Source organism: Bittarella massiliensis (ex Durand et al. 2017) (genome assembly GCF_009876955.1).
GTDB lineage: Bacteria > Bacillota > Clostridia > Oscillospirales > Ruminococcaceae > Bittarella > Bittarella massiliensis.
The window spans coordinates 1-57,671 of record NZ_WWVY01000006.1; the positions used below are offsets into that span (position 1 = coordinate 1).

Annotated in this window: 52 protein-coding genes and 2 tRNA genes (1 of these 54 running past the window's edge); 24 read left to right on the forward strand and 30 right to left on the reverse strand. The window is 61.6% G+C overall.

The window, feature by feature from the left end:
• The first annotated feature begins 684 nt into the window (after positions 1-684).
• The 6 genes from GT748_RS07970 (at position 685) to GT748_RS07995 (ending at position 9,440) form a co-directional block, all read left to right on the forward strand.
• Entirely contained in the window at positions 685-1,710 is a 1,026-nt protein-coding gene (locus tag GT748_RS07970; RefSeq protein ID WP_073261035.1) for an ABC transporter ATP-binding protein, read from the forward strand.
• The gene (locus GT748_RS07975; RefSeq protein ID WP_021660029.1) at positions 1,710-2,417 is read left to right on the forward strand and encodes an ABC transporter permease; all 708 of its coding nucleotides are present in this window, start codon (positions 1,710-1,712) and stop codon (positions 2,415-2,417) included. The genes GT748_RS07970 and GT748_RS07975 overlap by 1 nt, the downstream gene beginning before the upstream one ends.
• A 15-nt stretch (positions 2,418-2,432) precedes the next feature.
• Entirely contained in the window at positions 2,433-3,899 is a 1,467-nt protein-coding gene (locus tag GT748_RS07980; RefSeq protein WP_021660030.1) for a GldG family protein, read from the forward strand.
• Positions 3,900-5,294: a DUF4340 domain-containing protein gene (locus tag GT748_RS07985; RefSeq protein ID WP_021660031.1), complete on the forward strand. Its 1,395-nt coding sequence runs from the start codon at positions 3,900-3,902 to the stop codon at positions 5,292-5,294.
• A 141-nt stretch (positions 5,295-5,435) separates the two neighbouring features.
• Positions 5,436-7,598 carry a Tex family protein gene (locus tag GT748_RS07990; protein ID WP_021660033.1) on the forward strand — a complete coding sequence of 721 codons (2,163 nt, stop codon included), beginning with the start codon at positions 5,436-5,438 and terminating at the stop codon, positions 7,596-7,598.
• Between the two features lie 141 nt (positions 7,599-7,739).
• Entirely contained in the window at positions 7,740-9,440 is a 1,701-nt protein-coding gene (locus tag GT748_RS07995) for a glycoside hydrolase family 13 protein (protein ID WP_021660034.1), read from the forward strand.
• A gap of 60 nt (positions 9,441-9,500) precedes the next feature.
• Here GT748_RS07995 and GT748_RS08000 read toward each other — a convergent pair whose 3' ends face one another.
• Positions 9,501-10,445: a LysR family transcriptional regulator gene (locus tag GT748_RS08000; protein ID WP_044992904.1), complete on the reverse strand. Its 945-nt coding sequence runs from the start codon at positions 10,443-10,445 to the stop codon at positions 9,501-9,503.
• A 279-nt stretch (positions 10,446-10,724) separates the two neighbouring features.
• On the opposite strand from GT748_RS08000, the gene GT748_RS08005 reads away from it, so the two are divergent.
• Positions 10,725-12,203, forward strand: coding sequence for a cation:proton antiporter domain-containing protein (locus GT748_RS08005; RefSeq protein WP_021660036.1), 1,479 nt, complete (start codon positions 10,725-10,727; stop codon positions 12,201-12,203).
• A gap of 345 nt (positions 12,204-12,548) precedes the next feature.
• Here GT748_RS08005 and GT748_RS15775 read toward each other — a convergent pair whose 3' ends face one another.
• The 7 genes from GT748_RS15775 to GT748_RS08040 form a co-directional block, all read right to left on the reverse strand.
• Positions 12,549-14,288, reverse strand: coding sequence for a HAMP domain-containing sensor histidine kinase (locus GT748_RS15775; RefSeq protein ID WP_021660037.1), 1,740 nt, complete (start codon positions 14,286-14,288; stop codon positions 12,549-12,551).
• 42 nt (positions 14,289-14,330) lie between these two features.
• Positions 14,331-15,032 carry a response regulator transcription factor gene (locus GT748_RS08015; RefSeq protein ID WP_438819068.1) on the reverse strand — a complete coding sequence of 234 codons (702 nt, stop codon included), beginning with the start codon at positions 15,030-15,032 and terminating at the stop codon, positions 14,331-14,333.
• A 40-nt stretch (positions 15,033-15,072) separates the two neighbouring features.
• Complete coding sequence (gene phoU / locus GT748_RS08020) at positions 15,073-15,750, reverse strand: phosphate signaling complex protein PhoU (protein WP_161213502.1); 678 nt, start codon at positions 15,748-15,750, stop codon at positions 15,073-15,075.
• 79 nt (positions 15,751-15,829) lie between these two features.
• Positions 15,830-16,612 carry a phosphate ABC transporter ATP-binding protein PstB gene (pstB, locus tag GT748_RS08025; protein WP_021660040.1) on the reverse strand — a complete coding sequence of 261 codons (783 nt, stop codon included), beginning with the start codon at positions 16,610-16,612 and terminating at the stop codon, positions 15,830-15,832.
• Between the two features lie 78 nt (positions 16,613-16,690).
• A complete protein-coding gene (pstA, locus tag GT748_RS08030) occupies positions 16,691-17,557 on the reverse strand; it encodes a phosphate ABC transporter permease PstA (protein ID WP_021660041.1) in 867 nt (288 codons plus the stop codon).
• A complete protein-coding gene (gene pstC / locus GT748_RS08035) occupies positions 17,554-18,495 on the reverse strand; it encodes a phosphate ABC transporter permease subunit PstC (RefSeq protein ID WP_192926607.1) in 942 nt (313 codons plus the stop codon). The genes pstA and pstC overlap by 4 nt, the downstream gene beginning before the upstream one ends.
• 162 nt (positions 18,496-18,657) lie before the next feature.
• The gene (locus tag GT748_RS08040) at positions 18,658-19,488 is read right to left on the reverse strand and encodes a phosphate ABC transporter substrate-binding protein (RefSeq protein ID WP_021660043.1); all 831 of its coding nucleotides are present in this window, start codon (positions 19,486-19,488) and stop codon (positions 18,658-18,660) included.
• A 324-nt stretch (positions 19,489-19,812) separates the two neighbouring features.
• Here GT748_RS08040 and GT748_RS08045 point away from each other — a divergent pair, with 324 nt between their 5' ends.
• The 4 genes from GT748_RS08045 to GT748_RS08060 all read left to right on the forward strand — a co-directional run bounded on the left by GT748_RS08045 (position 19,813) and on the right by GT748_RS08060 (position 23,281).
• Positions 19,813-20,322: a PH domain-containing protein gene (locus tag GT748_RS08045; RefSeq protein ID WP_021660045.1), complete on the forward strand. Its 510-nt coding sequence runs from the start codon at positions 19,813-19,815 to the stop codon at positions 20,320-20,322.
• Positions 20,319-21,797 (forward strand): PH domain-containing protein, encoded by a 1,479-nt coding sequence (locus GT748_RS08050; RefSeq protein ID WP_044992905.1) that lies wholly within the window; start codon positions 20,319-20,321, stop codon positions 21,795-21,797. Before GT748_RS08045 ends, GT748_RS08050 begins: the two co-directional genes overlap by 4 nt.
• A gap of 141 nt (positions 21,798-21,938) precedes the next feature.
• Positions 21,939-22,241 (forward strand): DUF6506 family protein, encoded by a 303-nt coding sequence (locus tag GT748_RS08055; protein WP_044992906.1) that lies wholly within the window; start codon positions 21,939-21,941, stop codon positions 22,239-22,241.
• A 125-nt stretch (positions 22,242-22,366) separates the two neighbouring features.
• Positions 22,367-23,281: a hypothetical protein gene (locus GT748_RS08060; protein WP_143161579.1), complete on the forward strand. Its 915-nt coding sequence runs from the start codon at positions 22,367-22,369 to the stop codon at positions 23,279-23,281.
• Positions 23,282-23,479: 198 nt separating this feature from the next.
• Here GT748_RS08060 and GT748_RS08065 read toward each other — a convergent pair.
• The 16 genes from GT748_RS08065 to rpmH all read right to left on the reverse strand — a co-directional run bounded on the left by GT748_RS08065 (position 23,480) and on the right by rpmH (position 37,673).
• Positions 23,480-23,554 (reverse strand) — tRNA-Glu (locus GT748_RS08065).
• Between the two features lie 4 nt (positions 23,555-23,558).
• Positions 23,559-23,635, reverse strand: a tRNA-Met gene (locus tag GT748_RS08070).
• A 627-nt stretch (positions 23,636-24,262) separates the two neighbouring features.
• On the reverse strand, positions 24,263-25,750 hold the full coding sequence (guaB, locus tag GT748_RS08075) for an IMP dehydrogenase (RefSeq protein WP_044992908.1): 1,488 nt from the start codon (positions 25,748-25,750) through the stop codon (positions 24,263-24,265).
• Between the two features lie 305 nt (positions 25,751-26,055).
• The gene (locus GT748_RS08080) at positions 26,056-26,793 is read right to left on the reverse strand and encodes an acyl-[acyl-carrier-protein] thioesterase (protein ID WP_073261037.1); all 738 of its coding nucleotides are present in this window, start codon (positions 26,791-26,793) and stop codon (positions 26,056-26,058) included.
• A gap of 35 nt (positions 26,794-26,828) precedes the next feature.
• On the reverse strand, positions 26,829-27,680 hold the full coding sequence (locus GT748_RS08085) for a ParB/RepB/Spo0J family partition protein (protein ID WP_021660055.1): 852 nt from the start codon (positions 27,678-27,680) through the stop codon (positions 26,829-26,831).
• 3 nt (positions 27,681-27,683) lie between these two features.
• Complete coding sequence (locus tag GT748_RS08090; protein WP_044992911.1) at positions 27,684-28,463, reverse strand: ParA family protein; 780 nt, start codon at positions 28,461-28,463, stop codon at positions 27,684-27,686.
• A 304-nt stretch (positions 28,464-28,767) separates the two neighbouring features.
• Positions 28,768-29,592 (reverse strand): ParB/RepB/Spo0J family partition protein, encoded by an 825-nt coding sequence (locus tag GT748_RS08095; protein ID WP_161213500.1) that lies wholly within the window; start codon positions 29,590-29,592, stop codon positions 28,768-28,770.
• Positions 29,593-29,759: 167 nt separating this feature from the next.
• Complete coding sequence (gene rsmG, locus GT748_RS08100; protein WP_021660059.1) at positions 29,760-30,470, reverse strand: 16S rRNA (guanine(527)-N(7))-methyltransferase RsmG; 711 nt, start codon at positions 30,468-30,470, stop codon at positions 29,760-29,762.
• Entirely contained in the window at positions 30,467-32,377 is a 1,911-nt protein-coding gene (mnmG, locus tag GT748_RS08105; protein WP_161213499.1) for a tRNA uridine-5-carboxymethylaminomethyl(34) synthesis enzyme MnmG, read from the reverse strand. Before mnmG ends, rsmG begins: the two co-directional genes overlap by 4 nt.
• A gap of 75 nt (positions 32,378-32,452) precedes the next feature.
• On the reverse strand, positions 32,453-33,832 hold the full coding sequence (gene mnmE, locus GT748_RS08110; protein WP_021660061.1) for a tRNA uridine-5-carboxymethylaminomethyl(34) synthesis GTPase MnmE: 1,380 nt from the start codon (positions 33,830-33,832) through the stop codon (positions 32,453-32,455).
• A gap of 179 nt (positions 33,833-34,011) precedes the next feature.
• Positions 34,012-34,395, reverse strand: coding sequence for a VOC family protein (locus tag GT748_RS08115; protein ID WP_021660062.1), 384 nt, complete (start codon positions 34,393-34,395; stop codon positions 34,012-34,014).
• A 396-nt stretch (positions 34,396-34,791) separates the two neighbouring features.
• Positions 34,792-35,757, reverse strand: a complete 966-nt coding sequence (gene jag, locus GT748_RS08120; RefSeq protein ID WP_021660065.1) for an RNA-binding cell elongation regulator Jag/EloR — start codon at positions 35,755-35,757, stop codon at positions 34,792-34,794.
• Positions 35,758-35,787: 30 nt separating this feature from the next.
• Positions 35,788-36,849 carry a YidC/Oxa1 family membrane protein insertase gene (locus GT748_RS08125; protein WP_161213498.1) on the reverse strand — a complete coding sequence of 354 codons (1,062 nt, stop codon included), beginning with the start codon at positions 36,847-36,849 and terminating at the stop codon, positions 35,788-35,790.
• Between the two features lie 34 nt (positions 36,850-36,883).
• Entirely contained in the window at positions 36,884-37,111 is a 228-nt protein-coding gene (yidD, locus tag GT748_RS08130) for a membrane protein insertion efficiency factor YidD (protein WP_021660067.1), read from the reverse strand.
• Positions 37,108-37,479 (reverse strand): ribonuclease P protein component, encoded by a 372-nt coding sequence (gene rnpA, locus GT748_RS08135; protein ID WP_044992928.1) that lies wholly within the window; start codon positions 37,477-37,479, stop codon positions 37,108-37,110. Before rnpA ends, yidD begins: the two co-directional genes overlap by 4 nt.
• Positions 37,480-37,538: 59 nt before the next feature.
• Complete coding sequence (gene rpmH / locus GT748_RS08140; RefSeq protein WP_021660069.1) at positions 37,539-37,673, reverse strand: 50S ribosomal protein L34; 135 nt, start codon at positions 37,671-37,673, stop codon at positions 37,539-37,541.
• A 404-nt stretch (positions 37,674-38,077) separates the two neighbouring features.
• On the opposite strand from rpmH, the gene dnaA reads away from it, so the two are divergent.
• From dnaA to gyrA, 10 genes are all read left to right on the forward strand, one after another.
• On the forward strand, positions 38,078-39,415 hold the full coding sequence (dnaA, locus tag GT748_RS08145) for a chromosomal replication initiator protein DnaA (RefSeq protein WP_021660071.1): 1,338 nt from the start codon (positions 38,078-38,080) through the stop codon (positions 39,413-39,415).
• Between the two features lie 360 nt (positions 39,416-39,775).
• A complete protein-coding gene (gene dnaN / locus GT748_RS08150) occupies positions 39,776-40,882 on the forward strand; it encodes a DNA polymerase III subunit beta (protein ID WP_021660072.1) in 1,107 nt (368 codons plus the stop codon).
• The gene (locus tag GT748_RS08155; RefSeq protein WP_021660073.1) at positions 40,872-41,087 is read left to right on the forward strand and encodes an RNA-binding S4 domain-containing protein; all 216 of its coding nucleotides are present in this window, start codon (positions 40,872-40,874) and stop codon (positions 41,085-41,087) included. The genes dnaN and GT748_RS08155 overlap by 11 nt, the downstream gene beginning before the upstream one ends.
• Positions 41,084-42,184, forward strand: a complete 1,101-nt coding sequence (gene recF / locus GT748_RS08160; RefSeq protein WP_161222331.1) for a DNA replication/repair protein RecF — start codon at positions 41,084-41,086, stop codon at positions 42,182-42,184. Before GT748_RS08155 ends, recF begins: the two co-directional genes overlap by 4 nt.
• Before the next feature lie 27 nt (positions 42,185-42,211).
• Positions 42,212-42,511 carry an extracellular matrix regulator RemB gene (remB, locus tag GT748_RS08165; RefSeq protein WP_021660075.1) on the forward strand — a complete coding sequence of 100 codons (300 nt, stop codon included), beginning with the start codon at positions 42,212-42,214 and terminating at the stop codon, positions 42,509-42,511.
• A gap of 35 nt (positions 42,512-42,546) precedes the next feature.
• Complete coding sequence (gene gyrB, locus GT748_RS08170; protein WP_052537669.1) at positions 42,547-44,475, forward strand: DNA topoisomerase (ATP-hydrolyzing) subunit B; 1,929 nt, start codon at positions 42,547-42,549, stop codon at positions 44,473-44,475.
• A 28-nt stretch (positions 44,476-44,503) separates the two neighbouring features.
• Positions 44,504-45,157, forward strand: coding sequence for a hypothetical protein (locus GT748_RS08175; RefSeq protein ID WP_021660077.1), 654 nt, complete (start codon positions 44,504-44,506; stop codon positions 45,155-45,157).
• 16 nt (positions 45,158-45,173) lie between these two features.
• Positions 45,174-45,830 (forward strand): YcxB family protein, encoded by a 657-nt coding sequence (locus GT748_RS08180; RefSeq protein WP_021660078.1) that lies wholly within the window; start codon positions 45,174-45,176, stop codon positions 45,828-45,830.
• Positions 45,827-46,507 carry a YcxB family protein gene (locus tag GT748_RS08185; RefSeq protein WP_021660079.1) on the forward strand — a complete coding sequence of 227 codons (681 nt, stop codon included), beginning with the start codon at positions 45,827-45,829 and terminating at the stop codon, positions 46,505-46,507. The genes GT748_RS08180 and GT748_RS08185 overlap by 4 nt, the downstream gene beginning before the upstream one ends.
• 60 nt (positions 46,508-46,567) lie before the next feature.
• The gene (gene gyrA / locus GT748_RS08190) at positions 46,568-49,105 is read left to right on the forward strand and encodes a DNA gyrase subunit A (RefSeq protein ID WP_044992915.1); all 2,538 of its coding nucleotides are present in this window, start codon (positions 46,568-46,570) and stop codon (positions 49,103-49,105) included.
• Positions 49,106-49,191: 86 nt separating this feature from the next.
• Here the strand turns inward: gyrA and GT748_RS08195 are convergent, their stop codons facing one another.
• Positions 49,192-50,184 carry a hypothetical protein gene (locus tag GT748_RS08195; protein WP_161213497.1) on the reverse strand — a complete coding sequence of 331 codons (993 nt, stop codon included), beginning with the start codon at positions 50,182-50,184 and terminating at the stop codon, positions 49,192-49,194.
• Between the two features lie 235 nt (positions 50,185-50,419).
• Between GT748_RS08195 and GT748_RS08200 the strand changes: the two genes are divergently transcribed.
• The 3 genes from GT748_RS08200 (at position 50,420) to GT748_RS08210 (ending at position 52,680) form a co-directional block, all read left to right on the forward strand.
• Complete coding sequence (locus GT748_RS08200) at positions 50,420-51,166, forward strand: aspartate/glutamate racemase family protein (RefSeq protein WP_044992917.1); 747 nt, start codon at positions 50,420-50,422, stop codon at positions 51,164-51,166.
• A 143-nt stretch (positions 51,167-51,309) separates the two neighbouring features.
• Entirely contained in the window at positions 51,310-52,200 is an 891-nt protein-coding gene (locus tag GT748_RS08205; protein ID WP_243148096.1) for a putative manganese transporter, read from the forward strand.
• Positions 52,201-52,242: 42 nt separating this feature from the next.
• The gene (locus tag GT748_RS08210) at positions 52,243-52,680 is read left to right on the forward strand and encodes a Fur family transcriptional regulator (RefSeq protein ID WP_052537670.1); all 438 of its coding nucleotides are present in this window, start codon (positions 52,243-52,245) and stop codon (positions 52,678-52,680) included.
• Between the two features lie 78 nt (positions 52,681-52,758).
• Here the strand turns inward: GT748_RS08210 and GT748_RS08215 are convergent, their stop codons facing one another.
• The 5 genes from GT748_RS08215 to GT748_RS08235 form a co-directional block, all read right to left on the reverse strand.
• A complete protein-coding gene (locus GT748_RS08215; RefSeq protein ID WP_021660086.1) occupies positions 52,759-53,724 on the reverse strand; it encodes a D-2-hydroxyacid dehydrogenase in 966 nt (321 codons plus the stop codon).
• On the reverse strand, positions 53,721-54,593 hold the full coding sequence (locus GT748_RS08220) for a patatin-like phospholipase family protein (protein ID WP_044992918.1): 873 nt from the start codon (positions 54,591-54,593) through the stop codon (positions 53,721-53,723). Before GT748_RS08220 ends, GT748_RS08215 begins: the two co-directional genes overlap by 4 nt.
• Before the next feature lie 81 nt (positions 54,594-54,674).
• Positions 54,675-56,075: an MATE family efflux transporter gene (locus tag GT748_RS08225; protein ID WP_021660088.1), complete on the reverse strand. Its 1,401-nt coding sequence runs from the start codon at positions 56,073-56,075 to the stop codon at positions 54,675-54,677.
• Positions 56,076-56,335: 260 nt separating this feature from the next.
• Complete coding sequence (locus GT748_RS08230) at positions 56,336-56,893, reverse strand: hypothetical protein (protein WP_021660090.1); 558 nt, start codon at positions 56,891-56,893, stop codon at positions 56,336-56,338.
• 311 nt (positions 56,894-57,204) lie between these two features.
• Positions 57,205-57,671 carry the 3' portion of a carbohydrate kinase family protein gene (locus GT748_RS08235; RefSeq protein ID WP_044992919.1) on the reverse strand. 454 nt of this gene lie beyond the right edge of the window, so 467 of the gene's 921 nt are visible here — the last part of the coding sequence; its start codon lies off the right edge, out of view; the stop codon is at positions 57,205-57,207.

Below are 57,671 nucleotides of genomic sequence, written 5' to 3' on the forward strand. Positions count from 1 at the left end.
TTTTCAAGGTCCGTTCGGCATCTCGCCGTGCCTTTTATTATATCTCGCTGCCTTCTTTTTGTCAACCCCTTTTTTCTCCCCTCTCGGCTCAAATCTCGGGGCTCACTCCTCGGAAACTGCACTCCCGTGCGCTTCCCTCGCGGACAGCTTTTGTATAATACCACAGCATGCAACCGCCTGTCAACCGCTTTTCCGAGAGTTTTCAAAAAAACTTTCCAACTTGTCCCTAGAGTATTTTTTGACAGGTTGAAGCCCGATCTCCCCCTTCAATTTATACCGGATGTAGAGTCCAGTCGAAGGGTGTCGCCCCGACCCCGTTTGGCCCATTTAATAGGAAGACAAGTGCAAACGGGCGATGCGGATCGCTGTGACACGGGGAAAGTCTGCCCCTGAGCAGCCAAAAATATACACCCTCTTTTCCCTTTTGCAAAAAATGTTGGCACAAAGGGCGGCGGGCTTCACCCACTTTTCACAAAGGAATGGGGGCAAATTCATTGCCGAATGGGGGCAATTCGTATATAATGAGAAAGTGTATTCGGTGCGGCGGGGAGCCATTTCCCGCCGGCCGGTCCGCTGGTACAGCCGGGCAGAGACAATGCGCCCCGGCGGCGGCAGGGCCGCAAACCACTCTATCAATACGGCCGGATGGGCGACCGCCCGGCCAGGAAAGGCGCGGTTATCAAGATGATAGAAGTCAAAAACCTCGTGAAGCAGTACGGCAGCAAGCGCGCTGTGGACGACATCAGCTTCACCATCAACAAGGGGGAGATCCTGGGCTTTTTGGGGCCCAACGGTGCCGGCAAATCCACCACCATGAACATGATCACCGGCTACCTCTCCTCCACCTCGGGGACCGTCCTCATCGACGGTCACGACATCCTGGAGGAGCCGCTGGAGGCGAAGAAGCACATCGGCTATCTGCCCGAGCTGCCGCCGCTCTACCTGGACATGACGGTGAAGGAGTACCTGGGCTTTGTCTACGAGCTGAAAAAGTGCACCCTGCCCCGGGAGCAGCACCTGGCGGAGATCTGCCGCACGGTGAAGATCGAGCACGTCTATGGGCGGCTGATCAAAAACCTCTCCAAGGGCTACAAGCAGCGCGTGGGGGTGGCCGGCGCCCTGGTGGGGGCCCCCGACGTGCTGATTTTGGACGAGCCCACCGTGGGCCTCGACCCCCAGCAGATCATCGACATTCGCAACCTGATCAAGGACCTGGGGAAAAAGCACACCGTCATCCTCTCCTCCCACATCCTGCCGGAGGTGCAGGCCATCTGCGAACGGGTGATCGTCATCAACAAGGGCAAGTTGGTTGCTGACGACACGCCGGACAACCTCTCCCGCAGCCTGGCGGGCAACACCAAGCTGCAGGCGCGGATCGTCGGCCCCCAGAGCGAGGTGGTGGCCGCTGTCAGCGCCATGGACGGGGTGGCCCGGGTCCTGCCGCTGGGCGAAAAGACCGACGGCTCGGTGGAGTACACCATTGAGCCCGAGGAGGGCAAGGACGTGCGCGCCGGCCTCTTCGACCTGCTGAGCAAACAGGGCTGGCAGATGCTGGGCCTGAAGGGGAGCGAGATGTCCCTGGAGGACATCTTCCTGCACCTGATCCAGGACGACGCCCAGACCTCGAAAGAGGAGAAGAGCGAGGGCAAGAAGCGGCGCTTCTCCTTCGGCCGGAAGAAAAAAGAGACAGACGGAGGGGATGAGGAGTAATGAAAGCGATTTTCAAGCGGGAGTTCCGCGCCTATTTCACCTCGACCATCGGCTACATCTACCTGGCGGCCTTCTTCGCCTTTTCCGGCTTCCTCTTTTACAGCAACAACATCGCCGAAAAGACCACCAGCATGTACTCGCTGTTCACCTACCTCTTCAACGCAAACTTTGTCCTTGTGCCCATCCTCACCATGCGGATGTACAGCGAGGACAAAAAGCAGAAGACCGACCAGCTGCTGCTGACCTCCCCTGTGACCCTGGGGGGACTGGTGGGGGGCAAGTTCCTCTCGGCCTTCAGCATGTACATGTGCGGCGGGGTGGTGACCCTGCTCTACGCCCTGGTGATGTCGGGCTACTCGGCCGTGCCGTGGGGGACCATCCTCACCTCCTTCCTGGGCTTTGCCCTGGCGGGGGCGGCGCTGATCGCCATCGGCGGCTTCATCTCGGCCCTGACGGAAAACCAGATCGTGGCGGTCATCATCAGCTTTATTTTCAACTTCTTCTACATCCTCTACTTCGACACCCTGGCCAAGGCGATCACCGTGACCCCCATCAGCAAGGCCATGCTGGGCCTTTCCATCACCCAGTACTACGCCAACTTCACCATCGGCCTCATCGACCTGCCGTCGGTGCTGTTTATGCTGACCCTGACCGGCCTGTTCATATTCTTCACCATTCGGATTATCGACAAGCGCCGCTGGAGCTGATAGGAGATGCAACCAATGAAGAAAAGCAAGAAATTTCGATACGGCAGCTTTGCCACCCTGCTCACCCTGGGCGTACTGGTGATCGCCATTGCGGTGAACGTGGCGGTGAACCTGTTGAGCCAGCGCGTCACCCTGCGGCTGGACACCACCGCCTCCTCCGCCTTCAACATCAGCGAAGAGGTGGACGAGCTGCTGGCGAACCTCGACCAGCCGGTGACCATCTACGTGCTCAACGACGAGGCCAACTTTGTGGCCGGCGGCACCGGCAACTCGGCCGCCAAAGACCCCAGTTTCACCCAGGCCAACGAGGTCTTTAAGTACTTTGCCAACGCCAACGACCAAATCACCCTGCAGTACGTCAACATGGTGCGCGACCCCAACTTCCAGTCGCAGTTCAGCGACCTGACTTTGCAGCAAAACGACGTGTTGGTGGTCAGCGGCGACCGGAAGATGCAGATCAGCTCGGTGGACCTGTTCAACACCCAGGTGGTGGCCAACAGCTACCTGCGGATCCTCTCCTCCAAGGCGGAGAACGCCCTGGCCTCGGCCATCCTGGTGGTCACCTCCGAAAACACCACCAAGGTCTCGCTGCTCACCGGGCACAACGAGTACGACGCCGCCAGCGTCACCGAACTGCTGGGGCAGAACAACTACACGGTGAAGAGCCAGAACATCGGCACCGAGGCCATCGACCCCGAGGCCGACGCGGTCATCATCTACGGCCCCTCCACCGACTACTCGCCGGAGGAGATCGAAAAGCTGGACGCCTTTTTGCAAAACGGCGGGCAGTACGGCAAGACCGTCTTCTACTTTGCCGCCAACGACCAGCCCGAACTGCCCAACCTGGAGGCATTTTTGGAGGAGTGGGGCATCATCGTCGAGCCGGGCGTGGCCTTTGAAAACGGCAGCAACTTCATCATTCAGGACCAGTTCAACGCCGTCAACGTCCTCAACAGCGACTCGGTCTACACCGAGAACTGCCTCAACAAGGGCAAGGTGCCCTATATCCCCTACTGCCGGCCCCTGACCGCCGCCTTTAAAAACAGCGGCAGCCGCTCCACCACCATGCTGATCCGGATGTCCGCCGACTCGGGGATCATCCCGCCGGACGCGGACAAGAACGCCTCGATCACCGACTTTGTCACCGGCTACGTGCCCATCATGCTGCTGGGCCAGAACAAAGTCGAGGTGGGCGGCGAGCAAAAGACCTCCAACGTGGTGGCCTGCGGCAGCGTCTACTACGGCGCCAGCGAAATCATCCAGAACTCGGCCTTTGCCAACGCCGACTTCCTGGTGGAGCTGACCGGCACCCTTACCGGGCGGGACAGCCAGGTCATCATCGCCCCCAAGGACATGGCGGCCAAATACCTGGACATCGCCTCGGACGGGGCCAGCTTCATGCGCATCCTCTTCATCGGGGTGCTGCCGGTGGGCTGCCTGGCAGTGGGCGCCTTTGTCTTCCTTCGCAGGAGGCACCTGTAAATGAACAGACGCCAAAAGAAAACCCTGCTGATCCTGGGCGGGGTGGTGCTGCTGGCGGCAGTGCTGGTGGGCGCCCTGCTCCTCTGGCCCAAAGGGGGCGACGAGGAGGGGAGCAAGGTCACCATCCCCCTGAGCCAGCGCACCCCCGACCAGGTGCAGAAGATCACGGTGGAAAACGAGCTGGGCAGCTACACCTTTGAGCGCACCGGCACCGAGGAGTGGACCGTTCCCCTGCTGCGGGACAGCGGGGTGCCCATCGACCGGACCGACCTGACCAACTGCGCCCGCTACGCGGCGGAGCTCTCGGCCGAGACCCTGGTGGCCGAAGACCTGGAGAAGGCCGCCGAGTTCGGGCTGGACGAGCCCACCGCCTTTGCCACCATCGAATACACCGACGGCGGCAAGCTGGAGTTGGAGTTCGGCGATCCCTACACCGGGAACAACGGCTACTACTTCAAACTCAAAGGGGAAAACACCATCTACGGCATCAGCCTGGCGCCGGTCTCCTTTTTGACCGGGTCGGTCCTGGACTTTGCCGACCTCTACCTCTCCCCCTTTGACGACACCTCCAGCGACAACGTCACCAGCTTCCGCTTCACCAACAAAAACGGTGCCTTTGCGGTGGACAACATCGGCGACCAGAACGTCATCGACGGCTACGGCACCTACTATAAGTACCAGATGACCTCGCCGGTCACCGCCTACGTGGACCCGGAGTACTTTCACGAGACCTTTGCCGATTTGATGCGGATCCAGGCCTCTTCGGCCAAAATCCTGAACCCCACCGAAGGGCAGCTGGCCGACGCCGGGCTGGACGAGCCCCTCTCCACCATCGAGCTGGGGGAGGGCGAGGACTTCACCCGCATCCTCATCGGCAAGAAAAACGGCGACGGCTACTACGCCATGAAGGAGGGCATCCCGGTGATCTACCGGATGGCCGACTACGTGGTCACCTGGCTGGACTGCACCCCCTATCAGATGGCCACCAAGGCCCTCTGCGCCCCGGCCATGAGCCAGGTGTCGGCGGTGGAGGTCGCCTTTGACGGGGAGAGCTACCGCTTTGACATTGCCGACGCGGCCCAAAGCAAGGCCACCTACGGGGGGAAGGAGCTGAACGCCGCCTCCTTTAAAGACGCCTACAAGCTCTTTTGCAGCCTGCGCAGCGAGTACACCGCCGACGCGCCCGACCGCATCGGCGAGACAGAGGTGCAGATCATCTTCCACCTGAAAGACGGCAGCACCCGCCGGGTGGAGCTGTGCAGCTACGAAAACCGGCGCCTGGCAGTGCGGGTGGACGGCAGCGCCCAGTACGCGGTCCGCAAGGCCGCCGGCGACGCCATGAAAAACGGGGTCAAGGCCCTGATTGCCGGCGAGGCGGTCACCGCCTCCTACTAGAGACCCCCTTCCGGCGACCCTGCCGGAGCACATTCCCCACAAGCCCTGACAAAGGGGCGGCCGCTGTTCGGCATTCTGCCGCCGGCCGCCCCTTTTTTGCGGGCCACGGGACAGATAGCCTGAGAGAAGGGACGGGAGAAGATGGACATCAACCAGAGATTGGGCGCCGAGCTGTCGGTGGCCCCCAAACAGGTGGAGGCGGCCGTCAAACTCATCGACGACGGCAACACCATCCCCTTTATCGCCCGCTACCGCAAGGAGCAGACCGGGAACCTGGACGACCAACTGCTGCGCCAGTTGGCCGAGCGGCTGCACTACCTGCGGGGGCTGGAGGAGCGCAAAGGGGAGGTGCTGGCCTCCATTGAAAAGGCGGGGTCCCTCACCGGGGAACTGCGCCGGGCGGTGGAGGGGGCCAACACCCTCACCGAGTTGGAAGACCTCTACCGCCCCTACCGGCCCAAGCGGAGGACCCGCGCGTCGATGGCCAAGGAGCGGGGGCTCGCCCCCCTGGCGGACACCCTGCGCAGCGGGAAGCGGCCAGACGGCCGACCCGGCGGCCCTGCCCTGGAAGAGGCGCGGGTCTACTGCACCGGGGAGGAAGGGCTCACCACCCCCGAAGAGGCCCTGCAGGGGGCCATGGACATCCTGGCGGAGGAGATTTCCGACGACCCGACCATCCGCCGTCGGCTGCGGCAGTTTTTCACCGCGGCGGCCTCCCTCTGCTGCGAGGGGAAGGAGGGCTGCGCCGAGAGCGTCTACAAAAACTACCTGTCCTACCGGGAGCCGGTGCGCGCGGTGGCGGGGCACCGGGTGCTGGCCATCGACCGGGGCGAGAAGGAGGGGTTTTTGAAGGTCTCGCTGGACTTCGACCGGGACCGGGCCCTGGCCATCGCCCATAGCAAATACCCCGGGGAGCGCCACCCCTACGGCGAGCTTCTCCGCCGGGCCGGGGAGGACGCCTTTGACCGGCTGATCCTGCCCTCCGCCTTCAGGGAGCTGCGGGCCGCCCTCACCGAGACGGCCTGCCAGGGGGCCATCCGGGTCTTTGGGGCCAACCTGAAACAACTGCTGATGCAGCCCCCGGTGCGGGGCAAAGTGGTGCTGGGGTTGGACCCGGCCTACCGCACCGGCTGCAAGATCGCGGTGGTGGACGCCACCGGCAAGGTGTTGGAGACGGCGGTGGTCTACCCCACCCCGCCCCAGAAGAAGGTGGCCGAGGCGGCCCGCACCCTGCTGGGCCTCATCCGCCGCTACGGGGTGGAGGTCATCTCCATCGGCAACGGAACCGCCTCCAAGGAGTCGGAAGTCTTTGTGGCCGACCTGATCCGGGAGAACGGGCTGGACGTCTCCTACGCGGTGGTGAGCGAGGCGGGGGCCTCGGTCTACTCGGCCTCCCCCCTGGCGGCAAAGGAATTCCCCCAGTTCGACGTCTCCCTGCGCAGCGCCGTCTCCATCGCCCGGCGGCTGCAGGACCCGCTGGCCGAGCTGGTGAAGATCGACCCCGAGGCCATCGGCGTGGGGCAGTACCAGCACGACATGCCCAAAAAGGAGCTGCGCCAGGCCCTGGAAGGGGTGGTGGAGGACTGTGTCAACACCGTGGGGGTGGACCTGAACACCGCCTCCCCCTCCCTGCTGGCACAGGTGTCGGGCATCTCGGCCGCCGTGGCCCAGAACATCGTCGCCCGACGGGAGGAGCTGGGCCCCTTTGCCGAGCGGCGGGACCTGCTGGCGGTGCCCAAGCTGGGGCCCAAGGCCTACAAGCAGGCGGCGGGATTTCTGCGCATCCCCGGCGGGAAAAACCCGCTGGACCAGACCGCCGTCCACCCGGAGAGCTACCCCGCCGCCAAGAAACTGCTGGCCCTCTGCGGCTGCAAGCCGGCCGACCTGGCAGGGGGCGGTCTAGATGGGCTGGGGGAAAAGCTGGCCGCCTTTTCGGAGGAGGCGCTGGAAGCGGCCACCGGCGCCGGGTCCTACACCTTGAAGGACATTGCCCAGGAGCTGCAAAAGCCGGGGCGGGACCCCCGGGACGAGCTGCCCCAGCCGGTCTTGCGCCAGGATCTGATGGACATCAAAGACTTGAAGCCGGGGATGAAACTCACCGGCACGGTGCGCAACATCGTCGATTTCGGCGCCTTTGTGGACATTGGGGTCCACCAGGATGGGCTGGTGCACATCTCCCGCCTCTCCAAGCGGTTTGTCAAACACCCGCTGGACGTGGTGAAGGTGGGGGACGTGGTCACCGTTTGGGTGCTGGAGGTGGACACCGGCCGGGGGCGGATCTCCCTGACCATGCTGGAACCCTGACGGCAGGGGTCGAAAATTCACCCAAAGCGCTTGACAGGCGGCGCAAACTCCCGTTTAATGGGGGTAGAGAGATTTAGGGCAGGCAGAGGCCCCCTCTGTCATCACCTGAAGAGAGTCTATTCTTTTTAGGAGGAACAGCCAATGGAAACCAACAAGAGACTGATGCAGGACCCCGACTGGTGGCGCAGCGCCACCGTCTACCAGATCTATCCCCGCAGCTTCTTCGACTCGGACGGAGACGGCGAGGGCGATCTGGCGGGCATCTCCCAAAAACTCGATTACATCAAAAGCCTGGGGGTGGACGTGGTCTGGTCCTGCCCCTACTTTGTGAGCCCCAAGGCGGACAACGGCTACGACGTGGCCGACTACCGGGCCATCGACCCGGCCTTTGGCACCATGGAGCAGTGGCAGGAGATGGTGGACGGCATCCACGCCCGGGGGATGCGCTTTGTGATGGACTTTGTGGGCAACCACACCAGCGACGAGCACCCCTGGTTCGAGGCGGCCCGCCAGTCCAAGGACAGCCCCTACCACGACTACTACATCTTCCGGGAGGGGAAAAACGGGGCCGAGCCCTCCAACTGGGCCTCGGTCTTCGGCGGCAGCATCTGGGAGTACAACCAGCCCACCGGCGAGTACTATCTGCACACCTTTGCCGTCAAACAGCCCGACCTCAACTGGGAGAACCCCAAGGTGGTGGACGAGGTGGTGGACATCCTCAAGTTCTGGGTGGACAGAGGAGTGGACGGCTTTCGGCTGGACGCCATCAACTACCTCTACAAGGAGCCGGACTTCCCCGACGTGGAGCCGATGCCCGGCAGCAAGTACGGTTTTGCCAACCAGCACTACGCCAACAAGCCCCGGGTCAACGAGCACTTCCGCGACCTGAACGAGCGGGTGTTCGGCAAGTACGGGATGATGACGGTGGCCGAGGTGGCCTACGTGGACATGGAGACCGCCCGCCAGTACTGCGGACCCGACCGGCGGGAGCTGAACATGCTCTACCTCTTCGACCTGCTCAACATCGACCAGGAGGGATTTGACAAGTTCTCCCCCAAGCCGCTGGACCTGCCCCTCTTTAAAAAGACGGCGCTGGAGTGGCAGCAGGGGCTGCACGGCCAGGGCTGGCAGGCCCTCTTTATGGACAACCACGACCAGCCCCGGGCCGTCTCCCGCTTTGGGGACGACGGGGTCTACTGGAAGGAATCGGCCAAGATGCTGGCCAACTGCTTCTACATGATGCAGGGCACCCCCTACATCTTCCAGGGCGACGAGATCGGGATGACTAACGTCCACTACGACAGCGTGGAGAAGTTCCGGGACGTGGAGGTCTTCAACACCTACGAGGAGCGCAAGGCCGCCGGCGAGAGCGACGAGGCTCTGCTGAAGGTCTTCTGCGACCGGGCGCGGGACAACGGCCGCACCCCCATGCAGTGGGACGACAGCGAGAACGCCGGCTTCACCGCCGGCACCCCCTGGATCGAGGTCAACGACAACTACCGGCAGATCAACGTGGCCAGCCAGGAAGGGGATCCGGACTCGATCCTCAACTTCTACCGGGAGCTGATCGCCAAGCGCAAACAGTGGGACGTGATCGCCTATGGGGACATGGAGCTCTACCACCCCGACTGCGACAAGACCTTCGGCTACATCCGCCGGTTTGAAAATCAGGCCCTCTTCTGCCTCTCCAACTTCACCGGGGAGGAGATCGAGTTTCACCTGCCGGAGGAGTTCTTGAGCGATCGCACCTCGGTGCTGCTGCAAAACTACCCCGGGCTGGTGATCGCCCCGGTCATCACCCTGCGCCCCTACGAGTCCTTTACCCTGGTAAAAGAGGACTAAGCCCCTTTTCCGCACACAAAAGCCCCCCTTCCGCCGCGGCGGGAGGGGGGCTTTTCTCATTTACATCGGGGGGGCGGGGGGAAGACCCTCCAGCCCCACCGCCAGGTCGGACTGCCCGGCCTGGATGGCGTTGTAGATGCTGCGCAGCTCCTCCAGTATCTCAGTGTGGGAGAACTCCTTGCGGTGCACCATGTTGATCTTGCGGGCCATGCTGGCGTTCTCAATGGGGACCACCGCCAGCCGTCCGGTGCGCTCCTCCTCGACACAGGCGCTGTGGCCGATGACCGAGACCCCCAGGTTGAGGGCCACCAGCTCTTTGATGGTGGCGACGTTGTCGATTTGGATGATGACGTTGAAGTTTTGGATGCTCTCGAAGTGGCCCTGGAGATAGCTCTCGAAGAGGCGGCGGGTGCCGGCGCTCTGGGAGCGGAGGATGAACTTCTCGCTCTTGAGCTCTTCCAGGCCGACGCTGCTGCGCTGGGCAAACCGGTGCTGGGGGGAGACCACCAGGCAGAGGTAGTCGGTGTCCAGCAGCACCGACACAAAGGAGGGGCCGTAGATATCCCCCTCGATGATGGCGATGTCGGCGGCAAAGGTGTGCAGCATATTATCAATTGTATTTATGGTGTCGGTAATGATATTAATGTGCATGTTGGGGTGGCGGTTGCAGTAGGTGGCGATGACCTGGGGCAGCAGGTTCTCCCCCACGGTGGGGGTGATGGCGATGGTCAGGTGCTTGATGTTTTTGCGGCTGTCTTTGAGCGCCTGGTCGGCTGCGGCGGAGACAGCCCAGGCGCGGCGGGCGTATTTCTCCAAAATCAGCCCTTCCGGCGTCAAAACCAGCTTTTTTTTGTTTTTGTAGAAGATTTGAATGCCGTATTTCTGTTCCAACATCTGAATGTGGTGGCTGACGGCCGGCTGGGTCAGGGCCAGCTTTTTGGCGGCGGCGGTGTAGCTGCCCTCGTCGATGACCCGCAGCAGGGTGATGATTTTGGTGTCGAGCACGGCGGTTGTCCCCCTCTCTTTGACAATTGAGCAATCTATTATCAATTGAATTTATATAACCTGTATAAAATATAATTTGATATTATCACACTTCTGACATATAATCAACGTACAGAGATGAATTGTAAAATTCATGTAAAGTTTTTGTCTTCTGGGGCCCTGTGCTGGGGCCGATGAACAGACCGGGCCGCTGTGCCCGGTCTGCCCTGCTTTAATCGCCGCCTCTCTGGCGCCTTTTATACAAACCCCTCAACCCTCTTATAAAAGGAGATGTGTCCCATGCTGGAAAACCTGCTGCAAACCAATCCCGCCGCCGCCATCGTGCTGACCTTGGCGGTCATCCTCTTCGCCGGCTTTGCCTTTACCCGGCTCACCAAGCGGCTGCACCTGCCCAACGTCACCGGCTACATCCTGGCCGGCGTGCTGTTGGGCCCCTATGTGTTGGGGGTGGTGCCCGCCGAGATGGTCACCCGGATGGATTTTGTCACCGACGTGGCCCTGTCCTTCATCGCCTTTGACGTGGGGCGCTACTTCAAGCTCGCCGCCCTGAAAAAGAGCGGCGCCCAGGTGCTGATCGTCACCGTCTTTGAATCCCTGACCGCCGGGGTGGTCATCACCCTGACCATGATCTTCCTCTTTCACCTGTCCATCCCCTTCTCCCTGCTGCTGGGGGCCATCGGCTGTGCCACGGCGCCGGCCTCCACCATCATGACCATCAAGCAGTACAAGGCCAAGGGCGAATTCGTCAACATGATTTTACAGGTGGTGGCCCTGGACGACGCGGTGGCCCTCATCGCCTTCAGCATCTGCGCGGCCCTGGCCCAGAACATGGAGGGGGGCAGCCTGGACTGGTCGGTGCTGATCCTGCCGGTCATCTTCAACCTGGTGGCCATCGCCATGGGCTCCCTCTGCGGCTTCATCCTCAACATCTTCATCAGTGACCGGCGCTCCAACTACCACCGGCTGGTGCTGGTGACCGGGTTTATCCTGGGGCTCTCCGGCCTCTGCATGCTGCTGGGGGTCTCTCCCCTGCTGACCTGCATGGCCATGGGGATGGTCTACGTCAACGTCAGCCACAGCAAAAAGCTCTTTAAACAGGTCGGCGGCTTCACCCCGCCCATCCTGCTGATGTTCTTCGTCCTCTCCGGGCTGCGGCTCGACGTGCCCTCCCTGGCCACCGCCGGGGTGATCGGGGTGGTCTACTTCTTTGTCCGCATCTTCGGCAAGTACCTTGGCGCCTGGCTGGGCGCCAAGATCGGCCGCTCTTCCGACGACATCCGCAAATACCTGGGGCTGGCCCTGGTGCCCCAGGCGGGGGTCTCCATCGGCCTGGCCGTCCTCGGCCAGCGGATGCTGCCGCCCGACATGGGCACCATGCTCTCCACCATCATCCTCTCCTCTGGGGTGATGTACGAGATGGTGGGCCCGGCCTGCGCCAAGCTCTCGCTGCACCTGAGCCACTCCATCCCCGAAGGGGAGACCCCGCTGGAGGAGGGCGCACCCGCGCCCGCCGGTCCCTGGGCCCAGCGCCGGGCCGCCCGGCTGCAAAAGCGGGCCCAGCGGGCAGAGGCCGCCCGGCTGCGGGCGGAGGAAAAGGCCGCCGCTCTGCGGCTGAAGGCCCAGCTCCAGTGGGAGGCCGCCCATCTGGGAGAGGAGCCGCTGCTCCTGGCCGATGGCGTGGGATCCCCGGCCGACTCGCAGCCGGCCGCCGGCAAGGAGAAGAAAAAGGCCAAGGGCAAGACCCCCGCCCACGCCTAATTGGGCAGGGGCCCCTCGACACACCCGCGCTTTGCGGCAATCAGCGCCACAGCCACCCGCCGCAAAAAACAGACCTCCTCCAAGACAGGGGGCCAAAAATCCGCCTTGCGGCGAGACTTTTGGCCCCCTGTTTTTTATCGATTGCCGGCAAAGAGGTCCTCCCCTTCGACGCCCCGTCTTGATACCCCCTGGCGGTCAAAATGAAACCGCTCCAGGAAGACCTCCGCGCAGCAGAGCACCGCGATGGGAAAGTGCCGTGTCGGGTCACACCATCTGGGCATGCAAGCAGCTTTTGCCGCCCCTGCCGATTTTCTTGAAACAAGGCATCGAGACAACGGCCTCTATTTACCGCTCCCGCCGGAGGACCGCAGTGACAGCTGTCCCCTTGCCCTCGGCGCTCTGGATGTCCACCCGGCCGCCGTAGAGGGCGCAGATGTGCTTGACGATGGCCAGCCCCAGGCCGGTCCCCCCCACCTTTTTGTTCCGGTCCTTCTCCACCCGGTAGAACCGCTCGAACACCCGGCTCAGGTGGGCGGCGGGGATACCGACGCCGGTGTCCTCCACCGCGATCTGCACCTCTTCGGGCAGGGCGGTGAGCAGCACCCGCACCGAGCCACCGGGGCGGTTGTACTTGACGGCATTGTCGCAGAGGTTGCCGATCAGGTCCTCCATGTCCTTTTTGGAGCCCCAGAGCCGCAGGTCGCCGCCCCGACTCTCCATTTCCAGGGAAATGCCCTGCCGGTCGGCCACCGGCTGCAGCCGCTCCATCACCTCGCCGGCCAGCGCCGCCAGGTCCACCTGTTCGTTGCGGGGCACCTCCCCCTCCTCGTAGCGGGAGATTTTGAGGATGTCGCCGATGAGCTCGGCCATCCGCCCGGTCTCCTTTTCGATGTTGTGGAGATAGCGCTGCCGGGTCTCCTCCTCGGTGACCATCCCGCTCTGCAGCAGCTGGGCGAACCCGCCGATGGAGGTGATGGGGGTCTTGAGCTCGTGGGAGGCGTTTTGGAAGAACTCGCTGCGCATCTGCTGGCGGCGGCGCTCCTCGGTCACGTCCCGCAGCACCACAATGGCCCCCCGTTCCCCCTCGATCCAATCCGCCTGCACCGGGAGGACGCTGCAGAGCAGGGCTTTTTCCCCCTCTCGGTCGTCCAGGTCAAAGGCAGAGCCGAGGGATTCGGGTCCCTCCACCGCTGCCAACACCGCGTCGATGAGGGCCTTGTTGGTGGTCAGGTGGGAGATGGTCTGCCCCGCCACCCGGCCCGGCGGCACCTGCAAAAAGGCGGCTGCCGCCCGGTTGACGGTAATGACCCGGGTGTCTTTGTCCAGGGCCAGCAGCCCCTCCTGCACATTGTCCAGCAAAAAGAGGGTCTTCTGCCGCTCCCCCCGCAGGTCTTTCAGGGTGTGGTCGATGTTTTCCGAAAGGGTGTTGATGCTGACCACCAGGGAGGCCAGCTCGTCGCAGTCGGGCAGGGGGAGACGGCTGTAATCGCCGTTGTCGATGTTTTGCAGCCCCTCCACGATCTCCTCCACCGGGCGGGCGATCTTCTTGGCCACCAACTTGGCCCCCAGGGCGGAGAAGAGGACGGCGGCGAGGATGCTGATGATCGCCGCCGGGAGGATGCTCACAAAGGCCTGGTTGAGACTTCTCACCCGCACCGAGGCGCGGTAGATATAGCCGTTGTCCGCCTGGACCGCCACATAGCGCAAACGGCCCTTCAGGGTGTCCGACCAGCGCTCGGAGACGCCGACGCCGCTCTCTTTTGCCTCGGCGATCTCCTCGCGGTCACCGTGGTTTTCCATGGTGGCCGGGTCCTCGTGGGAGTCCCCCACCACCCGGCCGCTCTGGTCGACAATGGTCAGCCGGGCGCCGTCGTAGTTGCTGGAAAAGGTCCTCGCCGCCCGGTTGAAGTCCTCGGTGGAGGTCTGCCCCTGGGCGTTTTCGGAGAGCGCCCGCAGTCCGCTGACCACCGAGGCCACCTGCTCGTCCTTTCTCTCCCGCTGCAAAATCGCCACCGACACCGCTGAGCAGAGGAGGATGGCCACCGTGCAGAGGAGGAGGGTCTTGCGAAAGATTTCTTTTTTCATCGGCTTTCCTCTCCCTCTCGCCGTCTCTCTCGATTGCAGGCCCTATTCGGCAATGAACTTGTAGCCCACCGAGCGGACCGTCTTGATGTACTTGGGGTTTTCCGCCGTGTCCCCCAGCTTTTGGCGCAGGGAGCGGATGTGCATGTCCAGGGTGCGGGTCTCGCCGATATAGTCGTACCCCCAGACCCGGTTGAGGATCTCCTCCCGGGGAAGGGCGATACCGGCGTTTTTCATCAGCAGGGCCAGGAGCTTGAACTCCTTGTTGGTGAGTTCCACCTCCCGCTCTCCCTGGCGCACCTCCACCCGGCCGGTGTCCAGCCGCAGGTCCGCCGCAGAGAGCACCTCCGGCCCCTCTTGGGTCCCGCCGCTGCGGCGGAGGACGGCCTTTACCCGGGAGGAGAGCTCGAGGATGCCGAAGGGCTTGGTGATGTAGTCGTCGGCCCCCAGATCCAGCCCCCGCACCTTGTCGATCTCGGCGTCCTTGGCGGTCACCAAAATCACCGGCACCCGGGCGGTGAGGCCGTGCTCCCGCAACTCCTTCAGGGTCTCCAGCCCGTCTTTGACCGGCATCATGATGTCGAGGATGACCAGGTCGGGGACGGTCCCCTCCCGCTGGATCTGATTTAAAAGGGCCTCGCCGTCGGGGAATTCAAAGGCGTCAAAGCCAAAGCTCTCCAGGGTGCACCGGATCAGTTCGCGAATGCCGCCGTCGTCCTCCGCAATGTAGATGCGCTGTTTCAAAATCAGGCCTCTCCTTTCCCCTTCGCACCCGTGGCCGGGCGCGCTACCTCTCTTCGTTCAGCTCTTCGGACTGGTGAACGCCGATGACCAGGTACTCGACCCACTCGCAGACGTTGACCGCGTGGTCGCCGATGCGCTCCATATATTTGGCCACCATCAGCACGTCGATGGCCTGGTCGGCCGCCTCGCCGGCGGCGCCGCTGCGCAACAGCTCGATGAGCTCGTCCTTCACCCGGCCGAAGAGGGCGTCCATCTCGTCGTCCCGCCGGATGGTGGCCTGGGCGGCGGCCAGGTCCTGGCGGACAAAGGCGGAGATGCTGCTCTCCACCATCTCCCGGGCCACCCGCTCCATGGCGGGGATGTGCCCCACCATCCCAATCAGCTCCTGACCGGTAAAGCGGTGGCTCAAGTTGGCGATGTCCGCCGCCTGGTCGGCGATCCGCTCCAGGTCGGTGATCATCTTGAGGGCCGCAAAGACGCTGCGAAAGTCCCGCGCCACCGGCTGCTGGCGCATCAGCAGCCGCAGACAGGTCCGCTCGATCTGCTGTTCCATGTCGTCGATGGCCTTGTCTCCGGCCACCACCCGCTCTGCCAGGTCGCCGTCTCGCTCCATGAGGGCGCGGATCCCCTCCTCGATGGCCTTCTGCACCATCCCGCCCATCTGCACCAGATCCAGGTGCAGGGCTTCCAGCTGTCTGTCAAAATTGCTTCGCGTCGTCACTCTGGGCTCTCCTCCTTCTCAGTATACCGAAACGGGCCTTTCACCGCAATCGCTGCGGCCACATTTTGGGGCGCGGCCATCATCCAAAGCGGCCGGTGATGTACTCCTCGGTTTTTTTGTCCCGCGGCATGGAAAAAATCTGCTCGGTCTCGCCGTACTCCACCATCTCCCCCAGCAGGAAGAAGGCGGTGCGGTCGGAGATGCGGCTGGCCTGCTGCATGTTGTGGGTGACGATCACCACCGTATACCGCTCTTTGAGGCTGCTCATCAGCTCCTCGATCTTCATGGTGGAGATGGGGTCGAGAGCCGAGGTGGGCTCATCCATCAGCAGGATGTCGGGCTGCACCGCTAGGGCGCGGGCGATGCACAGCCGCTGCTGCTGCCCGCCCGAGAGCCCCATGGCCGACTTTTTGACCCGGTCCTTCACCTCTTCCCAGAGGGCCGCCCCCCGCAGGCTCTCCTCCACAATGGCGTCGAGCTGGCGGCGGCCCTTGATCCCGTGACAGCGGGGGCCGTAGGCGATGTTGTCGTAGATGCTCATGGGAAAGGGGTTGGGTTTTTGAAAGACCATCCCCACCGCCTTGCGCAACAGGGTCACATCCACCCGGGGGTCGTAGATGTTCTGCCCGCCGATGCACACCTCGCCGGTGATCTTCACCCCGTCCACCAGGTCGTTCATCCGGTTGAGGGTCTTTAAAAAGGTCGATTTGCCGCAGCCGGAGGGGCCGATAAAGGCGGTGATCTCGTTGGGGTAGATGTCCATATTCACGTTTTTCAGGGCCTGGCTCTCCCCGTAGTAGAGGTTTAGGTCCCTGACCGAAATACCGCCCAGCTCGCCGGTGCGCGCTGCCTCATTGCTCATGTTGTTTCCCGCCTTTCTCGTCTGCCGGACGCCCCGGCTGGCCAAACTTCGCTTTGCCCCCCAGCGGGGCCGCTCCCGTCAACCCTTCTTCTCCCGCCTGCCCGCGCCGCCCAAAGCCATGGTGAGGGCGTTGATGGCAAGCACCAGCAAAACCAGGATGGAGGCGATGGCAAAGGCCAGGTCGGCGCTCTCCCCCCGCCCCATGGCGTAGGTGTAAAGGGCCACGGTGAGGGTGCCTCCGGAGGAGGCCAACTGGCTGAAGAGCCCGCCGGTGAGCTTGTCGCCGATGCCGGCAGTGAAGATCAGGGCCGCCGACTCCCCCACGATCCGCCCCACACTCAGGATGATGGAGCTGATGATGCCGGCCTTGGCCGTAGGCAACAAAACCGTTTTGATGGTGTGCCACTTGGTGGCCCCCAGACCGATGGCCCCCTCGCGAAAGCTGTCGGGCACCGCCTTGAGCGCCTCCTGCGTGGTGCGGATGACGGTGGGCAGCAGCATGATCATCAGGGTGAGGGAGCCAGCGATGATGGAGGTCTGCAGTTTGAGCACCGTGACAAAGAACATCAGGCCAAAGAGGCCGTAGATGATGGAGGGGATGCCGGCCAGGGTCTCCACCGTGAACTCGATGAGGCGCACCACCCGGCCGCCCCGGGCGTATTCGTTGAGGTAGATGGCCGCGCCGATGCCCACCGGAACAGAGAAAAGCAGGCTGGTGGCGATCATCAGCAGGGTGTTGACGATGTTGGGGAGGATGCCGATGGTCCCCTTGAGGACGCTGGGGGAGGAGGTGAGAAATTCCCAGCTGATGGAGGGGAGCCCCCGCGCGAAGATGTAGCCCACCATTGCCACCACCAGGGCCACGGTGGAGAAGGCACAAAGGTAGATGACCCCCTGGAGGAGGTGTTCGCCGACGCGGTGCCGGCGCCTGGTCAGGTCTCTCATCGCCGCTCCTCCTTGCTGTCTGATTTGATGATGCGGTTAAGGACAATGTTGATTGCCATAATAAAGACAAACAGCACCAGCCCAATGCCGAAGAGCGCCTCCCGGTGCAGGGCGTCGGCGTACCCCATCTCCATGGCGATGCCGGTGGTCAGCAGCCGCACGCTCTGAAAGAGGGCGGGCATGTTGACGGCGTTTCCCGCCACCATGATCACCGCCATGGTCTCCCCCACCGCCCGGCCAATGCCCAGGACGACCCCCGCCGCGACCCCCGATTTGGCCGCCGGCAGCACCACCTTGAAGATGGTGCGCACCCGGGTGGTGCCCATGGCGAGGGAGGCCTCCCGGTACTCCTTGGGGACGGCGCGCAGGGCGTTTTCGCTGATGGAGACGATGGTGGGCAGGATCATGACCGCCAGCACCAGGATGGCCGAGAAGAGGGAGGAGCCGGAGGGCAGCCCGAACACCTTGGCCACCGCCGGCACCACCACGATCATCCCCACCAGGCCGTAGACCACCGAGGGGATGCCGGCCAGCAAACTCACCATGGCCCGCAGCACCGAGGCTGTTTTTCCCCGGGCGAATTCCGCCAGGTAGATGGCGGTGAACAGCCCGATGGGCACCCCGATGAGCACCGCCCCCCCGGTCGCCAGTATAGAGGAGAGGATCATGGGGAGGATGCCGAAAGAGGGGTCTTTGGTGGTGGCGGTGGGGAACCACTCGGTGCCGAAGAGGAACTCGCCCACCCCGATCTTGCCGATGCCGGGGGCCCCCAGCGCCACCATGTAGACGGTGATCAGGACCACCGCCACCACCGACAGGCAGCCGCACACTGTAAAGATGCCGCTCATCAGCGATTCGGTTGCCCGCTGTCTGATTGCCCTGCGTCCGGTCAGGGGGGCCGACGCCCCTTCCGGCCGACTGGTCTTTGCGCTCGCCATCGCTCGTTCTCCTTTGCCGTCTCACGTGTCGCCGCCCCTTTCCCTTTCAACCGCAAAATACGGACCTCTGTGCCGCGGGTGGTTGCCGGGCGAGTCCGCATTCTGCATTTGGAGGGGCTATGGGGTCGTGGCTATTGAACCTTTGAACTGGTTTGGGGGATCTTACTTGATGGAGATCAGCTTCAGATGGGTGACGATCTCCTGGCCCTCATCGCTGACGGCCCAGGCCAAAAAGTCTTTGGTGGCCTGCGAGGCGTTGGGGCTGGACACCATCACGAAGGGGCGCTTGAGGGAGTAGCTGCCCGACTTGGCATTTTCTTCGGTGGGCTCGACCCCGTCGATTCTCAGCCCTTTGACGGTGCTGTCCAGGGCGGACATGGACACATAGCCGATGGCGCCGGCGGTGGAGGACACCTTGGTTTTGACCGCGCCGGTCTCGTTGAGCTCCTCGGCGTACTTGCAGGCGTCTTCAATGCCCAGCAGCTCTTCAAAGGCGCCCCGGGTGCCGGAACCGGCCTCACGGCCCATCACCACGATGGCCGCGTCCTCGCCGCCCACCTCTTTCCAGTTGGTGATCTCGCCGGTAAAGATTTTTTTCAGCTGGTCGGCGCTCAGGTCCTCGACCTTGTTCTGGGCGTTGGCGATGACGGCGATGCCGTCGATGGCCACCACCGTCTCGGTCAGGCCCTTGGCCTTCTCGTCGTCCTTGAGGTCGCGGGAGACGTTGCCGATGTCGGAAACGCCCTCCGCCACATTCTTAAAGCCGACGGAGGAACCGCCCACCTCAACGGTGATGGTGGCGCCGGTCTTCTCGCCGTAGGCCTCCGAAAAGCCCTTGGCCAATTCCTCCATCGAGGTGGAGCCGGACATCTTGATGGTCTTGGGGGTGCCGTCCGCAGAGCTGCCGCCCTGGTCTCCGGCGTCGCTGCCGCACCCGGCAAAAGCGGTCAGGGCGATGGCGGCCACCGCCAACAGCGCAATGATTTTTTTCATGGTCTCTCTCCTCACTTCTCACGTCATATCTGGTTTCTTTCCATGGCTCTATTGTAGAGCGGCGGGGGGGCGGCCAACACCCCGTTTGGGTAAAGGGTTTGTAAAAGCCGGGTAAAGCAGCTATCCTGCACGCCCCCCGTCACCGCCAGTTTACCCCGCCTTGACAGGCGCCATTCCCATCCCCCCGCCAAGCCCCGCCGAACAGGGAAAAAGGGCCCCCTTTTCCGGCGGGTCTCGCCCCCCTTCGCTTTGATAAAGAGGAAAAAATGTGGTAAACTAATACAATATAAAACGGCGTCGCCGCCGCTGGAAAAGAGGTGCCCCGTGAAGAAAACGCCCCCCAAAGAGAGGATCCCCTCGGGCTACGAGCGCCCGTCCCTCTCCTCCCTGCTCATCTACTACATCCGCATCCTGCTGCTGGGCTTTGTCTATATGGTGCTGGTGCACCTCTTCCTCTCGCCGGACGGCCTGCTCTACCGCGTCGCTGTCTGGGTCTGGGCGGTCTCCTTTGCCCTGCTGTGGCTGCTCTATTTTCCCATCAAGTACTGGAAGCACCGCTACAAGTTGGAGGGGGACTCCCTCTATGTGGCCAGCGGGGTGATCTACACCCGCTTTCACCACATCCGCCTCCCCCTCATCCAGCTGGTGTCGGTGACCCGCTCCCCCCTGCAATACCTCTTCGGGGTGTCCACCCTCTGCGTCTGCACCGCCGGCACCCGCACCTATGTCTGCAACATCCCCTCGGCCAAGGCGGCCATGCTGGCCAGCCTCCTCTCCCCCGCCCCTGGCGAGGGAAGCGGCGGCCTGGCCGGGGGCAAGGGGGGAGCGATTTGAAACACCATACCCACCCCATCACCGTCTTTCAAAACATGGGCAGCTTCCTCTTCCTCCTCATCATCCCCCTGGCCCGCGGCGCCCTCTCCTTTGGCGCCTCCTTCTCCGAGTGGCTGTCGGGCGCCTGGGTGGACATCCTGGCCCTCTGCGCCATCATCGGGATGGCGGTACTGCGCTGGTACTGCATCTACTACTACTTCACCCCTGAGGCCATCCACATCAGCGAGGGGATCTTCGCCAAACACACCGTCTCCCTCCCCTTTTCCCGGCTGACCTCTCTCTACCTGGAGGAGCCCTTTTGGTATAAGCCCTTTGGTGCGGTCACCCTGCGGCTGGACACCGACGCCGGTTCCGCCCGCTCCCACGACGCCACCCTCACCCTCAAAAAGCGGGCCGCTGTGGAGCTGTTGGGGGCGACCGGCGTCCGCCAGCGGTTGGAGGATGTGAGCCACCGGCAGATTTTCATGTGCCGCAACTTCTACGTGGTCATCCTCTCCCTCATCACCACCAACTACTTCGCCGGGGTGCTGTTCTGCTCCACCTTCATCTCCAAGTTGGGCGACATCCTCGGCCAGCAGATCGCCGACGTGCTCTACGGCACCCTGGCCCATGTGGCCCAGTTGGTGGCGGTGGGCATCCCCCCGGTGGCGCTCTTCATCGCCACCCTGCTGGCCATCGGCTGGGGGGTCAGCTTCCTGCGAAACCTGACCCGCTACTACAACTTCTGCATCACCCGCTCCCAGCACCGGCTCTTTATCACCGGCGGGGTGCTGGTGGGAAGAGAGTACACGGTCGCCTTTGACAAGATCCACTTCATCGACATCCGCCAAACCCTCTTCACCCGCATTGCCCAATTCTATTCGGTCTACATCAAGTGCGCGGGCTACGGCAAGAACGACGGGCTGCTGCCGGTACTCATCCCCTCGGCGCGCAAGAGCACCCTCTTCGGCTATCTGGAACGGCTGGTGCCCGAATTTGTGGTCACCCCCCGCACCATCAAGCCCAACTTGCTCTCCATCTTCAAATTCATCATCGATCCCCTGGGCTTTTTGGTGGCGGTGCCAGTCTTTTACTTTGTGACCGGCTGGCTGCTGCCCAGTTGGCACGACCTGATCTCCTTTGTCTCTCTCATGTCCCTGGTGCCCATCTTCTGGTTTTTGGGGGTGCGCATCTGCGACTTCTGCACCACCGGCATCTCCGAAAAAAATGGCTACTACACCCTGCGCTACTCCCAGGGGTTCACCCTCCACACCGTGGTGGTCCACCGGGACAAAATTTGCGATGTCTGCTGCCGGCAGAGCATCCTGCAGATGGGGGACGACGCCTGCGACCTCTTCCTCTACACCTACGGCGAGGGGGTCACCCGCCACCACCTGAAAAACCTTCCCCGCCGCCAGGTCTGCGCCCTCTTCGGTCTAAACCCCGAAAAGAGCCACTCCTTCAGTCCTTCCCATCTCTTCGCAAAGTATAATTAAGTTCTTGTATTCCCCAATGTTTATAACTCTGTGGAATTGTTGAATTTTATATTACCCATAGGACTGCTTTGCAGCTTCACCCAGGAGTGTCCCGCCCTGTGGCGCGACCTCCCCGACCCCTTTTTAAAGGAGGACATGACAATGGATCATCTCCTGCATTTCGCCTTTCTCATCATGGGCTCTGAGTTCGAGTCCGCCCGTCACCGCTCCTATTTTGAGAGCACCGGGAACCTGGTCACCACCATCGGGGTGCCCAGCCTGGAGGCCGCCTGTGAGGAGGCCAGAGAGCTGGCCGCCGAGGGGATCGAGCTGATCGAGGTGTGCGGCGCCTTCGGACCCGAGGGGGCGGCAGCCGTCGCCCAGGCCGCCGGCGACAAGGTGGCGGTGGGTTATGTGGTGCACGATCCCAGCCAGGACGAGAAGTTCGCCGCCCTCTTCGGCTAAAGGAAAGGCCGGGCAGCGAGAAGAGGGGCGCGGAAGGATTTCCGTGCCCCTCTTTTGCAAAGCCGGTGGCAGCCCTTTTTTCCAGACCCCCGCCACAAGAGGTGATTACAGAGAGGAGCTTTGCTGTGGATCAACCGCTCATCAGGATGCTCGCCTTCGCCCTCCTCATCCCCCTGAGCAACTGGGGCAGCCAGTGGCTGTTTGAGAGGGTCTGCCGCTCGGCCGCCACCAGCCCCGACCGGGTGCTGGCAGAGCGAAGGGCGGTACACAGCCGTCTGCATCCCCACCGCTGGGTGCTGGGATGGCTGATCGGCCATTCGCCGGAACCCGGCAAAACCAGACGGCTGCTCTTTCTCTACCAGCTCTGCACCGTCTCCCCCGTTCTCTGCCTGAACCTTTCGCTCTTCAGCTTCTTCACCTTTGTCCTCGACCGGTTCTTGGGCTATGCCGGTATTGCGGTGGCCGTCGTCACCGCCGTCACCACCGCCGTCAACCTCTCCTTCACCGCCCGCAGCAAAGCCCTCCGGGAGGAAGGGGGCCGAGGAAGGGCCATTGCCTCTGAGGTGGGCAAACTCGCCCTGACACTTTCCCTGCTGGGGCTGATGGTCTGGCTCCCCCTGCAGGCGGCCAACCTGCCCACCCGGCCCGCCAGCAGCGCCCAGGTACAGGAGGCACTTCTCATCCAGGGCTACACTCCTGCGCCGCTGGACAGCAACTACCTGGCAGAGCGCCCATCGATCGAGGACGCGGTCCTCTCGACCGGCAATGGGCTGCGCTTTGAATTCTATCGCTTTGACAGCAAGACCACCGCCGCCGCTTTTTTTGAGCGCGCTCGCGCCGTCTTCAGTGACGCGGCGGAGAGAGATAGCGCCCGCGAGGAGCAGCGCGCGGAGGGCGGTGCTTTTGCCCGTTACACCGTGCGCGCCAACGGGGCATACGCCGTGGCCCTCTACAGTTGGAACACCGCGGTGTACGCCCACTGCGACATCGTGGAGGAGGAGGACCTCCGCCAGATCCTCCATCAAATCGGCTACCTATAAATCCCTATGGCCGCAAAATAGGCCGCCGTCTTCTGCTACCGCCATTGTCCTCTTCCACTCCTCCAGGGTCCTCCGCAAAAAAGGGGCCGGGTTTTCCACACACAGTTCTGTGACTGTGGAAAACCCGGCCCCTATTCCTATTGCAAGACACGAAAAAACCGCTGCACAATTTTGTGCAGCGGCTGCCCCAATGGTGCATGGTGACCCGAGGGGGAATTGAACCCCCGATACCGCCGTGAAAGGGCGGTGTCTTAACCTCTTGACCATCGGGCCAAATTGGTAGCGGTAATTGGATTCGAACCAATGACACTGCGGGTATGAACCGCATGCTCTAGCCAACTGAGCTATACCGCCACATGTAATCTGGTCAGAACCGCTGAAAGCGGTACCACAAGAGAACGTTATAAATTATACGTCAAACAGGCCTGTTTGTCAACACCTTTTGCCAAACTCTTCCCCCGTTTCCCCTCCAATGGCGGCTTTCTTATTGTTTCCCCCAAAAGGCCGTTTATTCTCATTGATTATTCAATACATTTTGTAATATTCATCTTATAATATACAATATTTCTTCCTTTCTGCCCTCTTTTTCTCGACAGATGAGCCGGCAACCCATTTGCCCAGTGTCGCCCCGACTTTCTCATCAAGGCTCCGCCACCAGGGATGGGAGCAATCGAAACCACTGACAAAACAGGTGGTTTGCACCGACCCCAAAAGAGAGTACAGCCCAATTTTAACCCCTCAAGGAGTATCGAACCGCCAGGCGTACGTGCCACCCACTCATCAATCAGTCGGCCATTCTAGGCCATCCTTTCGCGTCCTCTCTGTCCCAATGATCGCTTTTTTGCATCCTCGGCAGCCTTCTTTCAGAAAATCCTCTGTCAATCCAATTTTCTTCCCCCGACAGCGCCAAAAGTTTTGGGCGCCAAAGCGACAAAAAAGCAGCGCCGCAGGAAAACCCTGCGGCGCTGCCAGTCTCTTTTTTTACTCGTTGGTGGAGTAGTTGGGGGACTCTTTGGTGATGTAGATGTCGTGGGGGTGGCTCTCCCGCAGACCGGCGCCGGAAATCTTGATGAACTGGGCGTACTTGCGCAGGTCGTCAATGGTGGCGGCCCCACAGTAACCCATACCGGCTTTCAGCCCGCCCAACATCTGGTAGATGGTGTCGGACACCGAGCCCTTGTAGGGGACCCGGCCCTCGACCCCTTCGGGCACCAGCTTTTTGTTGTTCTCCTGGAAGTAGCGGTCCCGGCTGCCCTGGGCGCCAGACATGGCGCCCACGCTGCCCATGCCGCGGTAGACCTTGAATTTTCTGCCCTGGTAGATCTCGCTGTCGCTGGGGGACTCGTCGCACCCGGCCAGCAGCGAACCCATCATCACGGTGTTGGCGCCGGCGGCCAGGGCCTTGACGATATCGCCCGAGTACTTGATGCCGCCGTCGGCAATGACCGGGATCCCCTTGCGGGCGGCCACCTGGGCCACGTCGAAGATGGCGGTGAGCTGGGGCACGCCGATGCCTGCCACCACCCGGGTGGTGCAGATGGAGCCGGGGCCGATGCCCACCTTCAGCGCGTCGGCGCCCGCCTCGATCAGGTCTTTGGCGGCGGCAGCGGTGGCGATGTTGCCGGCAATCAGCGGCACATCGGGGAAGGCGTTTTTCACCTTTTCAATGCAGCTCATGATGCCGCGGGAGTGGCCGTGGGCCGAGTCGAGTACCAGCACGTCGACCTCCGCCTCGACCAGAGCGCGGGCCCGCTCGAGGATGTTCTGGGTGACGCCGATGGCCGCGCCGCAGAGGAGGCGGCTCTTCTTGTCGCGGGCGGAGTTGGGGTACTGAACGGCCTTCTCAATGTCTTTGATGGTGATGAGACCCTTCAGGTTGCCCTTTTCGTCGACGATGGGGAGTTTTTCAATTTTGTTTTTCCAGAGGATCTCTTTGGCCTGGTCGATGGTGGTCCCCACCGGGGCCACCACCAGCCCTTCTTTGGTCATCACATTGCGGATGGGGATGTTGAAGTTGTCGAGGAACTTCAGGTCGCGGTTGGTGATGATCCCCACCAGCTTCTGCCCCTCGCAGATGGGCACGCCGGAAATCTTGTACTTGCCCATGAGGGCGTCCGCCTCGGCCACCAGGTTGTCGGGGGAGAGATAGAATGGGTTGACGATGACGCCGTTTTCACTTCTCTTGACCTTGTCGACCTCTTCGGCCTGGCGCTCAATGGTCATATTCTTGTGGATAAAGCCGATGCCGCCCTCTCTGGCAATGGCGATGGCCATGGCCGACTCGGTGACGGTGTCCATGGCGGCGGTAAGGAAGGGGGTGTTGAGCCGAATGTCCCCCGCCAGAACGGTGGCGGTGCTCACATCGGCCGGCAGGACCTCGCTCTTGGCGGGAACCAGCAGCACGTCGTCGAAGGTCAGGCCCTCTCTCGCAAACTTATAGCCGTAATCCAACTCGTCAAAAATACCCATATTTTCTCCTCTCCCCTTGTTGTCCTGAGAGCTGGCGCACCGGCTCCCTCTGGTGGCGTCGTCTGATTTGATACCTATTGTATCATTTTGCATAGCCTTATGCAATGAAGGCTGGCAGACATTTTATCCCCTCCTTTTTCCGTTTTTTTAGGCAAACAGAATAGAAAAAAGCGATCTTCTCCCCCTTTTCCCATGTCCCCTTGCCCCCTCTCCCCCACCTCTTGGAAACCGCTTTCCAAAATGGTTCGCTCCTCCTCGTTCGGGGGCGCCAAAAAGGGGTGGAGAACTTCCTTCTCCACCCCTCTCTATTTTTCCAGGGCACAGACAAAACAGGCGCCCTTGCCGTCCGGCGCCTCCCGGCCATCCCCAATTTTTCCCACCAACAGCACATCATTCTCTTCCTCTGCGGCGAAAAGCTGCAGCCGGTCGCCCAACTTGGCTTGGTGGTTAAAGACAAACTGTGCCCCGCTGGGCTGGCGGCCGCCGAAGACCTGCCAACAGGCATCCATGGCCAGGTCGCCGTAGACGGCGTTGTTGGTGTGGCCGTTGGCGTCGATCATGGTGTAGCGGATCGTCCGCTCCCCCACCCACCGCAGCGCATCGAGGGAAAAGCGGAGCCGCCGCTGGGAGGTGACGGGGAAGTCCCGACCCTCCATCTCGTTTTGATAGGGGCACTCGCTGGGTTTGAGCACCGACATGCTCTGCCGGTCGAGCAAAAACCAGTTGCTGCAGCTTCGCACCAAAACCTCCCCCTGGGCAGAGCGGATCTCGGTGTCCCGCTCAAAAAAGGCGCCGCTCACCCGGCGCAGGAAGGTGCCGACCGCGATTTCCTCCCCCACCCGCGGAGGGCGGGCGATCTGCAGATGGCAGTTGGCGATGAAAAAGGCCACCTTCCAGCTGCCCTTGTCGTCACAGGGGAGACCGTTTTGACTGGCGAAGTGGTTGGTCGCCACCTCCTGTACGTTGCGCATCATATAGCCCAGACTCATCTCTCCCGACGCGCCCGCCTGGTGTTCGGGTACCAAAAGATGCTGTGTGTACAAACTCCTCGCCCCTTCTCTCTCCGGCAGATGAAAGCCTAAATTTTTTCGTTGAAGACGCTGGCCAGCCGCACCAAATCGTCTTTGGAAAAATACTCGATCTCCAACTTCCCCTTGGTGCCGTCGGTGGTCACCTTGACCCGGCGGCCCAACACCTCGGTGAGACTCAACTCCACCTCTTTGAAGATGGGCTCGGGGGGGAGGACCCCCTTCTCTGCCTTGGGGGCGGCGTTGAGGCGCTTGCAGTATCGCTCGGCCTCCCGCACAGAAAGGCGCTTTTCCACCATCAACTGGGCGGTGGGAAGCACCAGCTCTTCCTCCTTGAGGGAGAGCAGTGCCTTGGCATGCCCCGCCGTAAGACTGCCCGCCCGCAAAAAGGCCAACACCTCTTCCGGCAGGCCCAGCAGCCGCACGGCGTTGGCCACTGCCGGCCGGGATTTGGAGACCTTTTTGGCCACCTGTTCCTGGGTCATGCCAAACTGCTCCATCAACTGGTGGTAGCCCAGCGCCTCTTCCACGGGATTCAGGTCTTCCCGCTGCAGGTTTTCCACCAGGGCGGCCTGTCCCACCTCCTGGTCGGTCATCTCCTTGATGACGGCGGGGATCTCCACCAACCCCGCCAATCTCGCCGCCCGCCAGCGGCGCTCACCGGCGACGATCTGGTATCCGCCGGACACCGGGCGCACCAAAATGGGCTGCAGAACCCCGTGCTCGGCGATGGAGGCGGCCAACTCCTCTAAGGCCTCCTGGTCAAACTCCTTGCGGGGCTGGTCCCGGTTGGGCTCCACCTCGGCAATGGGCAGGGTGTTGACCCGACTCTCACTCTCCACCGCATTGTCTACAAACAGGGCGTCCAGGCCTTTGCCCAGCCCTCTCTTCTTGGTTGCCATCCTCTAAATCACCGCCTTGTCGCCATTTCGGCGGAGAAGCTCCTCCGCCAGTTCCAGATAGCTCTTGGCCCCCCGGGAACCCCTGTCGTAGTAGAGGGCGGGCTGGCCAAAACTCGGCGCCTCGGAGAGGCGCACGTTGCGGGGCACAGCTGTGGCATACACCTTGGCCCCAAAGTAGCGCTTGACCTCTTCCACCACCTGCACCGTCAGGTTGAGACGGCTGTCGTACATGGTCAGCACCACCCCTTCCACCTCGAGGAGGGGGTTGTAGAGCCGCTTGACCTGGCGCACCGTGTTCATCAGCTGAGAGAGCCCTTCCAGCGCATAGTACTCGCACTGAATGGGGATCAGGATGGTATCGGCCGCCACCAGCCCGTTGAGGGTGATAAGCCCCAGGGAGGGGGGGCTGTCGATGAGCAGATAGTCATATCGCTCCTTGCCCTCGGCAATGGTCTTTTTGAGGCGGTTCTGACGGTCCGCCATCTCCACCAGTTCGATTTCCGCCCCGGCCAACTGGATGCTGGAGGGCAACAGGTCGACATTTTTAAAGGCGCTGTGCACCACGACCTGGTCAAAGGCGGCGTCACCGGTCATCAGTTCATAGGTGGTCTGCTCGCTGGCGCGCTTGTTGACCCCCAGGCCGCTGGTGGCGTTCCCCTGGGGGTCAATGTCCACCAGAAGCACCCGTTTCCCCAGTTCACCCAGGCTGGCCGCCAAATTGACGGCGGTGGTGGTCTTCCCCACCCCGCCCTTTTGGTTGGCAATGGCAATGGTTTTTCCCAAGGACACTCCGCCTCCTCCTCGTGCTCTTATTTCAACAAAGTCTGTGATCATTATAGCACAGCTCCCCTTTCAAAAAAACCCTCCTCCCCTTTTTCCTTATTTTGAGATGTTTCACGTGGAACAAACAACCCGTTGCTGTTCCACGTGAAACATTCTCTCTTTCCAAACGGCAAAAAAGAAAGGCCTTTTGGCCTTTCTTTTTCCTTCTCGCGCCCGTAGGCACTCTCTATCAAAAGGAGCACGTCAATCTCATTGTTTGCACGAGCGGCCTGTCCTTCCCAAAACAGTCCGCTTTTAGCAAGACCTAGGCGCTCTCCTTTTCCCTTTTTTTGAGGGGGATGCGGATGTTGTACTCGATATACTCCTCCCCCTTTACGGTGCTCGCCTGGGCGTCGACCCCCGCCTGCTTCATCAAATCAATGGCCTTGTCCACTGTGTTGAGAAAGATGCGGACATCCTTGACAATAAAGCGGTTTCTCTGCCTGGCTGCTGTGGCAGCGTCCTTCGCCGTCATCCGGGCAATGTAGTCCTCTGTCTGTACCACACTGTAATGGCGCTGTGCCACCAACTGGGCCACCGATAGGCGCTTCTCTTTCCCCACCTGCAGCAGGGCGCGGGCATGGCGCTCACTCAACTTTTGGGAGACGATGCAGTCCTGCACCTCCCTGTCCAGCCCCAACAGCCGCAGTTTATTGGCCAAGGTGGACTGGGCGATCCCCAGGCGGCGGGCCGTCTCCTCCTGAGTGACATGCCAGCACTCCATCAGCTTTTTGATCCCCCGCGCCTGCTCAAAGCAGTTCAGGTCCTGCCGCTGAATATTTTCCAACAGGGCAAATACCGCCGACTGTTCCTCACTGGATTCCACAACGATGGCGTGAATGGTGGAAAACCGGGCCAGCTTGGAGGCGCGCAACCGTCTCTCCCCTGAGATGAGCTCATACCCACCCTCTTCCAGTTTGCGCACCGTAATGGGCTGCAACAGCCCGTTCTGGCGAATGCTCTCCGAAAGGCCGATGAGCTCATAGGCGTCAAACTCCATGCGGGGCTGGGCGGGATTGGCCTGGATCTCCTCAATGGGCAGATCCACCACCTTTCCCACCACTTTGTTTTTTGAAAAAAGAGATGCCATTGTTGTCTCCTCCCATTTCACCGCTTTTTCCAAAAAAGGCGGTATCCTGTAAAAATACAGCTTGTCCTGCTTCTTTTTCAGTATAGCACGCGGGAAATGAGTTTTCCAGACATTTCCATCTTCCAAAATCGACACAGCCTTCCTGTGGGCAACAAAAAAATCCGCCCTCAAAGCGGATTTTTTTTGATTTTCCCGGCGTTCCGGGGATATTTTGTCGGAGTTTGCGATATCTTTTTGACCTCTACTATGTTTCGGCTGCTGCCGTCGGGCAGGGTTTGGGGATGAACGCCCACCACCTTGCCCCCCAGCAGGGCAATGGCCGAGGCAGCCCGTTCCAACTCCTCCTCACAGGCAGGTCCCTTCAAGGCAAAGAAACGGCCGCCCAGCCGCACGAAGGGCAGACAGTATTCCGCCAGCACCGCCAGGTCGGCCACCGCCCGGGCGGTGGCCACGTCAAATTGCTCCCGCAGTGCAGGGTCGCGGCCCCCCTCCTCCGCCCGGCCGTGCAGGCAGGTCACCCCGCCAAAGCCCAGGTGGGCAGAGAGCTCCTCTAAAAAGGTCACCCGTTTCTGCAGGCTGTCCAGCAGGGTGAGGCGAAGGCCGGGCAGGGCGACCTTGGCCACCACCCCGGGAAAGCCCGCCCCGGTCCCCACGTCGATCAGGCTCTTGCAGCCCACCGGCAACAGGGGCACCAACAGCAAGCTGTCTAAAAAATGCTTCTCCTCGATCCCCTGCCGGTCGACAATGGCTGTCAGGTTCATCTTTTGGTTGGCCTCCACCAGCGTGACGGCGTACCGGTCCAACTGTTCCAGCTGCAGGTCGCTCAAAGCAACTCCCTGGGCTGCCGCCAGCTCTCTCATTCTCTCTCTGTCGATCATCGTTCTCCCTTTTCTCCCCTGTCCTTCTCCTCTTTACCCCCTTGCTGGCTCAACCAGATGAGCAGCACCGAGATGTCCGCCGGAGAGACCCCCGAGATGCGGGAAGCCTGTCCCAAATTTTGGGGGCGCACTGCCGCCAACTTCTCCCTTGCCTCCAACCGCAGCCCGCCGATGGCGGCGTAGTCCATCTCCGCAGGCAGCCGCCTGCGCTCGAGCTTCTGCATCTGCTCCACCTGCTCCAGCTGGCGGCGGATGTACCCCTCGTACTTCAGAGAGATCTCCACCTGCTCGGTCACCGGGCGGGGCAGCAGCGGCCGCCGGCTGTCCACCCCGGCCAAAGCGTCATACCCCACCTGGGGGCGGCGCAACAGGTCGGCAAGTTTTGCCCCGCTGCGCAGCGGGGCGGTGCCCAGTTTCTGCAGCAGGGCATTGAGCTCTTCCGTCGGGGAGACGGTCGTCCCCTCCAGCCGGGCCAGCTCGGCGTCAATGGCCCGCTTTTTTTCCATCAGGGCGTCATAGCGCGCCTGAGAACAGAGTCCCAGCCGGTAGCCGATGGGGGTCAGCCGCTGGTCGGCGTTGTCCTGGCGCAGGATCAGCCGGTACTCGCTGCGGGAGGTCATCATCCGGTAGGGGTCGGTGACCCCCTTGATGACCAGGTCGTCAATGAGGGTGCCGATGTAGGAGGTGGAGCGGTCGAGCACCAGCGGCTCTTTCCCCTGTACCCCCTGGGCGGCGTTGATCCCGGCCACCAGCCCCTGGGCAGCGGCCTCCTCATAGCCGGAAGTGCCGTTGAACTGCCCCGCCCCAAAGAGGCCGGGGACCCCCTTGAACTCCAGTGTGGGGGCCAGCTGGGTGGGATCGATGCAGTCGTACTCGATGGCATAGGCGTTGCGCATAATCTCCAGCTTTTCAAACCCCTCGATGGTGTGGTAGAGGGCCAGCTGCACATCCACCGGCAGGGAGGAACTCATCCCCTGCAGGTAGTACTCCTCGGTGTTCTCCCCACAGGGCTCCACAAAAATCTGGTGGCGGGGCTTGTCGGGGAAGCGCATCACCTTGTCCTCGATGCTGGGACAGTAGCGGGGGCCGATCCCCTCGATCTTTCCCCCGTAAAGGGGGGAGCGGTGGATGTTGTCCCGAATGACCTGGTGGGTCCTCTCGTTGGTGTAGGCCACGTAGCACAGCGCCCGGTTTTGCAGCTCCCCTCGGGTCTCGAAGGAGAAGGGGACGATCTCCTCGTCCCCCTCCTGGGGCTCCAGCTTGGAAAAGTCGATGCTCCGCCGGTTGACCCGGGCCGGGGTGCCGGTTTTGAACCGGCGCAGGCCGATGCCCAGCCGCCGCAGCGAGTCGGAGAGGAGGTCGGCCCCCCTTGTCTCGTCCGGGCCCGAGCGGTAGGAGGCGTCCCCCACATAGACCACTGCGTTCAAAAAGGTGCCACTGGCGATGACGGCGGCTCGGCAGCCGTACTCGGCCCCCAACTTGGTCACCACCCCCGAGACCCGCCCCCCGTCGGTGAGGATCTCCACGATTTCGGCCTGTTTGACATCCAGGCCCTCCTGCCGCTCCACCACCTGTTTCATGTAGGCGTGATAGGCGGCCCGATCCGACTGTACCCGCAGGCTGTGCACCGCCGGTCCCTTCCCCCGGTTGAGCATCCGGCTCTGCAAAAAGGTGGCGTCGGCAGCCCGGCCCATCTCTCCGCCCAGGGCGTCGATCTCCCGCACCAGGTGACCCTTGGCCGTCCCCCCGATGGAGGGGTTGCAGGGCATGTTGGCGATAAAGTCCAGGGTGATGGTGAAGAGGGCGGTCCTACACCCCAGCCGGGCGGCAGCCAGCGCCGCCTCCACCCCGGCGTGGCCGGCGCCAATGACCACCACGTCGTACTCGCCCAAACAAAGCCGTTCCATCTCTCGTCTCATCCCTCTTCCGTCAGCGGCCCCTGTTTTCCACATCTTTTAAAAAGCGGTGGAATCCGGTCCGCTCTACTTTCCCACACAAAAATTTGCAAACACCGCGTCGATGACCTGTTCCCCGGCGCTCTCACCGGTCAGTTCCGACAGGGCGGCAATGGCCTCGTCGATCTCCACCGCCACCGCGTCGTAGGTCATCCCCGCCCGCAGGGCGTCCAACCCGTCCACGACCCGGGCCGCCGCCCGACTGGTGGCCTGCCGCTGCCGCTCGTTGATGAGCAGCCCGTTTTGCAGGTCGATTCTCTCCAGCCGCAGCTTCCGCAAAATGGCCTGTTCCAGCTCCTCCACCCCCCGCTCCTCGCGGGCGCTCATGGTCACCAGGTCGGGGATCTGGACCCGCACTGCCTCGACGTCCAGCCGCTGGGCCTTGTCCTGCTTGTTGATGACAGCGATGCAGGGCTTGTCCCCTATCTGCGAGAGGAGCTGCCGGTCCTCCTCGTCCAGAGGGACCGAGCCGTCAAAGAGGGCGAGCACCAGCTGGGCCCGCTCCAACTTCTCCCGGGAGCGCTGCACCCCCAACTGCTCCACCAGGTCGTCGGTCTCCCGAATGCCGGCCGTGTCGGCCAGGTTGAGGGTCACCTCTCCCAGCTGTACCCGGTCCTCCACCACATCGCGGGTGGTGCCCGGCACCTGGGTGACGATGCTGCGCTGGTACCCGGCCAACAGGTTCATTAGGGTGGATTTGCCCACATTGGGCTTGCCCACAATGGCGGTGTCAATGCCGTTGCGTATCATCGAGCCGGTGTCAAAACTCTGCAGGAGGGCGGATAGCTGATCGGCAGCCTGCTGCAACCGGTCGCTCAAAACGCCCTCCTCCAACTGGGGGATGTCCTCGTCCGGGTAGTCCACATAGGCCGCCAGATGGGCCGCCAAATCCACCAAATCGGCGCGGATGGCGGCGGCGTGCCGGTAGAGGCGGCCGTCCATGGCCGAAAGGGCAGCGGCAGCGCCCTGCCTGGTCTGGGCGTTGATCAGGTCCATGACCCCCTCTGCCTGGGTGAGGGTCATCTTCCCCGCCAAGACCGCCCGCTTGGAAAACTCGCCCGGTCCCGCCAACTCCGCACCGGCGTCCAGCAGCGCCCGCAGGGTCTCCTGCAGCACCGCCACCCCGCCGTGGCAGGAGAGCTCCACCGCGTCCTCCCCGGTGTAGCTTTTGGGGGCCCGAAAGAAGAGGGCCACCGCCTGGTCGAGCATCTCCCGCCCGCCATTGGGCAGGGTGCGTTCCACCCGGCCCAAGAGGGCGGTGTACCCCTTTTGACGGCGGATGTCCCTGCCGCTGAGGGGGACAAAGACCCGCGCCGCAATTTCATAGGCCCGGGGCCCCGACAGACGCACCACCCCCAGCCCCCCTGTTCCCAGGGGGGTGGCGATGGCGGCAATGGTGGTCTGCATAAAACTTCCTCCTCCCTAAAGGACAACGGATTTTCCACCAACGGTCGACCGGCGGTGGAAAACCAAACCTGCAACGGCTCTCCCCTAGGGGCCGCCGGCAAAAGCGCATCTTTGCCCGCAGCCCTGGCATCTCCGGCATGTCGTCGACGCCCGAAAGCGGCCGTTCTGCCGCGCCGGTTTTACCCCTGCTTCATCCCAAAGGCCAGCCAGCGGCCGTCGATGTCCTCCAGCACAAACTCCCGGTTGTTGTAGTCGGTCAGCTGCAGGGGACGGACGATCTTCGCCCCCTTTTCCCGGAACTCCGCTTCCAGGGCCTCCTGGTCGCGGACCACCAGATAGGCGTCTTCCCCGTACCCGTACAGCTCCCGGTGAGGGAAGATCCTCCCCCGGTTGGCCCCGGTCAACACGATCTCCACCTGGTCCCGGTAAAGGCAGACGTGCGGCTCCTGCACGGTCAGATAGGGCACTGCCCGAAACCCCAAAACATCACAGTAATACCGCGCCGTCCTCTCCATGTCTGGGACGGGGAAAACGGCCAGCACCGAACAGATATTTGTTTCCATCCTCGTCTTCCCTCCTCCCGTCGCCGGGCCGTTCGCCCTGTCGCGGGGTATTCAAGTCGTCTTCCCGCCGCTTCGCGCAGAGGGGGACACACAAGAAGTTTCTTGAAATCCATTTTTTATTGTACGGATTGTGCCGGCAAATTACAAGAGCCGTCCCCCGCCCTTTTCTCTTTTTTTCAAAGGGCGGGAAAGGGATGCCGTCCATCGACCCAAAAAGTGCTTACCAAATATACTATTTGTATTATATTAATTTATTATACAAAAATACTTCGATTTGTTTTCCTATCTCCCACAAAAAAAGCCCCTGTTTTCCACATCTTGCAAAGGGATGTGGAAAACCTCGCCGCTTCCCCTTGTCAAAAAAGCGGGAGAAGCCCATGCTTCTCCCGCTCAATCTTACAGCTCGATTTTCCCGTACAGGGGCAGCTCCGCCGCCTCGTCCTTCGGCTTTTCCGCCGGTTTCTGCGGGGGGCGAGGGCCCTGGCTCCGCTCTCTGGAGCGGTTCTCTCCCCCGTCTCTCCGCCCGCCGCTGCGGCGGCTGCGGTCGTAGGGGGGCCGGCTGCGCTTCACCGGGTTCTTTGAACTGATGACCACCTTGCGGTAGGGGTCTTCCCCCACCGATTTGGAGGTGGCCCCCTCCACCGTCTGCACAGCGGAGTGGATGATCCGCCGCTCGTAGGGGTTCATGGGCTCCAGCGCGGTGGAGCGGCCGCTCTTGACCACCTGCCCGGCGATCTTCTTGGCCAGGGCTTCCAGGGTCTCCTTGCGCTTCTCCCGGTAATCGCCGCTGTCGATCGACACCTTCAGGTAGTCGCCGCCGCCCCGGTTGCAACAGAGGCTGGTCAGGTACTGAATGGCGTCCAGGGTCTCGCCGCGGCGGCCGATCAGCCCGCCGACCTTGCTGCCGCTGAGGTTGAAGATCACCCCGTCTTTGCCAAAGCGGCGCTCAACGGTGATCCCCTCCATCCCCATCTTCTGCAGGATGTCGCGCAGGTAGCTCTCGGCCACGGCGGCCTTGGCCTCCTCCGCCTCGCTCACCTTGGGGGCGGCGGGCTCTTCCTCGGCCTTTTTCTCAGGGGCCGGGGTGGGCTTGTCCGCCTGTTTGACAGGCTGCGGCTCATGTTTTACAGGGGGGGCGACGGGGGCGGGTTTGGCGGCCTCGGCAGCCTGTTTCTTCTCCCACTCCGGTTCCTCCACCTGTACCCGCACTTTGGCGGGGGTGGTGCCCAGCAGCCCGAACAGCCGCTTGGAGGGCAGTTCCAGCACCTCCACATTGGCCTCTTCCGGGCTCACTCCCAACTCCTCGCAGGCCAGCGCAATGGCGCGGTCCACATCGGGCGCGGTTTTGATACACTCTCTCATAGCGATATACCCCCTACTTGCCTTCGGCGGCTATTTTGATTCGCTGTCTTGCGGCTTGGACTCCTCGCCGCCATAGCGGGCCTCGTCCAACTCGCGGGCCTTGGCCAGGCGCAGGCGGTTGAGCTCCTTTTCGGTGAGGACCTTTTCCACCGTCTTCTTGTGCCCCTCTTGATCCTTGACCTCCACCTTGACCTTCTTCTTCTTGGCCTCTCTGATGGCCGCCACCTTCGCCTCGTACTCGACCGCCAACTTTTTGGGGTTGTAGATCTTGTTGAGGAGGTAGGACTGCAGAATCAGCAGCACGTTGGAGAAGATCCAGTAGAGGCCGACGCCGGCAGGCACCTGAAAGGCAAAGACCACCGAGAAGAGGGACATGCCGTAGAGCATGAACTTGCTCATCCCGCCGGCGGGGTTCCCCTGCATGGCTTGTCCCGAGCCGGAGAACTTCATGGAGGCCCAGGAGGAGAGGATCATGGTCAGCCCGGCCAGGATGGGGACGACTACCAGGGGCTCCAGTGCAAAGTGGGGGGTGGCGGACATGTCGATGCCGAAGAAGTTGAAATTGATGTTGGTGATCTTGTGAATCTGCTCGGCGTTGAACATCTCAAAGCTGCCCGGGTCGGCCTTCACCGCATTGATGAGAGAGACCTGGGGATTGACCTTGCTCAACTCCAGATTCAGCGTCTCACCGGCAAAGGTGAGGGCCTTTTGAATGACGTCGCTGGGGATGCGGACGATGTGGGTCAGGGGCTTGTACACCACGTCGATGAGGCCGAAGAGGATGGGGAACTGAATGAGCATCGGCAGGCAGCCGCCGGTGGGGTTGTAGCCGTACTCCTCGTACAGCTTCATCATCTCTTCTTGCTGGCGCCGCTTGTCAGTGGCGAACTTCTTGTTGATCTCGGTGATCTTGGGCTGGAACACCGCCATCTGGGCGGTGGATTTCTGCTGCTTGACAGCCAGCGGGAACAGCAGGATCTTGGTGACCAGAGTAAACAGGAACAGCGCCACGGCGTAGCTTTGAACCAGGAAGTAGCACCCCTGCATCAAGAACCCCAAGGGGTACCCGAAAATTTCGCTGATGAAATTCATAGTTGTCTTTTTCCTCCGTACTGTGCGAGAATATCTACCTCGATTTTTGGCGCTTGGGCGGGACGGGGTCAAATCCGCCCTTGCCAAACGGGTTGCAGCGCAGCACCCGCCAAATGCTCAGCACACTCCCCCAGAGGGCGCCGTGTACTGCCAACGCCTCCTCCGCATACTGCGAGCAGGTGGGGTAAAACCGGCAGGTGGGGGGGTGGTGAAAATGGCGCTGATAAAAGTGGATACAGCCGATGAGAAACCGCCGTATCATGGCAGCACGCCCGCCTTTTTCAGCTGGCTGCGAAGGGCGCGCTCCACCATCTGTTCCTTTGAGAAGGTGGCCTTGGTCCGCGCCACCACCACAATGTCATAGCCCGGCGCGATCTCCGGGAGGAGGTTGCGGTAGGCTGTTTTGATCAGCCGGCGGGCCCGGTTTCGCTGGACGGCCTTGCCGATTTTTTTGCTGGTGGTGATTCCCAGCCGGGTGTAGCCCAGCCGGTTTTTAAGCGCGTATGTCACAATAAGGGGATGCACCTGAGAGCGCCCCCTTTTGTAGACCCTGAGATATTCGCGATTTTCTTTGATTGGCGCCACCTTCCCCGGGGGGGGAGCTGGCGGCCGGTGCGGATGTCGCTTCATTTCGTCCCTTTTTTCCGTGCAGAAAAAGAAAAGCCACAATGCGGATTGTGGCCTTCACATTAGTAGCTCAGATGTTTTCTGCCCTTGGCTCTTCTGCGGGACAAGACACGGCGGCCATTTCTGGTGCTCATCCGCTTGCGGAAACCGTGCTCCTTTTTCCGGTGGATCTTCTTGGGCTGGTAGGTTCTCTTCACTCTAAACCCCTCCTTTCGAGGCAAAACCTTGCATTTAATTAGTATACGGATTTCTCCCCGAACTGTCAACTGGTTTTTTAAAAAAAGGGGACGGCTACGCCCTTTTTCGGCCCTTTTCCCCCGCTCTCCCCCGTTTGCTTTTTCCCCTGCTCTTCCCCCTCTGGCGCCGCCTGTTTTTTCTTCTCCCGGAAATTTGCCCTGCAATCGCTCTTTTTTGGCCCGCCCATTCCCCCTGCAAAATACCCCTACTTCCCCGCAAAACGAAAATTTGCGCCATTTCCTTTTATAAATGCTTCCAGATGAGTGTTTTTCGGTTGAAAACCAGGTCTATTTTGTGCTAAAATGGTGTGATGAAATAGCATCCAAAAATATTTTTATTTTCGATAGGGGAGGTACTCGCCGTTATGGATTCCTTCAGCGATGTGTGGGAACTGGTCGCCCACCACTGCAAAACCCAACTGTCCGACATGGTGTACGACCTGTGGATCAAATGCATCGAACCCGTCAAACTGGAAAACGACACCGCCCTGCTCTATGTCCGCAGCAAGTTTCAGCAGGATCTGATCAACGAGAAGTACCTGGAGATCATCAAACAGGGCTTTGAGAGCGTGCTGGGCTTCCCCGTCGCCGTGCAGATCACCTGCGACGCCATGGTCAAGGGCGATGGCGCCGCCGCCAAAGAGGAGAACAAGCAGCCGGAAGAGGCCCTCAACCAGGTGGGCATCGGCGGGGACTACGACTACACCTTCGCCTCCTTCATCGTCGGCTCCTCCAACAACTTCGCCCACGCGGCGGCCATGGCCGTGGCGGCCAACCCCTCCAACGTGTACAACCCCCTCTTCATCTACGGCGACTCGGGGCTGGGCAAGACCCACCTCCTCTTCGCCATCTGCAACGAGGTCAAGAAAAACAACCCCCAGGCCAACATCGTCTACGTCAAGGGCGAGGAGTTCACAAACGAGATGATTTCGGCCATCGGCTCGGGCACCACCATGGAGTTTCGCAACAAGTACCGGGTGGCCGACGTCCTCCTCATCGACGACATCCAGTTCATCGGCGGCAAGATCTCCACCCAGGAGGAGTTCTTCCACACCTTCGAGACCCTCTTTCAGTCCCACAAGCAGATCGTCCTCTCCTCCGACCGGCCGCCCAAAGAGATCAAGACTCTGGAGGACAGGCTTCGCTCCCGCTTTGAATCAGGGCTGCTGGCCGACATCCAGCCCCCCGACTTTGAGACCCGGATCGCCATCATCCGCCGCAAGGCGGAGCTTTTGGGCCTCGACCTCCCCTCCGACGTGACCGAGTTCATCGCCAACCGGATCAAAAACAACATCCGTCAGCTGGAGGGGGCGGTGAAGAAGATCAACGCCTACAAGATGCTCGAAGGCATCTCCCCCACGGTGGCGGTGGCCCACGCGGCCATCAAGGACATCCTCAACGACAACCAGCCCATCCCGGTGACGGTGGAGCGGATCATCAGCGAGGTATCCCGCACCTTCAACGTCTCCCCCCAGGACATCAAGAGCAAAAAGAAATCGGCCGACGTCTCCCAGGCCCGCCAGGTGGCCATCTACGTCATCCGCGAGGTGACCCAGATGCCCATGAAAAACATCGGCGAAGAGCTGGGCGGGCGGGATCACTCCACCATCGTTTACAGCCTCAACGAGATGAAGAGCAAGCTCAAGAAAAACCAGCGGCTGCAAGAGACCATCAACGACATCATCAAAAACATCAAGAAATAGAGCGGCCCCTGAAATTCCACACCCTCTCCCCCGGCCGTGGAAAAACCCCCTGGGCGGGAAAATCCCCTCCCTTTTTCCTTCCTATATAATTATAGGCGAAAAAAAGAGGGGCGCGCGGAACAAATTCCCCGAAACACCCCACATTTTCCCCACATAAAAGCCCCGCCTTTTCACAGCGATGTGGAGAGATCCGCCCTCCCCCACAAACTCCACAACTTTTTCACACCGCTCCCCACCGCCAAAAAAAGGCCCTCAAGCCGCTCACAGACAGGCTCCGTTCCCTTTTTCCACCGTTTTCACACCCCCTACTACTACGACTATCTTTATCTTTTCTATCTTCCAAACAGAAAGGAAATTGCCATGAAATTCATCTGCGACCGCCAATCCCTCAGCGAGGCAATGTTGAATATCCAAAAGGCAGTGCCCGGCAAGTCCAACATCCCCGCCCTGGAAGGGGTCCTCATCCAAACCGGGGAGGACGGCATCACCCTCTCGGGCTACGACCTGGAATTTGGCATCACCACCCAGATCCCCGCTGAAATCGAGGAGACCGGCACCATCGTCTTACCCGCCCGCCTCTTCTCCGACATCATCCGCAAACTCTCCGACGATTCGGTCAGCGTGACGGTGGACGCCAACCTCCTCACCACCGTCACCACCAAACAGACCGAGTTCACCATCATCGGCATCGACGCGGCCGAATTTCCCGCCATCCCCCAGATCGACGGGGAAAAGACCCTCTCCATCGACCAGGCCTCCCTCAAAAGCATGATCGAACAGACCCTCTACGCCGTGGCCCAAAACGACCAGAAGCCGGTCCACACCGGCATCAAGTTCGAGGCGGAGGAGGGCATTTTGACCCTGGTGGCTGTCGACGGCTACCGGTTGGCCCTGCGGCGGGAACCCGCCCAGATCCTCACTCCCTGCGACTTCATCGTCCCCGGCCGCACCGCCAGCGAGATCGCCAAACTGATCAAGGAGGAGGAAAACCAGGCCGACGTCTACCTCTCCCCCAAACACATCCTCTTTCAGGTCTCGGGGTACTCGGTCTTCTCCCGGCTGCTGGAGGGCAACTTCCTGGACTACAAAAACTCCATTCCCAAATCCTCCAACACGGTGGTCACCGTCGCCACCCGCACCTTCATCGACAGTGTGGAGAGGGCGTCCATCATCATCAACGACCGCTTCAAAAACCCCCTCAAAATATCCTTTGAGGACGCGACGGTCAGCGTCCTCTGCAAGACCCCCCTGGGTAAGGTGCAGGACGAATTCGTCGCCAACAAGCAGGGGGACGACATCGAGATCGGCTTCAACAACAAATATCTTCTCGACGCCCTCAAATACGCCCACTGCGACGAGGTGAAGCTCTCCTTTACCAGTTCCCTCACCCCCATGACCGTCACCCCGCCGGAGGGGGATTCCTTCCTCTTCCTGGTGCTGCCCGTGAGGTTGAAAAATGAAGGCTGAGCCCATTTCCATCCGCCCCCCCTTCATCAAGCTCGACCAGCTGCTAAAATTCGCCGGGCTCATCGGCACCGGGGGAGAGGCGAAAGAGGTGGTGGCCGAAGGCCTGGTCAAAGTCAACGGGGAGGTCGTCACCCAGCGGGGCAAAAAGGTCTACCCCGGCGACATCCTCTCCTTTGGCGGGCGGGAGTACGAGGTCACCCTGTGAAGGTCCTCTCTCTCTCGGCCGAGGGGTACCGCAACCTCGCCTCCGTCTCCCTCTGTCCCGACGAGGGGGTCAACGTCATCTGCGGCGACAACGCCCAGGGCAAGACCAACCTGATCGAAGCGATTTGGAACTTCACCGGCGCCAAGAGCTTTCGCCCCTCCAAAGAGCGGGACTTTGTCAAAAAGGGGGAACGGGTCGCCACCCTCTCCCTGTCCTTCTCTGCGCAGGGGCGGGAGCAGAGCGCCAAGCTCCGCTACGGCGAGCGGCGGGAGATCCTCCTCAACGGGGTGAGCAAGGCCTCCCCGGCCGAACTGGCCGGCAGTTTTTGCTGCGTGGTCTTCTCCCCCGCCCACCTCTCCATCGTCAAGGAGGGCCCGTCGGTCCGCCGCCGCTTTTTGGACGGGGCCATCTGCCAGGTGCGGCCCCGCTACATCCATGTGCTCTACCAGTACAAAAAGGCCCTCTCGCAGAAAAACGCCGTCCTCAAAGAACTCTACAAAAACGGGGCCGCCTACGACCTGCTGGACGTCTTTGACGACTCCATCGCCGTCTGGGGTGCGCAGGTATGGCGCACCAGGGTGCGCTATCTGAACAAGTTGGGGCAGAACGCCTGCTCCATCTATGAGGGCCTCTCCTCCCGGCGGGAGGAGTTGACAGTCGGCTACAAGAGCTTTCTCTCCCTCTCCCCCGCCACCCCCCTCCCCCAGGTACAGGCCGCCTACCGGGAGGCGCTGCGCGCCGCCCGCACCGACGACACCGGCGCCGGGTTTTCGACCCTGGGGGTCCACCGGGACGACTTCTCTTTGCAGATCGACGGCCTCGACGCCAAGGTCTACGGCTCCCAGGGACAGCAGAGGAGCGCGGCCCTGGCCCTTAAGCTGGCCGAGGGGTACCTGCTCAAAGAGGTCTCGGGGGAGACGCCGGTGATGCTTTTAGACGACGTGATGAGCGAACTGGACCAGGGCCGGCAGAGCTATGTCCTCAACCATCTGGAGGGGGCGCAGGTCTTCATCACCTGCTGCGACGCCGGCCACTTTGAGGGCCTTCTGTCCGGCAGGGTCTTTCGGATGGAGCGGGGCGCCCTGTCCCCCGCCTAAACGCCACTAGGAAAGAGAGAGCGATTTATGTACATCCACCTCGGTCAGGACACGGTGGTCTCCACCGACTCGATCATCGGCATCTTCGACATCGAAAACACCTCGGTGTCCCGGGACACCAAGGCCTTTTTCAAGGGCTGTGAGGCGGCGGGCGGGGTCATCAACGTCTGTTCCCAGCAGGACCCCCTGCAAGTGGAATTGCCCAAGTCCTTTATCATCTGCGGCGAGCGGGGGAAGACCCGCATCTACATCTCGCAGATCTCGTCGGCCACCCTGCGCAAGCGGGCCGGCCGCTACAACCGCAAAACCCAGCCGCAGGGCCAATAGAGCACTGCAGCGCCATCCAATGGGAGGAATCATCTGTGGAAGAAAATAAACCCTTGAGCGAACAAGAGTACGGCGGAGACCAGATCCAGGTCCTGGAGGGGCTGGAAGCGGTGCGCAAGCGCCCGGGCATGTACATCGGCTCCACCGGGCCCCGGGGGCTCCACCACCTGGTCTACGAGATCGTGGACAACGCCATCGACGAGACCATGGCGGGCTTTTGCACCGACATCTCGGTGGACATCCTCCCCGGCAACGTCATCCGGGTGGAGGACAACGGCCGCGGCATCCCGGTGGGGATCCAGCACAAGACCGGCCTGCCGGCGGTGACGGTGGTTTTTACCATCCTCCACGCCGGCGGCAAGTTCGGCGGCGGCGGGTACAAGGTCTCCGGCGGTCTCCACGGCGTGGGCGCCTCGGTGGTCAACGCCCTCTCCACCGAGTTGGAGGTCTGGGTCAAACACGACGGAAAGCTGCACTACCAGAAATTTCACCGCGGCGTGCCCGAAGAGGACTTGAAGGTGGTGGGCCCCTGCGAGGGGACCGGCACCATCGTCCAGTTCAAGGCCGACGAGGAGATCTTTGAAGAGGTCGAGTACGACTACGACACCCTCCTCTCCCGGCTGCGGGAGCAGGCCTTCCTCAATGCCGGGGTGCGGGTGCGGGTGTCCGACCAGCGCGACGGGGAGAACCCCCTCTCCGAGACCCTCCACTACGTGGGCGGCATCCGCAGCTTTGTGGAGTACCTGCACAAGAAAAAGGGGCTCGACTGCATCCACCCCGACATCATCTACCTGTCGGGGCAGAAGGGCGACACCACCGCCGAGATCGCCATGCAGTACAACGACAGCTACAACGAGGTCATCCTCTCTTTTGCCAACGACATCCACACCACCGACGGCGGCACCCACGAAATGGGCTTCAAGTCGGCCCTCACCCGGGTGTTCAACGAGTACGGCAAGAAGGCCGGCATCCTCAAAGACGGGGACAAAAACCTCTCCGGCGAGGACGTGCGGGAGGGGCTGACGGTGGTCATCAGCGTCAAGTTGACCGAGGCCCAGTTTGAGGGCCAGACCAAGGCCCGCCTGGGCAACACCGAGGTGCGCTCCCTGGTGGAGTCGATGGTTTACGACAAGCTGATGGTCTACTTTGAAGAGAATCCCGCCGTGGTCAAGGCGGTCTTTGACAAGGCCCTCACCGCCTCCCGCGCCAGGGAGGCCGCCCGCAAGGCCAGGGAGTTGACCCGGCGCAAGACCGCGCTGGAATCGGCCTCCCTCCCCGGCAAGTTGGCCGACTGCGCCGACACCGACAACGTCCACACCGAACTCTACATCGTGGAGGGCGATTCCGCCGGCGGCTCCGCCAAGATGGGGCGGGATTCCAGCTTCCAGGCCATCCTCCCCCTCTGGGGCAAGATGCTCAACGTGGAGAAGGCCCGGGTGGACCGGGTTTACGGCAACGACAAACTGATGCCCATCGTCCTGGCCCTGGGCTGCGGCATCGGCGAGGACTTTGACATCTCGAAGGTCCGCTACGGCAAGATCATCATCATGGCCGATGCCGATGTGGACGGTTCCCACATCCGCACCCTGCTGCTGACCTTCTTCTTCCGCTACATGCGCCCCCTCATCGAGGACGGCCGGGTCTACCTGGCCCAGCCCCCCCTCTACAAGATTTTCAAGGGCAAAAAGGTCTACTACGCATATACCGACAAAGAGCGCGACCAGTACATGGCCACCCTGGAGGGCAAGTGGGAGATCTCCCGCTACAAAGGCCTTGGCGAGATGAACCCCAAACAGCTGTGGGAGACCACCATGAACCCGGAGAACCGCACCGTGCTCAAGGTGGAGATGGACGACGCCGCCCGCGCCGACGAGATCTTCACCATCCTCATGGGCGACAAGGTGGCCCCCCGCCGCGAGTTCATCGAGAAAAACGCCCGGTACGTCAAGAATCTGGACATCTGACCGGCCGCATGGCAACAGGAGAGCACCTATGAACGAATACCCCCAAGTCACCTATATCAACAACCAGGACGACTGGTATGAATTTCTCCTCTTTGAGCAGTACTGGTCCTGTCTGGACGACCGCAAGAATGCCGCCAACGTGCTGATGAAGTGTCTGATCGCCGATTTGCTGTTCACCCTCTTCTTCGTCTTTGCCCCCTTCATCGACAAGGCCTACATCTGGCTGACCCTGGCCTTTGCGGCGGTCTTTGTGCTGCGCTTTTTCTACGAGTATCACAGCGGCTACATCGCCGACTACCGCAACATGACAAACCTCTACCTCAACTTGAAAAAGAGCAACATCGTCAACATCTACGACGACAAGATCTCCCTCTCCTTTGGGGAGAGCGAGGTCAACCTCGCCGCAGACAACTACCGGCGCTTCTTCGAGTACGAGGACATCGCCTACATCCAGGAGACGTCGAACCTGATCATCATCCGCATCAAGGAGAACACCAACAAGCCCAACCTGCGGCAGTTTCAGCGCGTCATCATCTCCAAGCGCTACATCTTCCCCGACAAGGTCGAAAAGCTGCGCGCTTTTTTAGGCGAAAAGATCGAGGAGTACCACATCCCCAAACTCCTCACAGAGGAGGAGCTGGAAGGCCTTCATCTGGCCACCGAGGACCGTTCGGCCCGCTAAAAAAGGAGTGTTTTCCATGAGCAAGGGATCCCCTATTCTCAAAGTCACCTTTCAGATGGATTTTAATGACTTTTACAACTTCAACATGCACGTCTCCAAAGAGATGATCGACAAGAGCAAGAAGAAGGTCACCATCTTCGGCGCGATGGAAATCGTGATGGCCGTGGTCTTTTTGGTGCTCAACTTCACCAGCCAGTCCAACTCCTCCCTCAACCTGGTGCTGGCGGTGGCCCTGCTGTGCATGGGGCTGTTCTCGGTCCTCTTCTACCCCGCCTTCTTTGAGCGGCAGCTCTCCAAGGCGGTGAAAAAGACCTTTGATCAAAACGAGTACTTTCACAACGACGTCACCCTGGAGTTTTTGGAGGACAAGATTTTCGAGACCTCCTGTGTGGGCACCGGCAGCGTTGCCTACAAGGACCTGCAAAAGGTCTACCGCCTGGGGGACTGCCTGATTTTGCGGATGAGCAAAGAGGGCGGCTATGTGCTGCCCCTGAAGGCCATCGGCGAGGAGAAGATCGAGCAGATCGAAGAGCTGGTGCGCCGGAAGATGGACGAGGCCGAGCTGGAAGAGGCGGAGGAGCTGGACCGCGAGGCCGACGAGCTGGCCGCCCAGGAGGAAGAGGGGTCCGAGGGGTCCGGCGACCCCCTCTCTGAAAGGAACGGCGAGCAATGAAATTTCCCCTGCAACTGCAGTACGAACTCACCCTGGACGACACTCGCAAGGTGTTCGACCTGGTCTACGGCAAGAAGGAAAAGCGGGGAAACATCATCCGCACCGTCTTCTTTTCGGTGATGGCCCTCATCTTTTTTTGCAGCATGATCTACGCCCTGGGCCAGTCGGCGGTGGCGGTGCACACCCTGGAAAACGGCACTGTATCCCCCTATATCGACTACTCCCACCTGGACTTCTCCAAGATCAACTGGCAGATGGTGGGGATGTCCGCCCTGTTGATGGTCATCTGTATCCTGATGGCGGTCTTCTACAACATCTACACCCGCCGCCGGCTGGAGAGCATTGTCAGGGACCGGCACGAGGCCATGCACGGGGGGATCGTCGTCCTGGGGCGGGAGAGCTTTCTCTTTCGCAGCGACGACGGCAGGATCGAGGTCAACAAGGAGTACAAAAACCTCTACGAGGCCTATGAGGACGCCGACTTTTTCGCCCTCATCACCGGCGACCAGACCTGTGTCCCCATCCCCAAATCCAAGATGGAGACCGAACAGTTTGCCGAGCTCTCGAAGATCCTCTCCATCGACCTGAAGGAGTACTTCTTCAAAAACGGATACATGAACACCGAGGTGGAGATGAAGACCATCTTCGGCGACTTTACGAGGCGGAAACTCAAGTAACAGGCCCTCAAGTTCCCCCGCCCACACCCGAAAACCCCAATGAGGAGGCAAGAAACCATTATGAGTACAGGAGAAACCGTGACGCCAACGGCTGACAACACCAAAGTCATCGTCGTCGACCTGGAAAAAGAGATGAAAAAGTCCTATCTGGACTATTCGATGGCGGTCATTGTCGGCCGCGCCCTGCCGGACGTGCGGGACGGCCTCAAGCCGGTGCACCGCCGCATTTTGTACACCATGTTCGAGCGCGGTCTCACCGCGTCCAAGGCGTTTCGCAAGTGCGCCGACACCGTCGGTTCGGTGCTGGGCAGCTACCACCCCCACGGCGACGCGGCGGTATACGACGCCATGGTCCGCCTGGCGCAGGACTTCTCCCTGCGCTACCCCCTGGTACAGGGACAGGGCAACTTCGGCTCCATCGACGGCGACCCCCCGGCCGCCTACCGGTACACCGAGTCGAAGATGAGCCGGATCTCCGAGTACATGTTGCAGGACATCGAGAAGGAGACGGTGGACTTCGTCCCCAACTACGACGACCGGCTGCAGGAGCCGTCGGTCCTGCCCTCCCGCTTCCCCAACCTGCTGGTCAACGGCTCCACCGGCATCGCCGTGGGGATGGCCACCAACATCCCCCCCCACAACATGAGAGAGGTCATCGAGGGGATGAACTTCCTCATCGACAACCCCGACGCCTCTGTCGCCGAGCTGATGGATCATATAAAGGGCCCCGACTTCCCCACCGGGGGGATCATCATGGGCTATTCGGGCATCCGCGCCGCCTACGCCACCGGCCGCGGCAAGATCACCCTGCGGGGCCGGGCGGAGATCGTCGAGGGGAAAAACGGCCGCAACCAGATCATCATCACCGAGATCCCCTACATGGTCAACAAGTCGCGCCTGGTTTCCAGCATTGCCGATTTGGTCAAGGAAAAACGGGTGGACGGCATCTCCTCCCTCAAAGACCAGTCCAACATGCAGGGCATCCACATCGTGGTGGAGCTGAAAAAGGACGCCATCCCCCAGGTCATCCTCAACCAGCTCTACTCCTACACCCAGCTGCAGGAGACGGTGGGGGTCATCATGCTGGCCATGTCCGGCGGCGAGCCCAAGGTCTTGAGCCTCAAGGAGATGCTCCAGCAGTACATCGACTTCCAGAAATCGGTCATCACCCGCCGCACCCAGTTTGACCTGAAAAAGGCCAGGGAGCGGGCCCACATCTTGGAAGGTCTCAAAATCGCCCTGGACTTCATCGACGAGGTCATTGCCATATTGCGGGAGAGCAAGAGCATCCCCGAGGGCAAAGAGCGGCTGATGGAGCGCTTTGGCTTTGACGACGTGCAGGCCTCGGCCATCGTCGCCATGCGCCTGGGCCAGCTCACCGGTCTGGAGCGCAGCAAGATCGAGGAGGAGTTGGCTGCCCTGATGGTGCAGATCGGCGAATTGGAGGCCATCCTCGCCGACGAGGACAAACTCCTCTCCATCATCAAGGACGAGGCAAACGAAATCAAAGAGAAGTACGGCGACGACCGCCGCACCGAGATTGCCGCCGTCAGCGGCGAGGTGGACATCGAGGACCTCATCCCCCAGGAGGAGTGCGTCCTCACCCTCACCCACTACGGCTACATCAAGCGCCAGCCGGTCTCCACCTACAAGACCCAGCGCCGTGGCGGCCGCGGCCTGTCGGGGATGACCCGGCGGGAGGAGGACTTTGCCGAGGAGCTGTTTGTCTGCTCCAGCCACGACTACGTCCTCTTTATGACCAACCGGGGCCGCCTCTACCGGCAGAAGTGCTATCAGGTGCCCGAGGGTTCCCGCGGTTCCCGCGGCATCAACATCGTCAACCTGCTGCCGCTGGAGGAGAACGAGAAGGTCACCTCGATGATCAAGGTCACCGAGTTCACCGACGACCAGTACCTGATCATGGTCACCCGCCAGGGGGTCATCAAGCGCACCGCCCTCTCAGCCTTCTACACCAACCGCAAGGGCGGGCTCATCTGCATCACCCTCGACGAGGGGGACGAACTGGCCTGGTGCCGCCTCACCGGCGGCCAGAACCAGCTGATCGTCGCCACCCAGATGGGCAAGGCCATCCGCTTTGACGAGAACGACGTCCGCCCCCTGGGCCGCAGCGCCCGGGGCGTGAAAGCCATCGCCCTGGAAGAGGGGGATCAGGTCATCGGCATGGCCCGTGTCCGCGAGGGGGCCACCCTGGTCACCGTCACCGAGAAGGGGTTGGGCCGGCGCACCGACCTGTCGGAATACCGGCTGCAGGCCCGCGGCGGCAAGGGGATCACCAACTACAAGCAGGTCGAGCAAAACGGCCAGGTCTGCAACATCAAGGTGGTGGACGAGGAGGACGACCTGATCCTCATCGCCTCCAACGGGGTTATCATCCGCATTTCGGTGGCAGACATCAGCGTCCAGTCCCGCTACGCCCAGGGCGTGCGGGTGATGCGGGTCCCCGAAGGGGAACGGGTGGTCACCATGGCCCGCACCGCCAGAGAAGAGGAAGAGAACGGCGAGTGGGAGGGCGACCAGGAAGAGCCGTCCGCCGACACCCCCGCCCTTGAGACCCCAGCCGAGGAGCCGGCGGAATAGCAGTTGTGAAAGAGAAAGAGGGAGTAGCTTATAAGCTGTTCCCTCTTTTTTGTTCATTCGATCAAAAGGCGGTCGACCCTGCGGGGCTAGAGGGATCGCCTCTTTGCAAACTCCGCCAGGGCGTTTTGCAGCAGTAGCTCCAGCATCTGTGGATAGCTGTACCCCGCCCACTCAAAGCAGAGGGCAGTGCTGCCGTCGGCTCCCATGTAGCAGTCGGGAGAGAGCTCGATGAGCTTGAACCCGTCGGGGCCGATGCGGCCGTCCACCCGCATCACATCCACCTTGCCCAGGGCCTTAAAAAGGCGGGCGAACCGTTCCCTCATCTGCTCGGTGAGCAGATGGGTCCCCCGCACCATCTCCACCTTCCCCTGCTCCCCCTTCTTGGGCTCACAGCTGTAGATCTCGTGGGCTTGGTAGTCCTTTCCGTTTAAAATCAACAGGTCGGCCTCCAACACGTCGATGCGTTCCGGGGTGCCGGCGATGCTGGCGCAGATCTCCCGCCCCTCGATGTACTCCTCCACCAAAATGGGCTGCTGAAAGTGGGCGAGCAGCTCTCTGGCCAGCTGTTTGGCCCCCTCGTGGCTGTCCGTCAAACTCCGCCGGGTGATGCCGTTGGACCCCCCTTCGGCGTTGGGTTTGACCACCAGCGGGCAGCGCAGGTCGTCGATTTGGGGCAGTTGGTCGGGCCCCTCCACCAACACCTCGCGGGCGCTGTCGATGCCGTACTTCCGGCAGAGCTGTTTGGTCAGGCTCTTGTCCTCGGTCAGCAGCTGCACATAGGGGTCGGCCCCCACATAGGGGATGCCGTAGGCCTCGCAGATGGAGCCCACATATCCCCGCCGATTGCGGGAGCGCCGCCCCGACCAGACCGTAAAGACGATGTCGTCCTGGTGTTCGCGGATGTGCTCCATCAGCTGGGCCGGATGGCTGTAGTGGACCACCGCGGGCGCCACCTCCCGCAGCCCGCTGTAGAGGGATTCAAAATACCCCTCGCTCACACACTCCAAATTGTCGCTGAACTGGGTCACCTCCCCGTAGGACTGCACCCGATCCGCCAGCAACACCACTCTTCTGTCCAATGGCATGTCTCCTCCTCTCAGCCACTTCTGTGACCGACGATTTCGCTTTGCATTTACAATTTATATATATTGTAAATCAATTTATCTGGTAAACTAATAATAAAACGTGAATAGCTGATGAATCCGGGCTGCCTCTCCCCTCCCGAGGGGCCCAAAAACACCCTGGTTCAGGGTGTTTTTGCTTTTTGAGCAGAGCCAAGAAACCCGAACGAAAGCCGAGAAAGGAAGCAAAGAGATGATGATTTTGGGAGTTGCAGGCGGCCTTGGCCCCCTGGCCACCGCCTGTTTTCTGCGCCGCTGTGTGGAGATGACCGACGCCGGGAGCGACCAGGAGCACCTGGAGATCGCCCTTCTCAACCGCCCGTCCACCCCTGACCGCACCGCCTATATCCTCGATCGCAGCCAGCCCGACCCCCTGCCCGCCCTCACCGCCGCAGTCAAGGCCCTGGAAGGGCTGGGGGCGGGGCGGATCGCCATCCCCTGTGTCACCGCCCACTACTTTTTGGCCCCCCTCCAACAGGTGGTGGGGGTACCCATCCTCAACGCCCTGGAGGAGGCGGCTCTCTGTTTGCAGAGGGAGGGGGTGAGCAGGGTGGGCATCCTCGCCACCGAGGGGACCATTCGCACCGGCCTCCTGCAAAACGCCCTCGCCCGCCGGGGGATCGCGGCGGTGACGCCCGATCGGATCAACCAGCGCAGGGTGACGGACATCATCTACCGCGACATCAAAGCGGGCCACCCGGCCGACGCCGGCGCCTTTGCCCAGGTCAGCGACAGCCTATTGAAAAAGGGTTGCCAGTGTATTCTCTTGGGCTGCACCGAACTCTCTGTGGCCCGGGAAGAACTCCGCCTGGGCGGAGGGTACCTGGATATCCTGGATGTGTTGGCCCGCGCCTCTGTTTTGTCCTGTGGCGCCCGCCTCAAACCCGCCTATAAAACGCTCATCAGCGTTCAAAGAGAAGAGACATTTCCCTCGATCTGAGAAATATTTGTCAAAAGTCATTTTTCTCTGGATTTTTTGTGGAAAAAGAGGTATACTCATAAAGTAGTTGCGATTGTGTCGCAACTACTATTCTTTTGAAGTAGGCCGCGGCAGGGATTGCCGGTCGGCCGGGAGGTCCTCTTTTGTCTGCATTGCTGGAAACCCTTTTCGATATACTCCTCGACACCGCCATCGACGGCGTCAAGATGCTGCCCTTTCTCTTTGGGGCCTATCTGCTCATCGAGTACATGGAGCACCGGGCCAAAAATCTGCACCGGGCCCTGGGGGGGCCCTTTGGCGCGGTGGGGGGAGCCCTGCTGGGGCTGGTTCCCCAGTGCGGTTTTTCGGCCGCTGCCGCCAACCTCTACGCCCGGGGGCTCATCACCACCGGCACCCTGTTGGCGGTCTTTATCTCCACCTCTGACGAGGCCATCCCCGTACTGCTGGCAAACCCCGGCAGCTTGGGGCTGATGGGGCAGTTGCTCCTCACCAAGGCGCTGCTGGCAGTGGCGGTGGGGCTGATTGCCGACCTGTTCCTCCGCCGTGGGCGACGGGGGGAAAAGCCGTCCGCGCCGGCCGCCCACGAGGAGGAGCACCACCACCATCACCACGGCTGCGGCAGCTGTGACGCCTATCGGGGCCGCCATCCCCTGCTGCGGGCCGCAGCGGTGCACACCCTGCAGATCTTTGCCTTTGTCGTGGGCATCATGCTGGCCCTCAACCTGACCATCGCCCTCATCGGCACCGAAAATCTCTCCCGTCTGCTGCTGCAAAACAGCCTTTGGCAGCCGGTGCTGGCGGCTTTCATCGGCGCCATCCCCAACTGTGCCTCCTCGGTCTTGCTGACTGAACTCTACCTCTCCGGCAGCCTCACCTTCGGCTCGGTGGTGGCGGGGCTGACCACCGGTGCAGGGCTGGGGCTGGTGGTCCTATTTAAACAAAATCACAACAAGCGGCAAAACGCCCTCATCCTTGCGGCCCTGCTGGCCATCGGCATCGGCGCGGGAATTGCCCTGCAACTGTTGGGGTACTAGCGAAGTCAGACCGGCTGTTTTCAACCAAAGGGGTGTGGAATTGTGGAAAACCAGATGAGAGAAGAGGCCGCCGCCCTTCTGCGGCAGGGCGGGATGCGGATCACCCGCCAGCGTCAACTGGTGCTGGCCGCCCTCCTGCAGGCAGGCGGACCTCTGACAGCCGAAGCGGTGGCCGAGTGCATCGGCGACCCGGCCGGCTGCAACCGCTCCACCGTCTACCGCACCCTGGCCGCCCTGGAGGAGCGGGGGCTGGTCTACCGCCGCCTGGGCGCCGACGGCAGCGCCCTCTACGCCCTGCGGCGGGAACACCACGGTCATACCCTGCGCTGCCTTGTCTGCGGGCAGACACTCTCCCTCGGCCAGTGCCCGCTGGAGGGGTTGGAGCGGGAGATCTACGAGACCACCGGCTTTTTGGTGCAGGGCCACAGTTTGGAGTTTACCGGCGTCTGCGCCGAGTGCCGGGAAAAGACAAAAAAATAAAAAAAGGCCCCTGCCGGAACCAGTTTTCGGCAGGGGCCTTTTCGATTTGAAAAATCATCTTAATAGGATCATCAAGTTTTACAGCCCGTTGACCACATTCTGTGGCTTTCCGGCCAAAAAGGCGCGCAGGTTTTGCCCCAACACCTCCATCAGCCGGCTGCGGGCGGCCTTGGTCGCCCAGGCGATGTGGGGGGTAATAAAGCAGTTGGGCGCAGTCAGCAGGGGGTTGTCGGCGGCGATCGGCTCCACCGAGGCCACGTCAAAGCCCGCCCCGGCCAGACGGCCCGCCCGCAGGGCGTCGGCCACCGCCCCCTCGTCGCAGAGGGCGCCCCGGGCGGTGTTGAGGAGGATGGCCCCCTCCTTCATCCGGCGCAAGGCGTCGGCGCCGATCAGACCCTGTGTCTCGTCCGTCAGCGGGCAGTGGAGGCTGAGCACATCGCTTGTCCGCAGCAGTTCGTCCAGGGTGCAAAAGGCCATCCCCTCCCCCAGCAGTTCGGGCCGCCGGGTGCGGGTGTAGACGCGCACCTCCATCCCAAAGGCGCGGGCAATGGCGGCCGCCGCCCGGCCGGTGCTGCCAAAGCCCACCACCCCGAAGATCTTGCCACAGAGCTCGACCTGGGGTTTTTTCCAGTAGGAGAAGGTCTTGCAGCCGGTCCACTCCCCCGCCTTGACCGACTCGTCGTGCAGCCCCACCCCGTTGGCGATTTCCAGCAGCAGGGCAAAGGTCATCTGCGCCACCGAGGGGGTGGAGTAGCTGGGCACGTTGCAGACAAAGATCCCCCGCCGCGCCGCCTCCGCAATGTCCACAATGTTGTAGCCGGTGGCCAGCAGGCCCACCATCTTCATAGAGGGGCAGGCCTCCATCACCTCGCGGGTGATCTCCACCTTGTTGGTAAAGACGATTTCGCAATCCCCGATCCGCTGGGCGGCCAGTTCCTGGGGGGTGCCGTCGTAAAGGGTGAACTCCTCCACCTGGGAGGAGACCTCCTCCCAGCTCAAGTCCCCCGGGTTGAGGGTATATCCGTCCAAAACCACTGCCTTCACCGGGTCACCTCCTCGCTCTCCTCGTCCCCCCGCAGCAAAAACTGTTTGAGGGCCGGCAGGTTGTCCCGGGCGTCCTTCTGCCCCAGCTGGTAGAGGGCCTCCACCTGCTCGGGTTTGGCCCGCACCCGCCCCATCTGGATGCTCTCGCTGGGGCGGAGCACAAAGGCCTTCCCCTGTCCCTCCAACTGGGCCAGGGCCGCCGTCTGGCCGTTGTAGACCTGGGGGCGCTCCTTCACCGCGGCGACAAACTGGGGAAACTCCTTGTACACGCTCTTGATGGCGTGAAAGCTGTCCGGCTTTTTCTTCACATAGTCCTGGGGGCGGGTCAGCACCGCCACCACCCGGTCGTTCCCGTCCTCCAGCGCCCGCTGAAAGGGGATGGGGTCGGTGAGCCCGCCGTCCAGGTAGGCGGCCTTTTTCCAGACCACCATCGGCGTCATCAGCGGCAGGGAGGAGGAGGCCCGCACCGGGGTGAGGAAGCGGTCCATCCCCTCCTTCTCAAAATACTCGGTCATGCCGGTGTAGCAGTTGGTGGCGGTGGCGTAAAAGGTGGTATGGTTTTGGTCAAAGGCGTCAAAATCAAAGGGCACCAGCTCGGTGGGCAGGGTGTGAAAGAGGTAGTCCATGTTCATGAAACTGCCGTTTTTCATCAGCTGCCAGAAGCCGGCATACCGCTTGTCCAGGTACTTGGTGTTGATGGTGTACTGCCGCCCCTTCTGCCCCGAGAGGTAGGAGCAGGCGTTGCAGGCCCCCGCCGAGGAGCCGATGACGTAGGGGAAGGCGATCCCCTCCTCCAAAAAGACGTCCAGCACCCCTGCGGTGTAGGTCCCGCGGATGCCGCCGCCCTCCAATACAAGCGCTGTTTTCAATGGTTTTCCCTCCCTGTTCTGGTTTTGCCGGCGCCCTCTGCAAGGGGGCTGGTTTATCTTGCTCGGTTGTTTTGGCTGTGGTCAGTCGGTCGTTTTCTTCTGTGTCAACTGTAGGCGGGTCTGCTCCATCTCCTGCCGGATCTTTCCAAACTGGGTCAAAAAGACGGTGATGGTGGTCACGGCCGCCAAAAAGTCGGCCACCGGCTCGGCGGTGAAGATGCCGTCGGTGCCGAAGAAGTGGGGCAGGATGTAGATGAGGGGGATCAGGAGGATGATTTTGCGGAGAAGGGCCAAAAAGACGGAGATCTTTGCCTTCCCCAGGGCGATAAAGGCGTTTTGAAAGGCACACTGAGCGCCCATGATGAACATTGCAAAGAAGAAGATGTCCATCGCCCCCACCGCTGTCTCGGTCAGGGCCGGGTCGCTGGTGAAGATGGCGGTAAAGGCGGTGGGCGCCAGGCGGATGGCCAGCCACATGGCGACGGCGTAGACCATGCACAGGCCGACGGAATAGCTCACCGCCTTTTTGACCCGGTCGGCATTGCCCGCCCCGTAGTTGTAGCCGATGATGGGCTGGGCCCCCTGGGTAAAGCCCATCAGGGGCATCAGCAGCACCTGCATCACCGAGGAGAGGATGGTCATGGCCCCCACGTAGAGGTCGTTGCCGTAGAGCTGTAGGTTGGAGTTGAAGGCGATCTGCACCAAACTCTCGGTGGACTGCATGATAAAGGGGGCCATCCCCAGGGCCAGCACCTGCCCCGAGTGGGGGGTCCACAGCTTCAAGTTGGGCCGCTTGATTTTGAGGATGGTCTTTTTCGAGCAGAGGAAGGCGACGACCCAGACCGCCGACACCGCCTGGGAGAGGATGGTGGCCAGGGCCGCCCCCTGCACCCCCATCCCCAGCCCAAAGATGAAGATGGGGTCGAGGATGATGTTGAGCACCGCGCCGATGAGGACGGTCACCATCCCGGTGCCGGCAAACCCCTGGGAGTTGATGAAGGCGTTCATCCCCAGACTGGTCTGCACGAAGAGGGTGCCCAGCAGGTAGATGGTCAGGTAGCTGTCGGCGTAGGGCAGGGTGTTTTCACTGGCGCCAAAGGCCAGCAGCATCGGCCGCTTGAAGAGAAGGAAGACCGCCGTCAGCACCAGCCCCACCGCCACCAGCAGGGCCATGCAGTTGCCGAGGATGGACTCGGCCTCCTCCTTTTTCCCCGCCCCCAGGCGGATGCTGGTGAGGGGGGCGCCCCCCATCCCGATGAGGGCGGCAAAGGCCGAGATGATCATGATGATGGGCATCGACACCCCGACCCCGGTGAGGGCGGCGGCCCCCACCCCCTCCATCCGGCCGATATACATCCGGTCGACGATGTTGTACAGGGCGTTGATGAGCTGGGCCGTGATGGCGGGAATGGACAGCTTTAGCACCAGTTTAAAGATGTTTCCGTTGGCAAATTGACTCTGTTTTTCTGCGCTTGCTTCCAAATTGGTCTCTCCTTTCGGGGGTCTCCCCCGGTCATTTTCTACCAATGAATATAGTATCACAACTGAACGGTTTTCGCCATCCAAAACGCCCCTCTTTTGTCGGGTCGCGGGCAAAGGGCGGCGGTTTGGCGCAGCCCTTCCCTTGCGGGCGAAACCGAAGGATGGACACAAAAAAAGAGGGCAAACGGCAAAAACCGGCCCTCTTTTCAATACAAATAGTAGTATTTAGTTTTGTTTATACTAAATTTGGGAATAAAGACCTACCGGTAGGCCCCTGGGTCCCCTACCAACACAGCAGTAAAGTGTTCGTCCCGGTACCAGGAGTAGGCCATCTTGTGCAGTGAGTAGGAGGAGGTGTCGGCCCCCTGGTCGTTTTTCTTGATGGAGGACTCGTCGGTCAGGTTGTACCAGACCGAATCCAGGTCGCTGGCGGACAGCTCCACATCGGCGCAGAGGAACGTGGCGTCCACCCAGGGGCGCATCTCCTCGTCGCGCACAGAGCCGGTGTCCCACTGAAACTGGGCGGCCTTCAGGTAGCCCTTGTCGTTTTGCTCCACCCGCATCATCAACTGCCCCTCACCGGCGGCAAACTTGGCGTTCCAGGTGTTTTCAGAAAAGGTCATGGCCTCCCCCCAGTCGGCCGTCAGCCCCGCTTCTTGGCAGGCGCTCTGGTAGCGCTCCATCAGCTCGGCGGCGCCAATTTTTTTGCTGTGGCCCCGGCCGTTGAGAAAGTAGTTGACCACCCCCACCAGCAGCACCGCCGCACAGCAGAGCAGCACAATATTAAACAGCTTGCGCTTGGGGCTTTGTTCGCTCATCTTTTCCCTCTCCTTCTTCAGCTGGCCACCGGCTGGCCGCGGTGGCGCCCCGTGGGCGCAGGGCGCACATGGGCCCGCGCACCTGCCGCACCGTCAAGCCCTGCCGTGCGGTCGCCGGGCGCGCCATGGTACTTGGTCATGGGGCAGACAGCACTTTCACATCTGCCTGGCCGCCCCCGGTATAATGACCGCATTGCGGCTATTATACCATGGTTTCCAGCCGAGAAAAAGGCCTCTCCCCCCTGTCTGCGGGCGCAAAAAGGGCGGCCGGCCAAACAGGCCGCCGCCCTCTCGCGGGTGCAAAAGAAGTTCTATTTGGCCCGCAGTTCGGCGCAGGTCTTTTCCGCCAGGGCCAGGGCGTCGGCGGTCACCTCGGGGGTGAAGTGGGGATAGGGGCCGTACTGCAGCAGGTTGTACCCTGCGGCGATGTTGGCCATCACCGCCACCATCAGGTTGTCATACCCCTCGAAATAGGCGTACATGGCCGCCGCGGTGGAGCAGTTTCCGCAGCCGGTCTGGTCCACGAATTCGCCGATGTCGATGCTGGGGGCAAAGGCGTACTCTCCCCCCGACACCATGTACGAGCCCTTGGAGCCCACCCGGTAGAAACAGGGCTTGCCGTACTCCAACAGCTTTTCGAGCACCGCCTCTTCGCTGTCCACCCCGAAAAAGGCGAAGGACTCGGGCCGGTTCATGGTGTACATATCCACCTTGTCGATGATTTTCCAGGTCTTTTCCCGCACCTCTGGGTCTACCAGGCATTTGGTGGGGGGCTCCC

Coding starts and splice junctions, on each gene's coding strand:
- GT748_RS07970 (WP_073261035.1), top strand. CDS start 685: ATGATAGAAGTCAAAAACCTCGTGAAGCAGTACGGCAGCAAGCGCGCT.
- GT748_RS07975 (WP_021660029.1), top strand. CDS start 1,710: ATGAAAGCGATTTTCAAGCGGGAGTTCCGCGCCTATTTCACCTCGACC.
- GT748_RS07980 (WP_021660030.1), top strand. CDS start 2,433: ATGAAGAAAAGCAAGAAATTTCGATACGGCAGCTTTGCCACCCTGCTC.
- GT748_RS07985 (WP_021660031.1), top strand. CDS start 3,900: ATGAACAGACGCCAAAAGAAAACCCTGCTGATCCTGGGCGGGGTGGTG.
- GT748_RS07990 (WP_021660033.1), top strand. CDS start 5,436: ATGGACATCAACCAGAGATTGGGCGCCGAGCTGTCGGTGGCCCCCAAA.
- GT748_RS07995 (WP_021660034.1), top strand. CDS start 7,740: ATGGAAACCAACAAGAGACTGATGCAGGACCCCGACTGGTGGCGCAGC.
- GT748_RS08005 (WP_021660036.1), top strand. CDS start 10,725: ATGCTGGAAAACCTGCTGCAAACCAATCCCGCCGCCGCCATCGTGCTG.
- GT748_RS15775 (WP_021660037.1), bottom strand. CDS start 14,288: ATGAAAAAAGAAATCTTTCGCAAGACCCTCCTCCTCTGCACGGTGGCC.
- pstB (WP_021660040.1), bottom strand. CDS start 16,612: ATGAGCAATGAGGCAGCGCGCACCGGCGAGCTGGGCGGTATTTCGGTC.
- pstA (WP_021660041.1), bottom strand. CDS start 17,557: ATGAGAGACCTGACCAGGCGCCGGCACCGCGTCGGCGAACACCTCCTC.
- pstC (WP_192926607.1), bottom strand. CDS start 18,495: ATGGCGAGCGCAAAGACCAGTCGGCCGGAAGGGGCGTCGGCCCCCCTG.
- GT748_RS08040 (WP_021660043.1), bottom strand. CDS start 19,488: ATGAAAAAAATCATTGCGCTGTTGGCGGTGGCCGCCATCGCCCTGACC.
- GT748_RS08055 (WP_044992906.1), top strand. CDS start 21,939: ATGGATCATCTCCTGCATTTCGCCTTTCTCATCATGGGCTCTGAGTTC.
- guaB (WP_044992908.1), bottom strand. CDS start 25,750: ATGGGTATTTTTGACGAGTTGGATTACGGCTATAAGTTTGCGAGAGAG.
- GT748_RS08085 (WP_021660055.1), bottom strand. CDS start 27,680: ATGGCAACCAAGAAGAGAGGGCTGGGCAAAGGCCTGGACGCCCTGTTT.
- GT748_RS08095 (WP_161213500.1), bottom strand. CDS start 29,592: ATGGCATCTCTTTTTTCAAAAAACAAAGTGGTGGGAAAGGTGGTGGAT.
- rsmG (WP_021660059.1), bottom strand. CDS start 30,470: ATGATCGACAGAGAGAGAATGAGAGAGCTGGCGGCAGCCCAGGGAGTT.
- mnmG (WP_161213499.1), bottom strand. CDS start 32,377: ATGGAACGGCTTTGTTTGGGCGAGTACGACGTGGTGGTCATTGGCGCC.
- mnmE (WP_021660061.1), bottom strand. CDS start 33,832: ATGCAGACCACCATTGCCGCCATCGCCACCCCCCTGGGAACAGGGGGG.
- GT748_RS08115 (WP_021660062.1), bottom strand. CDS start 34,395: ATGGAAACAAATATCTGTTCGGTGCTGGCCGTTTTCCCCGTCCCAGAC.
- jag (WP_021660065.1), bottom strand. CDS start 35,757: ATGAGAGAGTGTATCAAAACCGCGCCCGATGTGGACCGCGCCATTGCG.
- GT748_RS08125 (WP_161213498.1), bottom strand. CDS start 36,849: ATGAATTTCATCAGCGAAATTTTCGGGTACCCCTTGGGGTTCTTGATG.
- yidD (WP_021660067.1), bottom strand. CDS start 37,111: ATGATACGGCGGTTTCTCATCGGCTGTATCCACTTTTATCAGCGCCAT.
- rnpA (WP_044992928.1), bottom strand. CDS start 37,479: ATGAAGCGACATCCGCACCGGCCGCCAGCTCCCCCCCCGGGGAAGGTG.
- dnaA (WP_021660071.1), top strand. CDS start 38,078: ATGGATTCCTTCAGCGATGTGTGGGAACTGGTCGCCCACCACTGCAAA.
- dnaN (WP_021660072.1), top strand. CDS start 39,776: ATGAAATTCATCTGCGACCGCCAATCCCTCAGCGAGGCAATGTTGAAT.
- GT748_RS08155 (WP_021660073.1), top strand. CDS start 40,872: ATGAAGGCTGAGCCCATTTCCATCCGCCCCCCCTTCATCAAGCTCGAC.
- remB (WP_021660075.1), top strand. CDS start 42,212: ATGTACATCCACCTCGGTCAGGACACGGTGGTCTCCACCGACTCGATC.
- GT748_RS08175 (WP_021660077.1), top strand. CDS start 44,504: ATGAACGAATACCCCCAAGTCACCTATATCAACAACCAGGACGACTGG.
- GT748_RS08180 (WP_021660078.1), top strand. CDS start 45,174: ATGAGCAAGGGATCCCCTATTCTCAAAGTCACCTTTCAGATGGATTTT.
- GT748_RS08185 (WP_021660079.1), top strand. CDS start 45,827: ATGAAATTTCCCCTGCAACTGCAGTACGAACTCACCCTGGACGACACT.
- gyrA (WP_044992915.1), top strand. CDS start 46,568: ATGAGTACAGGAGAAACCGTGACGCCAACGGCTGACAACACCAAAGTC.
- GT748_RS08200 (WP_044992917.1), top strand. CDS start 50,420: ATGATGATTTTGGGAGTTGCAGGCGGCCTTGGCCCCCTGGCCACCGCC.
- GT748_RS08230 (WP_021660090.1), bottom strand. CDS start 56,893: ATGAGCGAACAAAGCCCCAAGCGCAAGCTGTTTAATATTGTGCTGCTC.